This window comes from Poseidonibacter antarcticus, assembly GCF_003667345.1.
Lineage (GTDB): Bacteria > Campylobacterota > Campylobacteria > Campylobacterales > Arcobacteraceae > Poseidonibacter > Poseidonibacter antarcticus.
In genome coordinates this window covers 1-52,307 of sequence record NZ_RCWF01000016.1, presented here as the reverse complement: position 1 = coordinate 52,307, position 52,307 = coordinate 1, and the positions used below count along the sequence as shown (strand labels likewise).

Sequence of the window (52,307 nt, the reverse complement as noted above, 5' to 3'; positions counted from 1 at the left end):
TTAAAAAAACTGCTCTATATTTGTACGAGGATTGATTTTTATTTTAAATGATTTATGTTTGTATCTAGAAAATGATTCTAGGGTAGGTATAAGGAAGGTTTTTTTAAAGAGCAGTTTATGTTTTTTCATCTCAGAATCTTATGATTCCTAGTATGAATTTGTGATACCTCTCCACTTCTATGAAATCCTTCTACAAAAATAAAAAGTGCATAATGTCCTTTTATCCAAATAACTCAAGTTATCCGATTATTTTGTCCTAAATAACTCATATTTTCAGTTATTTGGACATTAAAAGTAATTTTTTATCGTTATTCTAATATAATTATTTTTTATATTTAAAAATATTGTATTTTATTATATTTTTAAATTATTATAGGAACATATTTTTGTCCTAATAATAAGAATAAATTTGATATTTGGACATTATGTCCGATAATAAATAGTTAGGCAACAATATATAAAAGGGAGACAATTAATGATAGGTTCAACATGGCAAAAATGGGATTTACATATTCATTCACCACTTACACATCAGAATAATCAATATAAAAATATAACCGTAGAACAATTTGTTAATAAAATTATTCAAAAAAACCTTGCTCTTATTGGAATAACAAATTATTTTTATTTTGAAGACAATGAACTAGAAGATATAAGAGAAGCCATTGCATCAAAAGATGCCAATATAGCAGTTCTAGGTAATTTAGAATTTAGAGTTTCTCAACAAAATAAAGATGGAGAATGGATAAATGTACATTGTATATTTGCTGAACACATAAATACAACTATCATTAATGAAATTATCTCAAAACTAATTTTAGCGACAACAGCAACAGCTACTGGACATAATGTATATTGTTCTAAACATTCATTAACTTCAGCAGAAAAAAGAATTGAAGATATTACTGTAGATTTTAAAGAATTAATAAAACATCTAAAGTCATCACTAAAATTTGGTATTGATTTTTTAATAGCAGTTTGTCCAAATGGTTATGGTGGATTTCGTCCTGATAGAAAAGGAGGACGTTCATCAGACATAGCTATTGAAATAGAAAAAAATGGACAAATTATACTTGGAAGAGAAAGTGATAGAGATTTCTTTTTATCAGATACTAGATATATAGGTTCAATGCCTAAACCAGTTTTTGTTTGTTCCGATGCACATGCTGTAAACAGTTTAGGAGAAGATATTTATGGTATAGGAGATAAATATACTTGGATTAAAGCAAAACCAACTTTTGAAGGATTAAGACAAGTTGTCATTGAGCCAGAAGGAAGAGTTGAACAAACAGATGATTTTATAGAAAAAACATATGTAAAACCTTACTTCAAAGCTGTAAAAATTAGTGGTACAATATTCGAAAATCAAGAGATTAAATTTTTATCTAAAAAAATAGATTTAAATAAAAATATGGTTGCCATTATAGGTGGTAGAGGTACGGGGAAAAGCTTATTTCTTGATGCTATGTATTCAAAATTCAATACTGTAAGATCATTAAATGCTAGAGATGTTAATGTTGAAGAATTGAGTATAACATTGGATAAAGGTGATGGGACAGAGCAAGAGTTTATTACTGATGATGATACTTATGCTTACTTGCATGTATCGCAAGGGGATATTCAAACATTTAGTAAAAAACCTGATGATTTAAGTGATGAAATCAAAAAAATGCTTAGAATTAGTAATGAAGAATATTCATCTATATTTGCTGATGAAATGGCTGATATAATTGGAAAATATAGAAGTTTTGTTGTTGATTACTGGAAAGCGATTGATGAAAATGGCAATAAAATAAATAATCCAGGCTACCAAAATAATTTAATTGATAATAATACAAAACTAATAGGTACATTGACTAGTCCACAAAATGAAAAGTTGATACAAGACTATCAGTTAAACTCTAAAAATATCAATGAAAGAAATAATTTCATTATGCAATTAAAAAATCTTTTATCTCAAATAGAAAGAAATTTAAATGAAATAAATCAAGATATTGACATAACAAACAAAAATCCTTATACCATAAAACAAATACCTAAAATTGATATTTATACTACAATTGAAAATATAAAAGAAAATATCAGTAAGTATGAAATTGAAATAACAGCAACCAAAAAAAATAATGAAATAATAGTATTGAAATTTCAAGAACAAGGTATACATCAGGATATATCTTCATTATTAAGCAAAGTTACTGAATATCAAAAAATTATAGATAATGCAAAATTAAAATTATCAGAAATAGACAATAGAACAATGCAATATAAAGCTTATGTAAAACGAAGAAGTGAACTATCATTAGAATATGAAAAATTTATGCAAGATAAAAAGTTAAATATTGATGTGGCATTTCAATCTTTAAAACAAAAGAAACCTGATTGGAATGAAGAGCAAAATAACTTAGTAAAAGAAATGCTTCAAGATATTGAAATTCAAGGACAAGTGATATTTGATGTTGATAAGTTTTATCATGGATTAGAAAACTGTTTAAATAGTGGTAAGTTTCGAGGAAAAGGTTCACAGAGTACTATTGATAGACTAAAAGAAACATTTAATGTTGAATCAGAGGAAGATTATTTTAAATTAGTAACTGGTGAAGAAATAGTAAAAATAAATAATGAAAATAAAAAAATAGAAGATTTGTTTTGGCAATCAGAATTTTTTAATAAAGGTGGTAGATTTGAACTTCATAACTATTTGTTTTCACCAAATAGTATTAAAAACTATTTATATGTTAATGCTATATTTACATATAAAGGAAAGACTGTAAATAAACTTTCGGTAGGACAAAGAGGTACATTTTATGTTTCATTAAAACTAGCTACTGATCCTTTTGGTAGTCCTTTTGTTTTTGACCAACCTGAGGATGATTTAGATAATGAATTCATTATGCAACAATTAGTTCCACTTTTTAGAAAAATTAAAAAGTACAGACAAGTTATCATTGTTACCCATAATGCAAATCTTGTTGTTAATACAGATGTTGAACAAGTAATCGTAGCTAATAATGACAATGAAGTAATTAGTTATCAGGCAGGTGCGATTGAAGAGGGAAATGTAATAGATAATAAAGGGATTAGAGCTGATATTTGTAATATTTTAGAAGGCGGTAGTTTTGCTTTTGAAAAGAGAGAAAAAAAGTATGGGATACAACTTTAGCCTAACAGAAGCTTGCAACGAACGCAAAAAGAGCGTCGCGGGAGTGTTCAACAACCTCTTATATTTGGAGCATTTTTTACAAATGGAAACCTTGTTCCAAAAAGAGTTGAATTTTTAAACAAACTCCATAAGTACAGGTTGTGGTATTTCTTGTTTTGTCTAAGAATCTTCTAATTCTGAGTATGAATTTTAATTATCTCTCCAGTAACTTCATGATATAGAATTTACAATACTAAAAGGAATGATGAAATTATTGTTTTATTAATTGGTGAAATATTACTCAAGAAAGAGTATTCGGAAGTTTAGTCGTTTTTTAATAAATAGATTTTCTTAATTTAGATTATGGGAATAATAGTAAGAAAATAACTTTTTTTATTCATGTTTAGTAAAAAGATTAATAATTATTAATGTTTTATGTTATTATTTTATTCTAGAAAATATTTTTATCAATGATTATCTAATTATAATATATTTCTATCATTTCATTCAGGAGCTGCATTGAAAAAAGGAATATATAAACAAACCAATCAAAATATTATAATAATAGAAGAATTGGATGAATATTGTGAAATACTTCTTGATGGAGAATATAAAACAGTTTTAAAAAATGAAATTGAATTCTTATCATCTAATATCAAGACTTCATCTTTAAATGAGTTACAAGAAAATATTTTTATTAATTGCATAAGAAATCCTCTAAGTGATATACTATATTCCTTTAACACAAATAGATTAACTCCTGAACCACATCAATATAAACCTTTAGTTAAATTTCTAAATTCTGAAAATAATAGAGTGCTAATTGCAGATGAAGTAGGACTTGGTAAAACTATTGAAGCTGGTATGATTTACAAAGAAATAGATAAAAGAGAAGAATTAAAAATATCCTTGATTATTGTTCCATCTTCTCTTACATATAAATGGCAAGAAGAATTAAATATAAGATTTGATGAGTATTTTACTATTTATAAAACAAACCAATTTATAAACTTTATAGATGAAGTAGAAAATTATAGTAATTCAAAACTAATTCATGAAAAAATCATTATTTCATACCATACTCTAAGAGATGAAAGAGTTATGAAAAAATTAAATAATAGTTTTTTTGAAGTTGATTTTTTAATTATGGATGAAGCTCATACTATGAGAAATAATGATACTTCGACATTTGATAGTGCTGAAATAATAACATCATTATCAGAGCATATTATCTTTTTAACAGCTACGCCTGTTCAAAACTCATTAAGTGATTTATTTAATATTTTATCGTTATTAGATAATGATTATTTTAAAGATTATGATTATTTTGAAAAAATGTTAAAACCAAATTCAATGATACATAAACTTATTTCACTTCTTCGTAACAATACCCCATTATATGATATAAAAACATTTATACGTGAAAATGAAAATGATAAATATCCAACTTTCTTAAAAACTATTTTTAATGAAATTCTAGTCTCAAATAACATTGAAAATATTCAGAAAATAGAATTTATAGATAATCTTATTAAAGCTGATCATTTAAGTTTTATTATTAATAGAACAAAGAAAAAAGATGTAGGGTTATCAACTCCAAGAAATGCTTCTTCTATTATTGTAAATATAACAGAAGAAGAAAGTGCTTATTATGATGCAGTTATAGAGTTTGTAAAGTTTTTAAATCCAGAAACTCCTCAAGGGTTTATAACAATAATGCCTGAAAGAATGGCTAGTTCATCTATGATTGCTTCTTTAGAAAGTTTTAAAGAGATTAAAAAAAGTGGTAAATTATTTATAAAAGACATAGATGATTTAGAGGATTATCATGAAGATATTGATATTCGTAAAGAAGCTATTAAATATCTTGATAACATCATTATAAAAGGTGAATTAATTGGTCAAGATGATTCAAAATTCATAAAATTTGAAGAGATTTTAAAAGACTTAAAATCTCAAAAGATAAAACAAATGATAGTTTTTTCTTTTTTCAAAAAAACGCTAGATTATCTTGAAATTAAACTTCAAAAACTTGGTTACAGTGTAGGAAAGATACATGGTGATTTCTCAATAGAAGATAGATTTGCAAAAATAAAAGAGTTTAAAAATGGTTCCTTTGATATTTTACTTTCAAGTGAAGTTGGAAGTGAAGGTCTTGATATGCAGTTTTGTAATGTAGTTATTAATTATGATTTACCTTGGAATCCTATGCGAGTTGAACAACGTATTGGTAGAATTGATAGAATTGGTCAAAAGTTTGATAAATTACATATCTTTAATCTTTGTATCATAGGTTCAATTGAAGATAGAATTTTAAATAAATTATATGGTAAATTAAATATATTTGAAAGTTCAATAGGAGAATTAGAACCGATATTAGGAGAGTTAGAAAAAGAGTTTAATATTTCTGAGTTAATGAAATTATCTCAAGAAGAGATAGATGAAAAATTAAATCTAAAAGAACTAGCATTAGAGCGAAAAAAATTAGAGATATCTAAACACTCAAAAGAGTTTGATAAGATGTTAAATGAAGATTTAAACTATAAAGAACAAGAAAATAGTTTATTAAAGCCATTAAAAGTAAATATTCTACAAGAACAAAGCAAACAAATAGTAAGTAAATATCTTCAAAACAATGAAATAAACTTCTTAAAGTTAAAAGATGGAAGTATAAAGCTTTCATCTGAAAACCTAAAACAATTTTTTAATATTCTAAAACAAAATATGAGCGATAAAAGAAAAGAGCCTCTAAAATATAAAGAAGAGCGAATATTACTTCAAAAAATACACAGATACAAAGAATTAAAAATAACATTTACAAGTAACAACAATGATAATTTACAAACTTTATATCTATATTTAAATAACCCTATAATGTCAATCATCACAAAAGACAAAAATCATAAAACTGTTTACTCTTTCACACATAGTAGTAAATACCATTCAGGATTTGCAATTATCTATAGAGTAGATTTTAAACAATTAAAAACTAAGTCATATATTAAAACTATTATTCTTGATAATTCTTTCTCATATATAGAGGAACTTGATTACTTTGATTTTATCAATGATTGTTCTAAAACAGACAATAAAACAGATATAAACTTTGAAGATATCAAATCAAAATCTACTAAATATATTATAAAAAATATTGAAAAACAAAAAGAAATAGAAAAAGAAGCTCAAAATAGGCTTATCGATATAAAAATCAGTTCTATTCAAAACTATTTTAATAAACAAATTAAAAAAGTAAAAAGACTTGAACAAAAAGTATTACAAGAAGATGTAAAAAGAATGAGGATTGGTGAGATTGAAAATCTAAAAATACAAAGAGACAAAAAGGTTCAAGATTTAGAAAGTAAAAAAGAGATTACTAGTAGTTTTGAGATTTTAGGGATTGTGGGGATGATAAATGAGTAATAAAAAGATATTAGAATTATATAATAAAAGACAATTATGGGTTGACAGTACAAAAGATAATAATTTTGATGCAGGAATTAATAATTTACTTACGGAACTATATCCAGATAATGCACATTTCATTTATGAACTTTTACAAAATGCAGAAGATGCACAAGCAACAGAGGTAAGTTTTGAATTAAAACAAAATGAATTAAAGTTTTCCCATAATGGTAGAGTTTTTGAAGATAAAGATTTAGAAGGTATTACGAGTATAGGACAAGGTACAAAAGCAAATGATATTAATAAGATAGGAAAATTTGGAGTTGGTTTTAAAGCTGTATTTACATATACAAACAGTCCCAAAATCTATTCTGGGAAATATAATTTTGAAATTAATGATCTTGTAGTTCCAATAGAAATCACTCCTTTAGATAGGCATGATTCATCTATAACAATTATGATATTTCCATTTAATAATATTCAAAAGAGTAAAACTAATGCATTTTCTGAAATACAAAAAGGACTATTAAATATTCAGGACAATACTCTTTTATTTTTAAATAATATTCAAAAGATTATATATCGTCATGATGATAAAAGTAATACATTAGCAAGAGAAGAAATAACTCCAGAGAGAGTTTTTATATCAAACCAATATAAGAAAACATCCTCTAAATGGTTGAGATTTAAAAAGTACTTACCAAATAGCGAGACATTATTTGTATCAACAGCTTTCAAATTAGAAGTAGATGAAAAAACTCAACGAGAAATTACAATTCCTATCAATGGGAAAGTTTCAATTTATTTTCCTGCAGAAAAAGAGTCAAGTAAATTAAAATTTCATATTCATGCACCCTTTGCTTCAACAGTTGCAAGAGATAGTATAAAAAACTTGGAGGAAAATAGTCAATTAAGAGATTTAATTTCAGAATTAATAATAGAATCTATTGAATATATGAAAAAGAATGATTACTTAGATTTTAATTTTTTACAAGTTTTACCAATACATGAAGATAATTTAGAAGAGTTTTATGAACCTATTTTACTTGAAATAATAGACACATTTAATTGGGAACCTTATGTGTTAACGGAAAATAAGAATTTTATGCCTGCAAATATGTGCTACAGAGCTTCAAGTAAAATAAAAAAATTAATTAGTGAAGATGATTTGCAATATATAATTGATGAAGATAATTCAATTTATTGGGCTAGGAATCCATCACAACTTAATAGTAGAGAGGATAAGTTTTTAAAACAATTGGAAATAAAATCAATAACGGATGAAGATTTTATTGATACTATAGATAACCATATTTGCGAGGAAGGTTCTATAAATAAGTTATTCTTAAAAGATAAAGATAATGAATGGTTTAAAAAATTCTATGAATTACTTTATGATATAAATATAAAGATGAAGTATAATATTATTGACTCTGATTTATTCAAAAGTGTAATAAAACTTAAAAATGGCAAAGTAAATTTTGAGCAAAAAAATTGTTTTTTTGAATCAACATCTAAATATATCAATAAAAATTATATTGTTGAACCCTTGACGTATTTAAATTCAAGTAAATCGAGAGGTTTTTTAGAATTATTAGATGTAAAAACAATAGATTTACAAGAAGAGATAAAACTTATTTTAGATCATGAAGCTTACAACTGTAATTATTATGAAAATAATAATTCAAAAGTCTCAAAAGTGAGGCATTTAGAACATTGGAATCTATTTTTAGAATATTTTAGAACTGGACTAAATAATCTTGATTTATTTAAAAATAAAACTATTTTATTTAATAATCAAAATAAATTAGTAAATGCAAATAAGATACTATTTTCAAAACCATATATAGACAATGATTTAAATTTTATAAATGGTATAGATGGTTGTTATACGCTGCATGAGTGTTACAAAGAATTGTCAAGTCAAAAATTTTTCTTAGAATTCATAAAAAAAATGGGTGTATTAACAACAATTCCAATTAAAAAACAATATATATATTGGGAGCATCCTGATAGAGCAAAGATAAAAGAGTATGGAAATGAATCTGATTACACAATTGATGAAGATTTTGATATTGAAGACTTATCAAAACTATTTAAAGAGCCTAAATATGAAATAAGTCTTATATTATGGCAAACAATTATTGCAAGTGATGAAAATAAACAATTAGCCAGATATAGAAGAATTAAAACATCATCCTTAAACTCTGCACCCTCAAGTTTAATTTACAATTTGAAAGAAATAGAATGGATTCCTGATAAAAATAATGTATTTCACAAACCTGCAGATATTGAACAAAATATGCTCCCCAAAGAATTTATATATGATGATTCAAAAGGCTGGATGACAGCAATTGGATTTGGAGAGAATATTAAAAGAAATCAAGAAGAATATAAAAAAACAGATAAAATAATTCAAGATAGTACAGGTTATTCTCGAGATCTATTGGAGGATGCACAAAATGCAGGAATAACACCAGAAAAATTAAAGAAATTTATCAATCAAGAAAAAAATATATCTAGAAAAGATGATAATCCTAATTTATTAGAAGCTATGAAATCTCATGATAAAGATATTGAAAAAAGAGAAAAAGATCTAAATCCTTCAATATTGGAAGATCAAAAAGAATATATTGAAAGATCTAAAAAGAAATTACAAGAAAATTTACAAAAATCTAATCAAGAAATAAGAAAAAAACATTCAAGTAGTAAGATAAAATTTGGTTTAGATGAGACTAAAAACTTTTTAGCTAAAGAATATCATGGATATTGCCAAATATGTGGTTTTACATTTGATAAAAAGGATAATCAAGGTAAATATTTTGAAATATTCGATTGGTTAAGTCAAAAAATTACAAAACAATCATCAAATATAATAGAATCAGGAAGTTCGCTATGTTTATGTTCTAGATGTCATTCAATTTTAAAGTATGGAGACTATAAATCAAAGTTTTTATCAAATTTAGAAAAAAAAGATATAGATTTAAGTAATTTCTCTTTTGATGATTTTTGCAAGGTAACAACTAATGAAACTAAAGAAATAAAAATACCAGAATGTTATGATTTTATAGAAATGGATATGTATAAAATACCTATAAGACTTTTAAATAAAGATGAATATATTTTCTATACTGAAGAACATTTTTCAGATTTTTTTAATTTAATGTGTTTAAAAAATTAGAAATTTCTTGAAATAATTGAAAAAGTCATTTAAAAATGAAAAAACTATTTTGCGGAACGACACTTAGTGATGTTTTTTGACTTGTTAAAATCACAAGAATTAGATTAAAATAAAAAGGGATAAAACCTATAAAACAATAGTGATCGCTCTATTTGCGATTATTGTAATCGGTATAATGTATGTTCAAAATCGAAATATTAGAAAAAAACAAGAAGATGAACTTTTGCAACTTAAATAAGAAACTAAAGAAGCTTTATCTCAAAAAGATTTGTTGCAGTCAGAATTTCCATCCTCAGAATAATTCTAATAATTTAGTTAAAAAGGAAATATAAGTGGTAAATTATACAATTGAACAAAGAAGTGTATATGATAAAAACTATTTAAAAGTTAAACTGAGAAACAATGATAAATTAGAAACTATTCAGAAATTATTAAATGAACTTCAATCTATTAAAAAAGTTAATATTACAGAAAATAATAGAATAGATTTAACTCTTTATCCTGCAGAATTTTATGAGATTGAAGAAACGGAAGAAGAGGTTATATCACAATTAGATTGTTTTTTTGAATCAAGACCTTTCGACCCAATTTTTATTATAGATAAATTATCAGAGATGAGTGAAAAATCATACAGACAAATTGTTTTAGAGATGAACACATTTGGTCGAAATATTGAAAAACTAAACTCTTTAAAATCAAAGTTTGATGAAGAAGGTTATAGAGATTATTTTTTACCTCATTTGAACTCTATTTCGACATCTCATACCACAACAGGGGAAACATTTAATAAGATAGGTAAAACTGATATTCTAATACAAAATAATGATGGTGAGAATGTTTTTATTGGTGAATGTAAAATTTGGCACGGAGAAAGTGAATTATTAAAAGCAATAGACCAATTATTCATGCGATATGTAACATGGAGAGATGAATATACAGCTTTAATTATTTTTAATAAAGATATTAAAGCTTTTTCAAAATTAATTGAAACTGCAAAGAAGGCAATGATAAAACATAAGAATTTTGATTCATATGTTAAAGATAGTTCTAAAACTTCAATTTCATATATTTTTAAAAATGCCGATGATTCATCTAAAAAAATCATACTTGAGTTAATATTATTTGATTGTTATTAATATTATTTCAAAATCACTTACGATTATGCCTTTTTATTTGGAACTGAAAAGTATATTATTATCGTAATGAGTATCCTAAATAGAAATAAGAAGTTAGGACTGTTCAACAACATGTACTTATTGAACATTTTCAAAATTTCAAGTCTTTCTGGAAAAAACTTTTTCATTAATAAAAACTGCTCAAAAGCAAGGGGTAGTTTCCAAAATACGATGTAGAGGATAATGTTTGCATAGAACTAATAAATTGACTGATAGCTACTTATTAAATTCTTGTAGTTACTAATAACTAATAGTATGGTTAAGTCGGCACATTTAGCATAAATGCGACAAAGAAATTTAAATATAGTTTAAATCTATTTCTCAAGTACCTTAATTGCATGTTCTCTCAATTCTCCAGTAGGTGATATATACTGATATAAAGTTGCTCTTGTGATATTGAGTTCTTTACAAAGATCAGTAACACTCGTATCTCTATTTTTCATTGAAGCTTCTGCAAGTCTTACTTGTGCTTTAGATAAACCAAACTTTCTTCCACCCCTTCTACCTCTAGCTCGTGCTGCAGCAATACCTGCTTTTGTTCTTTCTCGAATAAGTTCTCTTTCAAATTCAGCTAATGCTCCAAATATTGAGAATATCATTTTTCCTGCAGGTGTTGTGGTGTCTATATCTACCCCTTGACCATTTAAAACTTTAAATCCTATATCATTTTTAGCAAGCTCTTCTATGGTAGCAATAAGATGTTTTAAATTTCTTCCAAGTCTATCAAGTTTCCATACAAATAGTATATCACCTTTCCTTAAAGCTTTTAGACAATTTTCTAGTCCAGGTCTTTGTTCTTTGATCCCAGAGATTTTATCAGAATAGATATTTTTCTCATCTACTCCAGCATTTTTAAGTGCATCTATTTGTAAGTCTAAAACTTGTGAACTATCTGATTTTGAAACACGAGCATATCCTATTAGCATTTTTGTCCTTTGATAAGAAGTGTATTTTAAATGGTGGTTTGATATACACAAAGGAAATGAAATGTTGATTGGTTATGGAAGAGTTTCAAAAGCAGATGATTCACAAGTTTTAGATTTACAAATTGATGCTCTTGTTAATGAAGGCATTAAAAATGAAAATATTTATACAGATAAAATTTCTGGAGTTAAAGAGGATAGACCAGGATTAGATAATTGTTTAATAGCACTTCGAAAAGGAGATACTTTAGTTGTATGGAAATTAGATAGATTAGGAAGAAATTTAAAACATCTCATATCAACTATAGATAATCTAAATAAAAGAGAAATTGGATTTAAAGTCTTAACAGGTGAAGGTGCATCAATTGATACAACTACTCCAGCTGGTAAGATGATATTTTCAATATTTGGAGCATTTGCTGAATTTGAGAGGGAATTAATAAGAGAGAGAACCATTGCAGGATTAAAAGCTGCTCGTGCAAGAGGAAGAAAAGGTGGTAGAAAATTTCAACTTTCAAAAGCACAAGTTAGACTTGCTCAAGTCGCAATGAAAAATAGAGATACTAGTGCAACAGAGTTAGCAGTTGAGTTAGGAGTCACAAGAGCAACTTTATATAGATATGTTGGACCTAATGGTGAATTAAGAGAATTTGGAGAAAAAGTACTAAAACTTTAAACTACAATTTAGCGATGGCACAAAAAAGCTGTTTGTTGATTGATAACCAATATCTAAAATTAAAAATGCTAAAAACCTTGGTAAGAGATTTACAATAAATAAAGAAATTGAGCAATTTATAAAAGATATTCAAACACCATTTAGCAAATATCAAGTTGATTATAAGTCGAAACTTATAGATATAACAATACAAGTAAGTAAAGAAAAAGCATATTTTTTTAAAGTAAAAAAATATTTAATTTCTCAAGAAATAATTAATGAGAATAATGATGGTAGCTTAATTATTCAGTACAAATTAACACAAGAAAGAGAAATGGAAGATTTAATAAAAAGATGGATACCTTTTGTAAAAGTCTTAGAACCATTATCACTTAAAAAAGCTATTGATGATCAGTTAATTACATATCTGTCTGCATAAATTTATTTTATAAATTAAACTTAAAGAACTAATTTATAACACTTTTCAATAAAAAATAACTCTTTTAAATATAGACAATATGTGTCTATATTTAATACTAAACTTATCCTATCAAAACATTAAGGATAAGAAGATGAGTATAAGAGAAACATTATCAAATTACGGAATTAATTCAATTTATCATTTCACAGATGAATCAAATTTAAGATCAATTGAAGAATATGGTATTCAGTCTTTATCAAATATTATAAAGCAAAGCATTGATGTTTCAAGATTTGGAGCTGAGTCTCTTAGTCATACTTTAGATATAAGAAGAGGGCTTGATAAATATGTTCATCTTTCTTTTATAAAAGACCACCCTATGTATCATACAGCAAAAAAAAGAAATAGTATTATAAAACCTGTATGGATAGAATTAGATGTTTCTATTCTATTTGATGAAGATACTATATTTTGTGATAAAGTTGCAAATCAAAATAATTCTAATTTATTTAAATTAAACAATATATTAGAATTTATAGATTTTCAGACCTTGGTTTATGAAAAAGACTTTTGGACAAGAATTGAAGCAAGAAAAGCTGAGATAATGGCTTTAAATAATATTCAAACAAATAAAATAAAAGGAATTACATATGGCAACTAGACCAATTTTTACAACAACATTAACTAAAAAATCTTTTTTTAGAGAAATAAATATAGATTTTAAATTTTATAATGGTTTTGCCGTTTCTCAAAAACTGAAATCTATTCAATCTTTACATGAGAATGCAAGAGAAAATGGTTATGGAAATATATTAGAAGTTTCTACTAAATCAGATAATAAATTAGGATGGAGTTTAAGTGCCTTTAATCTTTTAGTTAATTTTGATTTTGATAAAAAAATATCATTAGAGTGTGCTTTTCAAGGTAGTAAAGTATTTGAAGGAAATATTCAATATGAAGACTTATATTTTGTTGAGAGTATAAAAGCTAAAAAGGACATAAGAATTAGAAACTCAGGAGAAATTATTGGTTTTGAATATGAAGGTGTCTTTTGGGAGAATGAGCCAAAAACAGCATTTTATGATTATCTTTATATAAAAACTCTTTATTCAAATTACCCAGAGATTATTGAAGAACTTATAAAATTTGATACTTTTACCGATATTGAATTTAATCCAAAGAGATCTATAAACTGTCAAGCAAAGACATGTGCAATTCTTGTTTCTTTAATTAAGCAAGATTTACTTGATAAAGCTATGAAAACAAAAGCAGACTTTATTGAAATAGTATATAAAAAAGATCCTGTGCAACTAGGGTTTAATTTTTAAAGTATTAATTAATCAATATATGTCTAAATATTAATATATAATTCAAATAAAGATTATTTTTGATAAAATAATGGAATATAAGGATAATAGAAATGAATGATGTCTATAAAATATTAAAAGAACAAAGTATAAAAAAAATAGAAGAACTTACAAATAATGGCATGAAAATAACTGATATTAACTTAGTTTCTTTATTTGACAAAATTTATGAGGATAGAGATTATATTAATGTTAACTTCTTAAAATTTTTAATAGAAAATGAAGTAGATATTAATAAAATAGACGAGGACGGATATTCGGCATTAATAGTTTCGACACTAAAAGGTGATTTTGATATTGTTAAACTTTTGGTTGAATATGGAGGTGATGTTAATAATATAACAAAAGATGACTCAACACCTCTTCTATGTTCTTTAGATGCAGAAAATAATAATTTTGAACTTATTAAATATTTTGTAGAAAAAGGAGCTGATATAAACTATCAGGCCGAAGACGGATTTTCACTCTTTTCTTACTTACTTATCTTAAGTGATAAGTCATATCTTAATAATATTGAATATGTATCTAGTTATTATGATGATATCTCTGAACAAGATATTTTAGATTTAATTCAATATCTCATTGATAATGGAGCAGATCTCAATAGTAAAATTAATAATACCTTCTCTTTATTTGCTTTTGCTTGTATATTTGGAAATATTAAGATGGTAAAGTTATTATTAGAAAATGGTGCCAATCCTAATATATCAATAAAAGGCAAGTCCTTTTTCCTCTTTTTACTCATCTCCTCCAAAATTTTTAGATTAGTTTTTGATAATAAGATACCGGAAGTTCTATTTGAAATCATGATTAAAAATTTTGAGAAAAATAAACTTCAAGTTTGTGAGTTACTTATTAAATATGGTGCAGAAATTGGTATGGAAATAATTGATGCAGCTTTCAGTATGTTTCTATTTAGAAATAAAAATTTTGTTATTCCAAAAATAAATAATATGAATATAAATTATAGTGAGAAAATTAAAGGAATCTTAATTTTTAATACTTTTGATATTAAATTTAATACACTTGTTTTTTTATTAAAAAATATTGAAATAAGTAATTATAAAGAAAATATTGCATCATATCTTATTACTGCAAGTAAACTACATGATATCGAACTTATTGAGTTCTTGTTGCAATATATTGATACTATAAATGAATACTTGAATACTGTAGATAGTTCAACTATTCTCTTTAACTTAATAAAAAGTAATAACTATAATACTCTTGAACACCTATTGCAAAAAGGCATAGGAGTTGATTTAAAATCATGTATTGAAGTTATAAGAATTAAAGACATTAAATTAATTAATCTTCTTATAAAATACATAGTTAATGATAACTCTAAAAAATTGATGAATTATTGTCTTCTTTATGCCATATTAGTTAATAATTTAGAAATTACAAAATTACTTATTGATAATGGTGCTGATGCAAATTATAATATAAATTACCAAATAAATGGTCAAATAAATAGTTTAGAATTGCATTTTGAAATTATTCATTTACTTATTGATAATGATATTTATATAAAAGATCAAATAAATAGTTTATCATTGTACAATGTAGCTCATTTGAAAGGATACGGAGAAATTGAGGATTTACTTGAACTTTCTGGAGCTAATATTAATAATCCAAGAGTTGAAAAAAAAACCTCTAAGTTAAAACAAGATTTAGTAAACTTTAAAAATAAACAAAAGGATTCAGAATTAACATCACATGAAATGTTAAAACAAGATTTAGTAAACTCTAATGATGAACTAAAAGATTCTATATTAAGATTGATTGAAATAATAAATTTCTCTCCATTCTTAAAAGATTCCATTGATGAAAAATCAGTTGTTGGATTACAAAAATTAATTGAATATAATTTTGATTTAAAAGGAATTAACATAAATGATTTATTTATTAATAAATATCCATCAGATTTTATTTATGAAGTAATTAGACAATCTAATGATATCAATACTGAAACTAATGATGGAATAACACCTCTTATGTTTGCTGCAAAAGAAAATAATAGTAATTTAATAAAGTTACTATTAGATAAAGGTGCAAAAAAGCAACTTAAGAATAAAGAAGGTAGAAGAGCCAAAGATTTTGCAAATAATGATATTAGGTCATTGATAATTAAGTATGTTGTCAACAAATACAATCCTCAATCATTAGTAAAAATACTTACAAACTTCACAGAAGATAAACCAATGAAATTTACAACACATGATTGGGATTTTGGAGAATTGTCAAAAAGTGACTATAAAAATTTTGATGGATATATGGCTGAAGTTAAAACACAATGGTTAGCGATTAAAGATGATTTAAAAACACTATCTCCTAATCTATATAAAGAAGTTTATAATTTCTTATGGGAAACAGATTCAACAGAAGCTTTAGGTTGGTCCTCAATGGATGGATTAAAAAATTGGTGTAATGCAGGAAATAAACCTTTTGATTTTAAAGATTTTAAAGAAATAGTAAATGTCTTCAAGCGAAAGATTGAAATTCGTAAAGATACAATGCTTGAAGATATTTTTATTCAAGAGAGAAAAAAATTAGGTAGAAAATATAAAGTAGAATTGATAAAATTAAAAGGTGTTACATTTTATACTGATACTGAGAAATTAATTAATGTAATAAAAACTATTTTTTCACAAATGCATGAGGTGGAACGTCATGAATATACAAATATAATAGTAGAGGTATTAGGAGATTCAACAAAAGAATTTATTGAATTAAAAATTATGCAATTAGGAGCACAAGCAGGAAGTGATGCTTATGTTATGCTAGAAGAAGTACAGAATGGAGATTTTGCTGGTATCAAAGAAAATTTAAATAACCTTTGTGACTGGAGTATTGAGAGTAGTTATGAAGATAAAAACTATAGAGTAAATTATTTAACAAGTAATACTTCTGAAACTATAGAAGAATTAAATTATAAACCAAACGGTTTTACACATATATTAAGGTTTTATAACAAATGAAAAAAATAAATTTAAACAATAAGTTTGTATTTTGGATGATATTTTTAATGGTAGTCTTAATATTATCTTTTATTCGTAATTATTCATATTACAATTCTAAAAAAATTTCTGATTCTATTGAAATAAAATTATTGACTAAGAATTTAAGTCTTGGCTTGAAAAAATGTTTAGATAACCATACTGATAATATTTTATGTATTGAAGAAATAAAAAAAGACTTAAATTATATAAAACCAGATGGAATTGTTAAGGTTATTAAAGACAATGAATTATTAATAAATTATAATAAAACAAAGCCAAGGCATCAAAATAGAGAATTAGTAATTATACCAGAGTATTTAAGAACTTTAAAAGAATATGATTATAATTTTTATGTTGCAAAACATTCTACTCCTAATATTCCAATGAGTGTATTTCGATCGATAACATTTTCGATTACAGATATAATAAAACATATAGAAGAATCAAATATTGATGAAACATTTGACTGGTATATATCAAATCAAATTTATATGAGAAGTCAAGGAAGTTTAATTTTTATGTTGTTAGTATATTTTGCATTGATTTATGTAAGAAAACTACAACCAAATTTAAAAAAAGAAAAAAATATTTTTCTTTCAAACAATCCTCAATCATTAGTAAAAATACTTACAAACTTCACAGAAGATAAACCAATGAAATTTACAACACATGATTGGGATTTTGGAGAATTGTCAAAAAGTGACTATAAAAATTTTGATGGATATATGGCTGAAGTTAAAACACAATGGTTAGCGATTAAAGATGATTTAAAAACACTATCTCCTAATCTATATAAAGAAGTTTATAATTTCTTATGGGAAACAGATTCAACAGAAGCTTTAGGTTGGTCCTCAATGGATGGATTAAAAAATTGGTGTAATGCAGGAAATAAACCTTTTGATTTTAAAGATTTTAAAGAAATAGTAAATGTCTTCAAGCGAAAGATTGAAATTCGTAAAGATACAATGCTTGAAGATATTTTTATTCAAGAGAGAAAAAAATTAGGTAGAAAATATAAAGTAGAATTGATAAAATTAAAAGGTGTTACATTTTATACTGATACTGAGAAATTAATTAATGTAATAAAAACTATTTTTTCACAAATGCATGAGGTGGAACGTCATGAATATACAAATATAATAGTAGAGGTATTAGGAGATTCAACAAAAGAATTTATTGAATTAAAAATTATGCAATTAGGAGCACAAGCAGGAAGTGATGCTTATGTTATGCTAGAAGAAGTACAGAATGGAGATTTTGCTGGTATCAAAGAAAATTTAAATAACCTTTGTGACTGGAGTATTGAGAGTAGTTATGAAGATAAAAACTATAGAGTAAATTATTTAACAAGTAATACTTCTCAAAATATAGAAGAATTAAATTATAAACCAAACGGTTTTACACATATATTAAGGTTTTATAACAAATGAAAAAAGTATTGTTAATAGAAGATAGACCGAAGCGACAAAAAGATTTTTTAGAGTCAGCAAATATAGATTTAGAAACATATAGTGATGTTTTAGATAATAAGATAGATTCAGATTTTACAAACTTTATGTTAAAGATTAAAAAAGATGATTTTGATTTAAACATATATGAAGTAGTTATTGCACATCAATCTATTTTTATAAATGAAGATAGAGTGATTTTAGGAAAACTTCAGAGTTATTGTAAAAAAAATAAAAAGTCTTTAGTACTGTTTTCAGGTGGAAATGAAACATCATATAGCCGTGAGGATTATGAATTATTACATTTGAGTTCAGAGGATTTTTATAGTAAAAATTTAATATTATTTTTGGAAGATTTAAGACAGGATAGTATTAATATTAGGATATTAAGTTTTGGTAAACAATGGAAGTTAAATATTATATTAAATATATTGGAAAATGTGAATATCTTTATAGATAATAATGCTGATGAAGACATAGATTATGATGATTTTGCTAATAAAACTAAAATTAATTTAATACTTGGTCTTGACAAAAAGTTTTATGAAATGAAGATAGAAAACAACTGGGTTTATTTAACAGAGATACTTAAACTAAGAGATAGCATAATAAATGTTGTCAAAGAGTTAGCAGATGAATAAAAAACTACTTATACATAATAATAATGTATCTAAAATAGATACTTATGATGTAAATCTAAAGTTTTCAAAAATTAAGAATATTCTGAATGAGATAAAAGAAAAAGAATTTGATATCATTTATATAAAAGACCGTTTGACAACAAACTATATGGAGTTTACAGGTTTATTATTAGCTTATCATATACGTCTTTCTACAGAATTAGGATATAAAAAATTTGTACCAATTGTTATAATAAGTGACTTGGATGGTTTTACATTAAATAAAATAACTTCATTTGCTAAAATACTTTTTACTAAAAGTATATTTGTAAATAATTTACCAAGTAAATATATGAAATTAAATAATACTAATTTTAAAAATGAGTTTTTAGATAAAATTATAATTGAACGCCCTAAAGATACCTCAGGAAATCATGATATTGCAAATAAATGGAGTATATATAAATGGTCAAACCTTCTATCTATAGAAAGTGATGTAATTAATAAAAATAAAAACCAGATTGAAAATACACTTTATTTTAAATATCTAAAAGTTTTAAATAATAACAAAGTACATGAAAATATTGAAATTCTATCTGCTACTAAAGAAGGTAAAGTTTTACTCATTGATGACGAATGGAATAAAGGTTGGGCTGATGTCTTAACTTCAATAACTAAAAGTGAGAGTATAAACTTTGATTATTTTGATTATGATTTTAAAGATAAAACAAAATTTAATCTTTTGATGCAAATACAAAAAAAAGTTGTAAGTTTTAATCCTGATGTAGTAATTTTGGATCTAAGACTTGCCCAAGGAGATCATGAAACTGAAAATATAGATGATTATACTGGAATTAGAATACTTCAAAAAATACATCAAATAAATGCAGGTATTCAGGTGATAATGCTTACTGCAACAAGTAAGAGTACTATATTGGAAAGACTTTATGAGAAAAAGATATTAGGATATATTAAAAAAGAACATCCTGATGATAAAAATATTGATACAATAGAGAATATTAACAAGTTAGTAAGTTTGATTGATAAGGGGCTAGATAGAAAATATCTAAAATCTATTTATGACATTACTGTGAATATAAAAATGATTCTAGATGAAGATATATTTAATAAATACAATATTTCTATAGAAAAATATGAATCATTCTGGATTAAATTAGAAAAAGAAACACAAAATATTTTTGATATTTTAGATAATAATAGTCAGAATAAGTTTATTTATGCAATGGTTTCAATTGCAAGTAGTTTAGAAACAATATTAAGTATATTTATAAATGAAAAAGAAATGACATTTTGGGATAAAGAACCATATGATTGCCAGTATAATGCATTAAGATGTAGAATTGTTAAACTATTTGAGAAATTTGGTACAAAGGATAATCTTGATATGAAAAAGTTAATCGACAAAAGAAATGATTATCTTCACTCAAGAAGAAATATACTTGTCACTGATAAAGAAATTGTTAAATGGTTTAAGAAACTTGAAAAAATGATACAAATAATAGATAACCCACCAAAAATTAGAACTTATAATGTAACTAATGTTTTAGAAAACTTACAAAATATGTTTAATCACAAATAGAGACAAAATATGTCTAAAATATAAGATATACTCCAATAAATATAAATGGAGTATATCATGAAAAAAATAACTATAAAAATTCCAAAACTTAAACAAAGAATTTCTTGGGGATTTAACCCAACTACAAGAACTATGAAATCTAAGAAATTGTACAGTCGAGAAAAATTCAAAGCTGAATCCCAAGATTATTAATTGAAGAGAGTGTTAGAAAATCTCGTATAATAAATATTATAAGGATTGATATAGATGGAAGGGAAGAAACAATTTGATTTTAATGAAGCAGTACAAGATTTACTTGCAGGTAAAAATATTAATGGTAAAGATGGAGTACTTGCTCCTCTAGTAAAACAATTAGTAGAAGCTGCTTTAGAAGCAGAAATAGATTCTCATATAACTCAAGATGTATTTGCTGGAGATAAAAATAGAAAGAATGGAAAGACTGTCAAGTGCAAAGTAAAAGTACACCACTTAGTAACTGGTCTATCAACCACATATCATACTAATCAAAAAAGTTTATCAATACTTTTGATATAACTCAATCTATAAAGTTTGACAAAAATATAAGAGTTGATTTAGGGTAGTATCATAATCAAATAAATTCATTTCAAGATGAAAGTTTTAGAATTGGAATAAGTTATTTATTTTAGACAAAATATCTCTATAGTTGTAGATACAATTCTTTATTAAAATAAAAGGCAAACATATATGGAAGAAAAAACAATCACAATCGAATCACAAAATTGGCAATATGAATCATATGTAGATATTATGCATTTAAGAGATGTTAAATTTAGAATTATAGCTTGTATGTAGAAGTCAAAAGAGTTATTTGAAAAAATTACAAGCCAAATCAAAGCTGATGATTTTACTTTTATTGTAAATAAAAAAATCTATGAATATTTGGTATTCTATACACAAGAGGATGAATTTTTTGGTGATGATTCAAAGATAACTAAAATTGCTTTAAATATATTTGATATTTATCATATTTACCCTAATACAACAAAAAATATTTTTAGTAATTTAACTATGCATTTAGATGATATCGGATTTATTATACCTGATGAAGTAGATAAGAAAGTTGATCTTGATATTTTTGAACTTTTAGATTTCTCTAAAAAACGACAAGAGATAATATCTCATAATATTGATGATAAAAAGAATTACTTAGATGTAAAGATTGAAGATGAGTATGGTTCTTATGTTGCAACATATTTTAATGGAATTGTTATAAATATAAAAACTACTTATATTTTCCATCTTCCAAATGAGCTGTGCGATACTTTTGAATATACAAATAAAAAAATACTATCACATGTTCAAACAAACAATTATGAAGTAAATTTAATAGTAAATGAAGATGACCTTGAAGATATATACGGAATTTCTTTTAAAAAGAATATAGACAAAATAGAGCAAATAGAAAAACTAATAAAATGGGCAGATAAATATAATATAGAACAGATGATATTTCCAAAAGAAAAAGGATTTGTTCGTCAATGTAATGTATTTGAAAACTTTGAAGACTTTGAATTAGAAGAGATTCCAAAAGAGCTTTTTGAAATTAAAAAAAATAGCTTCTCATTTAATTTTATAAATAATAAAATAAAATTATTACCAGAAGATATAGGTATTTCAAAATGTAATACTCTTATACTTTGTAATAATAAAATAGAAGAGTTTCCAAAAAGTGTATATGAATTAAAAGAGCTTGAATTACTTTGTTTACATAGTAATAAACTAAAATCTTTACCAGAAGATATAGATCGTTTAACAAAATTAAAAACTCTTTCAATATCAAATAACGCAATAAAGGAGTTTCCTATATCTATATCAAATATGAAATCTTTAAAAGAGATAGATATTGAAAACACTCTAATTAATGAAAAATCTTTAGAATATCTTCATTTAGAAAACTTAGAAAAAATATGTTTTGATGATAAATTATTACCATGGTTCATAAAAAACTTCCATAAGCTTATAAATATTAACACTATTAATATCATTCATAGTAAATATAATGAGCTTGATGAAGAGATTATTAATCTTGGATTAGAATTTGATAATGAAAGTTGGATGAAAGAGAAAGATTATTTAGGTAATGGATGTATCCTACTTTAAAAAAAGATATATGAATCAGAAGATGAGTTTAATTTTTAATAGACAAGATATGTCTATTAAAAACTATATTATTACAAAACAAAAACAAAAGGACCCAAATGAACACAAATAAAACTTTCAAAACTGTAGAAAAAAATGGTAAAAAATACAACTTCTTAGCACTTCCTGGTACTGGCTTTTTTAAATTTGAACTAATTAATTTGTATGGATCAAATATTGAAAGAGTTATTGAAAATAAAACTGCTAAGAATATCTATGGTATATCTCACTTTATCGAACATCTTTCTTTTAAATCACCAGTTGATTTTACAAGTGATGAACTTATGAATATTGGAAGAAATGAAGGTGTATTTAATGCTTCTACAAATCATGATAGAATCAACTACTGGTTTAAAACAACAGCTTCAAATATAGATACAGCTATAAACTTTGTATGTAATGTAGCACAAAATGATCTAACTAAAATATCTCAAGATGAATTTAATATAGAAAAAGATGTGGTTTATAATGAAGCAAAAAGAGGTCAAGACAATTTCCAACAGATGTTCTATAGAGATGTAAAAACAAAACTTTTAGATTATCATATAGAGGATAATGTAATAGGAATCCCTGAAACTATAGATACATTTACACTTCAAGATGCTATAGATATAAAAAATATATTCTTATCACATGAAAATATAATGTACAATATTACTTATGATAATACAATCATAGATGAAAATCAGATCATAGAAAAGATAGAAAAAGAATTAGCTAGATTTAAAGTATCTTCAAAACAAACATATAAAGTAAGTCACAAGGAGTATCAAGAACATTTAAAACTTCCTACAAATAAAACTTTAAAAGTACAAAATAACTCAAAACAAGCTATGACAAGTATAGTTATGGATGGAGTTGAAAATACTCTTGTAATGAGTGCTACACTTAATTATCTATCTCAACTAGCTACAGATACATCTTTGAATGATATCATTAGAATAAAAAATGGTCTTACATATGGAATACAGTTTCGTACACAAATTATATCTTATAAACCATATATAACTTTTGCTTGTGATGTAACAAGAGGCAATGAAAATAAACTATTAGAACTATTTAAAGAATCTATAAATCTAAGTGCAAACAACTTTTCAAAAGATAAGTATGATAAATATATGAAAACTATGAGTTTAAAAAGAACTATAGGAAATCTTAACCTTGCAAGTTATGAAATATGGTTTGGTTTTAACTATATACAAGCAAAAGATCTAGATCCAGTAAGACAGATACTAGAAAATAATATTGATGATGGATATAAATTTGTACATAGTAAGATCATCTCTTATGTACAAATGTATGATGCTATACAAAATATAAAACAGCTAGTAAATAATGATAAATTCGCAAAGGTTTATAATTAGGAATAATTCTAAAAAGAAAGCTCATAAATCATTTTATTTTTCATAAGACTATCTCACAACTATTGTGTTTATAGAACTTATATAAGAGTTTAAAAAAAAATAGATTTTTATAAATATTTATATAGTTAGACAAGATATGTCTAATATTTTATCTATAATCTTTTTATAAAACAAAAAGGAATGAGATGAAAGATCTAATAAATCAACTAAAAAGTATGAAAAATGCAACAACTGAACAGTATGAAAAAGTAATCGATAAATATGCTTATGATGAAGTGGTTAAAGATCTAAAAGATGCAGGTTTATCTAAGGATGAAATACCCCAAAGTGAATTTGATGATCTTTTAAAAGATAAGGTAAACCAAGCAAGATCTTTTAGCAAAGGTGCAATGGTAGCTGGTGGTGCGATATTATTTTTAGAACTTTTAGGGTAGATGATGTCGCAAATTTTATTGCTAGATAAACTTCTAGATGAATATAAGCTATGGACACTAAAACTAATAAGCAGCTCAAAAGATATAAAAAATAATATTTTGCAAACTGGAAGTGGTAAAAATGTGGAAGAAAAAATAGCAAGTATCATCATCGCTTCTATTTTTGTATATATCTTTACAGGGTTATTGTCATTTTTTGGGCTTTACTCAGGTGGCTTTATTCTTGGGGTAGTGTTTTTTGGTATTGGATTATTTCTTTCAAAGTTTTTAAACAAAACTATATTTGGAGTGGAGAGAAAAGAAGAAGATTTAAAAGATGATGAAAAACTTCTTTTATCAAACCTTGAAAAGACAAATGAAATCCACAAACAAATACGAACTAAAATCAATGATGGGGAGATGATAGTAAACTTTATAGAATATGGGAAATTACTCAATGAATTTCGCTCTATGCTAAGTGAACTACAAAACTACAATACAAATCATCTAGCTTATAAATATAGACTAAGCCACAAATTAGTAGTAAGTAAATACAACGCTCAAGTAAAAAAATTCGATGCTATTTATGCACATAAGTAATTAAAAAAGGAAAAATCATGAACAATACAATGATAACAGTAGGAATTACATCTTGGATATTAGTACTATTTGCACTAAGTATTCAAAAAAAAAGTAAACGAAACTATAAAAATGAAATAGTATCTTTAGGAGTTCTAGGTACTTTTGTAGGTATTGCTATAGGGCTTTTTCATTTTGATGTAACAGATATAAAGACAAGTATGCCCCACCTTTTAAATGGTCTTAAAACTGCATTTATAACAAGTGGTGTTGGGATATTCTTCTCTATAATACTTTCTATATTTAAGCCTATAAAACATGATAGTAAAAGTGAAACAATGCAAGCCCTTGAGATTGTAGTAACAGAGTTTAATCATAACCTTACAGAACAATTTGGAGACAACTTCAAGCAGTTAAATGAGGCTGTAAAGAATATGATTTTATGGCAAGAGGGTTATAAAACGCATATATCAAGAAGTGAAAAGAATCTTGAAAATATTTTATCTCAACTTGAAAAGGTAGAGATAGTAAAAGACAAAGAGAAAAAAGCTATTGAAGAGCTTATCTTAAACCTCTCTAGTTCAAGTAATGAAGTAAAAAACTCCCTAGAACAATCTACTTCAATAGTCAAAGAGCAGATGCAACTGCTTTTAAGAGAAGCAAATAGGAGACTATAGTGAAAGAAAATGACACTTCTTGGATAAATATTGCTGATGTGATGTCTGCTTTGATGATGATATTTATGTTTATAGCTATTGCATTTTTATATCAAATTCTAAATGAAAAAGAAATATATAAAGTACAGTTAAACAAAGCACTTCATAAAGAGTTTGACAAAGATTTAGAAGAGTGGAAAGCTATCATTACGAAGGATAATATTATACGATTTGATTCTCCCTTTTCTATGGGAAGTGATGAGATTCCTCAAAGTTTTGAAAATATCTTAAATGAGTTTTTCCCAAGATATATAAAACTATTATCAGGACGGCAATTTTTTAAAGAAATAGCAGAGATTAGAGTAGAGGGACACACCTCAAATGGTTGGGGAGAAGCTAGCCAAAAACAATCGTATATATATAATATGAATCTATCTCAAAAAAGAGCAAGTAATGTTTTAACATATTGTTATAATCTTGAAGATAGCATCATATCTTCAAATATAAAATGGCTTCAAAAAAAACTTCGAGCTAATGGAATGAGTTCTTCAAATCTTTTATATCAAGATGAAAATAAAACTAGCCAAGATGAACTAAGATCACGAAGAGTTGAGTTTAAAGTGCTCACAAAAGAGCATTTATAAAATAATGACATTCTAAGTAATTGTAGTGCTATTATTAAATATTTTAAAGCATCAAATAAGACCGTAAGAATTTTCGACACTATTTATCGTTTTAATCAATCCTAAAATGGAATTTTATCAGGAATCTCATCTAAGTTTGGTGCTTTATTCTCAATATCACTTTTGGACTCATATGGTTTTTTATATTCTTGTTCATACTCTTCAGATTTATTTCCTAGCATTTTCATATTATCAACTCACAAGTAAATATATTAAAAGGACAAAATATGACTATATTAAAAAGTATAATCATTTCACAAGTAGCCTTACTACTTTTATAGTAGTAGATTTTTGTAGTAATACAAAGGTAAACACAAACATTTTTAAAATAGATTCTACTTTAGTGTAGGGTGATGATAGATAAAACAGGCTACTTGCATAAAATAATAAAGAGGAAAACAAATGCTATCAAAAGAAAAACTAGAAGTACTTTACAAAGATTTCAACTCTTATCAAACTGCTGGAATAGATGGAACAGATAAAAATACATTTGATAAAAATCTTACTCAAGAAATAGACACAATAGTAAGAAAAGTTTCAAATGATAGCTATGATTTTTCATACTACAAACAAAAGCTCTTAGTAAAATCTACAAATAAAACTAGGGAAATATCTATACCAACTTTAAGAGATAAATTACTTTTAAAATACCTTTCAAGTTATCTATTAGATACTTTTTATGATAGTAAAATTCAAAAACCATCTATAAAAACTATGATAAAAGATATTAAAGAATCTAAAGCTCAGTACAGCAGCTACTTAAAACTAGATATACAAACATTTTTCCCAACTATTAACCATGCAATACTAATGAAAACTTTAGCAATAAAAATAAAAGATAAAAAAATATTAGAACTTATACAAAAAGCTATAACCCAAACAACAGTAGATATAAGTACACCCTCAAAACAAAGAGTAAAATATAATAACAAAATAGGAATTCCTCAAGGCTTGTCTATATCTGGAATTCTTGCTGATATATATCTGGAAGTATTAGATAAAAAATATACTAACAATAAAAAGATAAAGTACTACAGATTTGTAGATGATATACTCATATTATCTAAGCACAAAGATATTAAGGGTCTTGCAAAAAGAGTATCTAACAACTTTGCAAAACTAAAGCTATCTACGCATGCATTTAAAAAAGACTCTAATAAGTCATCTTTTGGAGACATTCAAAGTAAATTTGATTTTCTGGGATATGTTTTTGATGGTGATATTGTAAGTGTAAGAGAGAGTTCTATACAAAAACTCTATCAAAATATAAATAAACTTTTCACACAATATAAGCAAAACAAAATAAGTACAAAAAAGCAGCTATACACAAGCGTAAACTTCAAAATAGTAGGCTGTGAAATAAAAGGCAAAAGATATGGTTGGTTAAATTTCTTTAGTCATCTAAACGACCATAGCATTCTTTATAATCTTGATGCTTTTATAGAGAAAAATTGTGATAAATATGATCTAAAATATAATAAATTAAAGAAATTTTCAAGAGCAATTTTTGAGATGAAAAATCCAAATAGCAAGTATATGAAAGTAACTTCTAGTTTATATAAAATAAATCCTGTTATTTTGGAAATCGATTTAAAAGATGATGTTGAGTTTTATTAAAAGTTTATTTCTAAAATAGAAAAAAGATAGACAAAATATGTCTATCTTGTAAAGTATAATTCTAATATAAAAATAAAAGGATTATAAATATGCAAACTTCATCAACTCAAATAACAACACAAAACAAAGCCTTTGAACAAATAGCAAAAAAAATTGATACTATTATCAAAACTAATATGGTTTGGGAAAATGAAGTCTCACTTAGTGGTGCAGCTGGAACTGGTAAAACATATTTAACAACAAAGCTAGTAAAAAAACTTGATGAATTTTTCCATATCACAATCACAGCTCCAACACATAAAGCCCTGCAAGTTTTAAGAGCTAATCTTTTAACAGAAGGGATTGAAAATGTAGATACAAAAACTATTCAATCTTTTTTAAATATCAAACTTGTAACAGACTATGATAAGGGAATACAAAAGTTTGAACCAATTAAATCAAAAGATAAAGATGATACAAAAACAGACCTTCTAATAGTAGATGAAAGCTCAATGGTAAGTTCTGATATCTATGCTTATATAATCCAAGCTATAGAAAAACTAAGAGTAAAAGCTGTTTTATATGTAGGAGATGAGTTTCAGTTACTTCCTGTAGATAATCAACACAACAAAGTTTTTGAGATAAGTCATAAATATAAACTAGACAAAATAGTAAGACAAGCACAAGGTAGTTATATCATCAATATGGCTACAAAAGCCAGAAATATCATCAAATCAAAACAATATATTTCAATAAAAGAGTTTTTTAGTGATGAAAGTTTTAAAAACAAAGTGCAGTTTATTAACTCAAAACAAGAATTTTACGACGATTTTTGTACACCTGATACATGGGCAAAAAATGATAAGGTGATAGCAAGTTTTAGAAATAATAGCGTAGATCAACACAATAAAGCCATAAGAAAAAGATACTGGCAAGAGCAAGGTATATCAACTCCCCAAATACTTCAAAAAGGCGACAAAGTTATATTTCAACAAGCAAATGTAATAGATAGTATGGTTGTACATCAAAACAGTGATATTGTTGAAATCGCATCAACTATTAAAATCTTTGAAAAAAAACTAAAAGTTGAGTTTTGGGACTGTAAAGATTTAGCAGGGAGACCTTTTAAAGTTATAGATCCAAACTCAAAAGGAAGATTTGAGACGATACTAAGCAAAATAGCAAAAGAAGCAAAACAAGAAAAAGACTATGGATTAAGAACTCAAAAATGGAAGATATTTTATGCTATTAAGGAGATGTTTATAGATGTAAAATATATCTTTGCATCTACTATTCATAAACTTCAAGGAAGTACTTATGAAACAGTATATATAGACCTAACTGAGATAGAAAACATGAGAGACAAGGATATGATGTTTCGGCTTCTATATGTAGCAATTACAAGAGCTTCAAAAGATGTAAAAGTACTCCTACCTGATAATAAGAATACACTATTAAGTGAGTATCAAGACAATGTACTTAATAGCATAGATGAGCAGTTTAGTATGTTGGGATTGGATTTGTAAATCTGTAAAAAGTTCTTTTTGTAATGTTATCAGTAGTTATATACTTATATTTGTTCGAAAGAAATAATAAATTTTCATCTGAAAGTATTGGTATATAAAATTTATTTGTTGCTTTAATATATCCATATATCAAAATCATAAATATTTTATTATCATTGTATTGAATATTTTCTATTAGTGATTCTGGAATATTAAAATAATACACTTTTTCTTGATAATTAAAATTTGGTAATTCATTTTCAAATTTATAAATTTCGTATTTTGTTAAAATTGTGAGCATAAATGTAATCCCTAATAATAAATAGTAAACTTATCTAATTTTACTATACTTTAGTTATTCTTAGATTATAATACAAGTTAATATGCGGTTTATGATAACCTAATTCTCATTATAAAAGATTCAGTAGTCATTATTTGTCTAGAAAATAAAGAATATGTAGATATAATAATTTTTTAATTATAAGGAAAAAGATTATGGCAGATATTTCTACATTAAAAAAATACAAAATCATTTTAGAAGAGTTTGAAAAAAGAGAAGATAAAAAACTAACTGGATATGATGAAGTTTTAAGTGATATATTAAATTTAAGTCCTAAGCAAATTGATAGACTTATTAAAGAGCTCAGTGAAGAGTTTGATAATATAATAGAAGTTAATGGAACTAGAAGAAAAACATATCAACTCATAAAACCAATTGATTTATTTGTAGAAACATTTGATAAATCAGAAGAAATTGGTTGGTTTTTTAATATGGCTCAAGATGCAGACCCAGATATATTCAAAGAGCTTGAACAATTTACAAATGAAAATAAAAATATTTATAAATTTCAAAACTCTCCATTTGAAGATATATCTACTTTAGAAGAAAAAGATATTTTTAAGAGTTTAAAGAGAGCTGTTAAAAATAGAGAATATATAAAGCTAAGATATAAATATATTGATGAAGAGTATGATAATTTAAAGTGCTTAAAACTTGTTTTTATTGATAATAACTGGTATTTAGCTTTTATAGATAGTGACAATAAATTACAACTTTCAAGAGTTTCTTTTATTAAGGATGTTGGATATGCTTCAAAATTAGAATCATTTCAAAAATCTTCTGTAAAAGAACAAATGCTTTTTCTAAATTCAAAATTACAAAATGCAATGACACTTTTTGGAGTAAAACTAAAAGTTGCAAAATTAAAAATAAATCCTTATATAACTAGATATTTTGAAAAAGATATGAAAAAATTTTTAAAGACACAGAGATATATGAAGAAGCTAGATGATGGGAGTATTATAATTACAGTTGAATATACTCAATATATGGAAATCTTACCTTTTATACAAAGTTGGATGCCAAATATGATTATTCTTGAACCAAAAGAGTTAAAAGATGCATATATAAAAAGGCTAAATATGACTATTTTAAATCATATATAGACATATTTTGACTAAGTATTATTTTAAAATAAACTAAAAAATAGGAAATAAAATAGAATATTTAATTGGTATTGTTATTTTGTATTTAGTAGGCTCTGTTTATGAGTATTTTAAAAAAGACAAAATTAATACTCCAGAGCATTATCCAGAATATGAAAAAAGTAAGCAAAACCTTGATGATTTTATAATTGATGATTATCCAAAAACTAAAGATACTTATTCTAAAAAAGAAAAACAAAACATTACAAACATATATGTACAACAAAATATAAATATACAAAATAACTACTATGATAATTCAAATAAAAAAGAAAAACATACTAAAAAAGTGTGGGAAGAGAAAGGTTATAAAATAAAATATGGTGAATTATATTCATCAAAATTTTATGGAAAAGAACTATATACTATTAACCAAGTAGAAAAAAAGAAAAGAAATATTTATGAAGTAAAATATTCCGGAAAAAGTTTAGCTAATAAACTATTAATTCAAACAAAAAGAAAAACAAAGGATATTTTAGTTGAACAATATGATTATTCAGAAGATGACGCAAAAAGATTAGCTAAATATAAAGGTTATTAAATGGAAGGGAAAAGTATATTAAATCACATTAATGAGTTAGAACAAAAAGAATAGGATTACTATAAAAGAGAAGATGAATTCAAACTTAAAAAGATAAAAAATTGGTATTTGATAGAGGAACATAAGCACTTAATAGCAGAATATCTGAAGATTGCGGATAAATATGAAATCATCAACCATAGCTTTCAAAAAATTAAATGTAAATCATATACAAATAGTGTATTTTTTCTTGGTTGTTTATTAATAAATATAACATAGAGCATAACTTAATCAAACAAGATGTAGATTATGGTAAAAATATAAATATTTTATTTAAAAGTATCCCTAAATATTACTCATATAGATTTAATAAAAATAAAATAGATCATGGAATCGCTGCAGGACTTTGTTTATATAACTCTTTAGTTAAGAAAAAGAAAATGTAAAAGATAAAGAATATGGTTTATACTGGGGAGAAGATTTAGAAGAGTTATATGCTATGCTTCTGTAGATATTGTCACACATAACATATGGAGAGTAAAAGAGCATAGTCCTAATCATTCAAACTATCAAGACAATGGATTGAAATCATTGATAATAAAAGAAAATAGTAATAACATCAAAAAGCTAAAATTCTATAACTCGAATAAAAATGAAGTATTTGCTTTAATAGAAATAAAAATTAACTAGACAATATATGACTAAAAGAACTATTATAATTCTTTTATAAAAAATACAAGGAATTAAAAAAATGAATACTAAATTTAAAAACATTGTAAAAACACAAAATATTAAAGAACTAAATAAATTTTTATCAAAAGGTGGTGATTTATCTAAAATTTCACTAACTGATATCTTAATAAAATTATATATTAAAAAAATTTCTATTGAAGTAAGCTTTATAAAGGAGCTTATTAAAAATAATATAGACATATACTCTAAAGGATGCAAAACAATTTCTAGATCATCTGGAATAAAAATTAAATTCAAAGATGAATCAAGTGATAGAAAAAAAATCAAAGATGAGACAACAGCTCCTACTTCACTTATGATAGCTTCTTTAATTGGTAATAATGAAATTGTTAAATTATTACTTGATAGAGGTTGTAATATTAATGTGCAAACAAAAAAACAAGGTTTAACTGCTTTTATGTTTGCAGTAGTTGGGAATAATATAAATACTATAAAATTATTAAAGGATAGAGGAGCTGATATATTTGAAAAAGCAAAATATAAAATAAAAATACTGGAAACAGACCCTAATTGTGAATTTGGCATTAAAACTAAAATAAAAGAAATCAAAGATATTGAAGTTTCTTCTTTTGGGATGTGTTCAAATATTAAGATTATAAAAATGTTAATTGATTATGGTTTTAATCCTAATGAAAAAATCAGAATAGATAATTTAAAAAGATTTTTAGCAAAAGAAATATCAGATTCACATAGAAATGCTTTATTTTATGCTTGTAAAGAAAGTGATTTAAAACTTGCAAAATTACTTATTAAAAAAGGCAATTTTATAAAAGAAGAATATTTAGTGAATGCATGTAAAAAACTAGATATTAAGATGATAAGACTTCTTGTTGATTCAGGAGTCGATGTTAATATCCCTAAGTTGAAAGCTAAAAAATCTCAAATGAGTCCTTTATCAATAGTATGTTCTAAAAGCAATGCAAGAACAATAGATGAATATGAAATATTCAATTGTATTAATTATTTCATACAAAATGGAGCTGATCTAAACCTTGATAGTCCATTGATGTCAGCCTGTTCACTTAGGATTGAAGAAGATATTTTCTATAGAAAATCTGGTCTTGAAAGTGAATTTTTAGCGGATGTAAACTTAAATATTGTCTCTTTACTTATTAAAAATGGAGCAGATGTTAATTTTATTAATCAAAAAGGAAAAAGTATTTTAATGAATACGACAGAAAGAACTAATGGTTTTGAAGTGGCAAAAATTTTAATAAAAAATGATGCTGATGTAAATCATAAAGATAAGCTTGGTAATAATGTGATTATGAATATAAAAGTAGACCTTCAATACATTGATTATACTAATGATTGCTGGGATGAAATACATGAAAAAATTGAAGAAGATTACAATCATGATTTAATAAAACCAATTAGAATAATTAACCTTCTCTTAGATAATGGCACAGATATAAATGCTAAAAATAATATGGGAATGACTGCACTTATGAAGTACTCTTTTGAAGGCAACAGAATGTTTGTAAAGACATTACTTGAAAGAGGTGCAGATATTAATGTTAAAAGTGAAATGACTGCATATGACTTAGCATTAAATACAGATATTAAAAATGATATTGATATAGTTAAAAATAATACTCCTCAAAATTTAGTAAAAATTTTATCAAACTTCACTATAGATAAACCAATCAAATACACAACTCATACATGGGATTTCGGTGAGTTACAAAAAGAGTATGGAAATTTTGATGGGTATATGAAACAGGTTAAAAAACAATTTGAGAGTATGAAAACTGAACTTGAAATACTTAGCCCAAATCTGTATGAAAAAGTAAACTGTTTTTTGATGGAAAAAGAGCCATCAAGTGAATATAACTGGTGTAGTAAAGCTAAAATAAATATAGGTTGGTCAAGCTTAGATGGACTAAAAGAGCATTGTGATAGTGGGAAAAATCCTTTTGATTTTAAGCTTCCTAAACCTGTGATGCTTCCACCTAGAAAGCACTTATCAACTTTTGGAGATATTATCAATCTTTTTAAACAAGAGATAGAACTAAGAGCTGATTTTAACAATCTTGAAACTATATTCAAATCTCAAAATATCAATCTTGACCTATCAAGTGCAAAACTATCAAATAGACAGTTTTATACAGATACATCTAAATTCTCTCAAGCTATTAGTAAGATATTTGATGAGATTAAAAAAAGGGAAGAGTTAAAAGATATAGAAGTAACTACAAAAGAGCTAGAAGATAGATCAATAGAAATAAAAATCTCCCATATAGACTCAAAAAGTAGTAGAAGTGCTGATGAACTTCTTCAAAGATCAAAAGAAGCAGGAGATATAGCTGATATAGTTTCATCTCTTCAAAATCTTTGTGATTATAGCATTGAATCGAGATACGAGGATACAAACTTTCGAGTGAACTTTTTATATAGTAACAATGTCAAAGATATAATAGAAATAGAAGAAAAACCAAAAGGATTTACTCATATTTTGAGATTTTATAAGTAAAATTGGTATAATAAAACAATACGATTTAAAGGTACTACTATGTCAATTTTACAAAAAAGTGAAATATTAGAAAAACTTCAAACGATAAAAAATAACTATTCTAATGAAGGCTTTTATATAAAAGGACTTTTTGGTTCATACTCACGAGATGAAGCGGATGAAAATAGTGATATAGATATTTTAGTAGAAGCTACACCTGATTTTGCAATGAAATATGGTTTTAAAGCAATCTCAAGACTAGAAGAGATAAAGCAAGAACTAAGTGAATATTTTCAAAGACCTGTAGATATTGCAGATAGTTCAGGAATGGGTAAAACTGCAAAAAAATTTATAATAGATAGAGCAATTTATGTCTAAAGAATCTATCAGTAAAATCTATTTAATTATTGAAAAAATAGAGTATATTGAACAAATAGTTCAAAATACTGGAAGTATCACAAAAGCACTTGAGAATAAAAAGAAAATATGAAAAAAATACTCCTAATAGAAGATAGATACAAAAGACAAGAGCTTTTTAAAAACGAGTTAAGCTTTGATTTTGAACAATATAAAAATATACTTGATAATATAATCTTAGATGATTTTTATCAACTTGCAAATGAGATGATCCATAATAGTTTTAATCTATCTCAATACGATATTATCATTTGTCATAAATCAGTACAACTAGAAGAAAATAATGATAGCAATAGTATCATTGTAACTAGACTCAAAGAGTATTGTAAAAAAGAACAAAAAACACTTATATTCTTCTCAGGAGGGATATCTGCAAACTTTTATGATACAAGCGAGTTTGAATATCTTGAGCTCAACTCCAAAACATTTTATAGTAAAAATTTATCACTGTTTTTAGATGCTGTAAGAAGTAGAGATGATGATATTATGATGCTTTGTTATGGTGAGCATTGGAAAGAAAATATAGTAGCAAATGTGTTAGAAAAAGTAAATCTTTTTTTATTTGATATCCAAAATTATAATATAAACCCAAGCGATTTTACAATAGATGGAAATATCAACAAGGTAAATTATCAGTTTCATACACTCAATGAAAAGACGCTTGAAGAGATAGAGAATTATAAACAAAGTTTAGAGTCTTACTTTTTGATTGAAGATAAACAAGCTAATAAAAACAACTCTTTGATAATACACCATGACAATATTTGTGATTTTGAACTGTTTGATTGTATAGAAAAGTTTAATAGCACTAATGATATTGATAAGTATATTAGCGAGATGTTATTAGAGATAAAAGAGAAAGATTTTGAAATGATTTTTATCAAAGATAATCTTTCTTCAAACTATCTTGAACTTTTAGGTCTTAGAGTTGCTTATCATATTAGACTTTCTAGTGAACTTGGAATAAAAAGATATATTCCTATAGTTATAGTGAGTGATTTTAGTACTGAACAGCTTTGTAAATTTGATGATATGGCAAATATACTATTTACCCCAAATGTTTATCTATGTAAAAATACAAAAGAAGAGATAGAAAAATATCAACAACTTGATGTAAAAAACTTATCAGAAGAAAAATACAATAATAAGTTTTTAAACAAAATCCAAGTAAACCCACCAAAAGACACTTCAGGAACTCACGATATAGCTAATAAATGGAGTATAAGTAGATGGGCAGAGTTTTTAAATATTCAAAAAAATGCAGTAATAAATGTAAATAAAGAAGAAATAGAAAATACACTTTATTTTAAATATCTCAAAGCAAACTATGCCCAAAAAGATAAACAGATAGATATAAGCATAAAAAAGCCTAGCAAAAATGGAAAAGTTTTACTTATAGATGATGAGTGGGATAAAGGATGGAGTGATATTTTACAAGCTGCTCTTCAAAAAGATGGATTAGAGTTTGAGTCTTTTGAATATGAATACAAAGACAAAACCCTTTTTAATCTTTATATGCAAATACAAAAAAAAGTAAAAGAGTATAATCCAGATGTTGTAGTACTAGATTTAAGACTTTCAAAAAATGACCATGATAATGAAAAAGATATAGATAGTTTTACAGGAATAAAAATACTAGAAAAAATCCATGAAATAAATGCAGGTATCCAAGTGATAATGCTCACAGCTACTTCTAAAAGTACCATATTAGAAAAACTGTATGAAAAAAAGATACTAGGATATATTAAAAAAGAACATCCAGATGATAATAGTATAAGTACAGTGGAAAATATCAATAAGTTTGTAAGATTAGTAGATGAAGGATTAGAAAGAAAATACTTAATAGAGATTTATTCTACAACTCAAAAGGTAATTAATATTCTAGATATAAATTTCACATTACCAAAAGATGAGATTGATTGTAAAATATTTCATAAATTCAATATATCAAAGAAAAACTATATAAAGTTTGCTATAAAAATTCACAATGAAGCACAATATGTGTTTGATATACTTGATAGTAAATTAGACAACAGATTCATATATGCCTTATTATCAATTATTAGTAGTTTTGAAGCAATCAATAGTATCTTTATAAAAGAACAGAGATATGAATCAGATAGGTTTTGGGATAATACTAATGTAAATTCCACTAGCTTAAACGATAAGCTGGAAGAACTTTTTACAAAACTAGGATGCAAAAATACTTTAAATATTGAAAATATGATAAGAAATAGAAATAATTATCTACACTCAAATATACAAGATGTACATATTAAACCACAGCAACTTAAAGAGTTGTTTAATACAAAATTATTAATGATTGAAACGATAAAAGAATATAACTAGTCAAAATATGTCCCACTTATAAGTTAAACTACCATAAATAAAAATATGGAGTCTCTTATGAAAAAACAAACTATCAAAATCCCTAAACTCAAACAAAGAGTTACATGGGGATTTAATCCAGTAACAAGAACAATAAAATCTAAAAAACTATACTCAAGAAAAAATTGTAAGATAGAATTTTAATTAAGCTCATAATCAAAATATTCTAAAAATGATACATTTAAAAGCTATGGTAAAGGTCCTAGTGTTTATTATGAGATTTTAATATAATTGTATTTCTCAATGAATTTTGTATAAAATATTTGACAAGACATATATTAAATTATATAATGTCTAATATTTTATACACTAAGGGTTTTCATGGATTTTTATGAACTAGGAAAAGAATTAGCAAGTTTAAGAAAAAGTAAAAAAATATCACAACAAACTATTGCTAATGATTTACATATATCAAGAGCAACTATAAGTAATTTTGAAAGTGGTTCTTTCAATGATATTGGTTTAAAAAAGGTTTTACAACTTGTTGATTATTTAGGTTATGAGTTAAGTTTAAAAGAGAAATCTCCTTTTCCTACTTTTGAGGATATTATAAATGGATAAGTTAAATATCAAAGTAAATTCTAAGTCTATTGGAAAATTAATAAAAGAAGATGATGAGTTTATATTTTCATATGAAAATGCTAATAAAAATGATTTTATATCTTTGATTATGTCTGTACGAAATAAACCATTTATACATAATAAACTTCATCCTATATTTGAAATGCATTTACCTGAAGGTTATTTATTATCTATTATCAAAAAACATTTTTCAAAGCTAAGAAAAACTGATGATTTTGGTTTATTAAATATAATGTCAAATTCTATAAAAGGAAGATTATCATATAAACCTAACTTTGAACAAATTAATAATGATTATACTTTAGATGATCTTTTACATTCAAAAAAAGATACACTTTTTGATGAGCTTGTTAATAAATTTGCATTAAATTCAGCTCTTAGTGGAGTTCAGCCAAAGGTATTAGCTACAATTAGAAATAAAGCTACAATGAAAATTGATGATTATATTGTGAAGTCTTGGGGAGAAGATTATAAAGAACTTGCCATAAATGAATATTATTGCATGGAAATTGTAAGAGAATCCAAAATAGATGTACCTGAGTTTTACATATCAAATGATGAAAAGCTATTTATCATGAAACGATTTGATAAAGTTGAGAATAAATATATTGGATTTGAGGATATGTGTGTATTAATGGGTAAGCAAAGAGATGATAAATATGAAGGTTCATATGAACAAGTTGCAAAAGCTATAAAAACTTTTGTTTCACCTAGACATAAGAAATCTTCACTTATTCAATATTTTAAAATGACATATTTAAATTATATGTTAAAAAATGGTGATGCTCATCTTAAAAATTTTGGACTTATTTATCATAATCTTGATGATATCAAACTAGCACCTGCTTATGATGTAGTATCAACTACAGTTTATATAAAAAAAGATATTCCTGCCTTACTTCTTCTTGGAAGTAAAAAATGGTGGAATAAAAACTATTTAGAAAGATTTGGTATTCAAGCTTGTGACCTTTCAAAACAAGAAATCGCAGAAGCTATAGATCAATGTGATATAGCTATTAATAAGATTAAAAAATCAATACTAGAAAGATTAAAAACAGAGAAACATATTGATAAGACAGAAGTGTTAAAAAACTTATTAGTTTCTTTTTCTAGATAGAGTATTAACAATGAATATAAAAACAGTTTCATCTGAACAGTGTTCGGAGTTTATTTGAACACTCCCGAACACTTTTAAAAAAGATCAATAATTAAGTTTTAATTGGGGCTGTTCATAAATCCCGTATCAATTTGATAAAAAAACACATCCATTTTCTCTCTTGTCTTCTTTTTCAACCCATTGTGTATCTTGGATTTCAAAGGATAAATTTTTAATAAATTCAGAATCTTTGTTTAATTTTGATTCACTTAGGTTGATTGTATTTACATTTAATACTGAATCTTTATTTTCTAATATAGGTTCCAATAATTCATCATCAAAAGCAATATGATTTAATTTTGATAATTTTAAAATATGAAAATCTATCTTTTTAATATGATTATTTTCAAACTCTAATCTTTCTAAATTCTTTAATGTATCAATTGTATTAGGAAGAGTTTGTATATAGTTGTTTGAAAAAGATACTTTTCTTAACTTATTTAACTTATTTATGTCTTCAGAAATAAAAGTTAACTTATTGTCATGCATACAAAGGTTTGCTAATTGATTTAATTTATATAATTTATTAGGAATTTCTTTTATAGCATTCATACAAAAACAAAGATATATCAATTGATTTAATTTATCGATATCCTTTGGAAGAGAAGTGATATTATTTCCTTTTAGAACTAAAAATTTAAGTCTTTTAAGCTCCGTAAATTCTTCAGGAAGAGAAGTGATTTTATTAAAACTTAAATCTATATATTCTAATTTTTTTAATAAAACTAATTCTTTGGGTATCTCTTTTATTTTTTTATGATCTAAAACTAATATTTTTAGTGCTAAAAGATCAAAAGGTTCTCTTGGAAATTCTTCTTTACTTAAGTTATATTTATCTGCCCATTTATATAAAGTTCTAAATGCTTCTTGCTCTTTTTGTTCTTTGTCTTTTTTAATCTTAATATCTTTTTTAATCTCAAAATATATATGGGGTATTGAATTAATCACATCATCGGATATATTAACTTCTATATCAGAGTTTTGTAAATTAATCTGTTCCATTAATGATTCAAATGTAGCAATTGCAGTATCACATAACTCAGAGGGAATACTTTCTATATAACTTGTTTCTACTTCAACTAATCTATTATCAATAAATTTAGCAGTTGATCTAGAAATTAAATCATCAAATGTAAATAAAGCAATATGATTCTCACTTTTTTTATTTTCTATTGCATATTTTTTTTCCATTGCATAAAATAAAATAAAATTTATATCTTCATCAATATTAATACTTGGTGCTTTTGAAAGTATATTTAAAACAGATTCTTCTTTTACAATATTTTTACTTCCTAATACATAGGCACTTCTTTCAATAAAAGCACTTAATAGTGCATTATTAAACTTATTAGAATCAATCATTTCTAAAAATTTATCTTCACTTCTGTTTATATATTCAAAAATTATAGAATGAGTTTTAAAAGTAAAATCTTTAAAAGTAAGATGTTCTTTTATATATTTATAGTTATCAAATGAAAGTATCATCCAATTAATAATTGACTGTTCAGTATCTCTTATTTTTATTACTTCTGCTGTTGAAACTATGTTTATATTTCCAAAGCTTATTTCTTTATTTATTTCTTGACTCATATAATTAATCCTTTATTTTTAAATATTTTTGTTGTAAAAGAATATTTACTAATTCTTTAAACACAGGTACTGCTGATTTAGAAGCATAATATTGATACCAATTCCTACCTTTTGAATTTGGGTTAAATACAGTAACTCCTATGGTATAAGATGTTTTTTTATCATTAGCAAAGCCAAAAAAAGAACTAATATATTTTTTTTGATATTGACCTCTTTGTGCAATTTGTGCTGTTCCTGTTTTTCCACCAATTTCTAATCCTTCTATTCTTGCTGATCGTCCTGTTCCTTTTTCTACAGTTTGAACAAGAAAGTCTTTAATTGTTTTTGCAGTTTTTTTAGAAATTATTGTTTTTTGTTCTTTTTTGATTTGTGTGTAATTCCCTTCATTATTACTTATATGAGATATTAATCTAGGTGTAGATATCTTTCCTTCATTATTAAAAACTGTATAAGCTTTAAGTACTTGCATAAATGTGGAAGTCATTCCTTGTCCATAAGATACAGTTGCTTTATAAACATTATCTTCATTTCTACTTTCACCTGCTGATAATTGTTTTAAAGAAGGGAATATACCTGTTCTTTCATATGGTAATTCAATACCACTTCTTTTTGCAAAACCGTAACTTTTCATTCCTTCTAATATCTCTTTCCCACTTAATTTTTGTGCTAGTTGTAAAGTTCCAATATTTGAAGAAAAAACTACAATATCTTCAATTGTAAGAAGATGCTTTTTAAATCTATGATCATCACCTATTGTATGTCTTCCTATTTTATACTTTCCTTTAGGATATTCACCTTTTTTATTTGCTTTCCCTTTTTTATTATATGCTGAGAAAAGTTGTTTTTTTTTAACTCTGTTTTTATCTAAAACTAGTGAAATTGTAATTGGTTTAATAACAGATCCTGGTTCAAAAGGATATTCAATTCCTTTTACATTTAAAGAAGGAATATCACTTTGTAAAATTCTACTTGGATTAAATCTATTAGATGATGCAAAAGATATTACTTTTCCAGTTTTACTTTCCATTATAGAAACAATTATCTCATCTGCTTTTAATTGTTCTTTATAAATATCTAAAATCATCTCAACATTCTTTTGTAGTTTTAATGATATATTTAAATATAAATCAGCACCATCAATTCTTTGTTTCATTGTAGAATCTTTATCAAATGTGATATAAGATAAAACATCTCTTTTTCCACTTAATACTCCATCTGTAGTATTATTTAAAATCGTATCAAACTTCTTTTCTAAACCTTTTATACCTTTAACTTTTGTCTTTCCATTTTTAGATTCATATTTTCTAATATATCCCACAACAGGTGTTAATGTATTTTCATAGGAATAAACTCTTTTTTCACCACTTTCTCTTACATCTAAGGCTTTTAATACTTTATTACCATTGACTCTTTTAGAAACAAATACTTTCAATTGAATAAGTTTATATCCAAGCTCTTTTAAATTCTTTGCACTTCTTGAATCAATGTTGTAAGATAAAACTAAATTACCAGGTTTTTTTAAAGACTTATTAACTTTTTTTAATATTCTTTTATAAGAGATATTACTATATATAGAAAATAGGGTGATAAATAACTCCTTCTTATCAAGATCTAAATATCTTGTATCAATTGATGCTTTATATAGTTTTTTTGAGCTAGTCATTTTAAATCCATCACTACTATATATATTTCCTCTAACTGCTAATTCTTTTTTTGTAATATCTAAAGTAGGTATTCTTCTATCATTTTTTATAGTTTTAAAAATTGAAAATATTAAGATGCTTAATAGAACAATAATAGTTAACAAAGTCCAAAATATCTTTTTAACTCTTTGCTTATCCTCTTCTTGATTTAACACAATTAACTCCATTAGTTGTTATCTAGAGATTATTAATTTTTTCATATTTTTAAAATATTATTTAAGTTTTTTTGAAAGTATTTAACTAAGATTTTTATATTCAGTAATAAACAAGCATCATATATCATGATTGTTTACTTCTTACTCTAATATTTAACTAATTAGATAGAGGACAAAGTTCATATGACTTTACTGTAATAATAGTATCATTAGAATAATAACAAAACTTATTCATTCCAGAAATTTGCTCACCTTTTAAAAAACCTGTTATTGCATAAGCTGACATAGATAATAGACCTAACATTAAAGTAGATAAAACTAATTTTTTCATTTAAAACATCCTTGTGTGTAAATTAACTATAAATAATATAGTTGTATTTAGTCTTTAATTAAAAACTGTAAAATTATATTAAAAGACATAGACCTATTTTGACCAATTATTTTTTTATAATTAATCCTCTTTTTCAATGATAAAAATTTTAATATCAAATTTATTAGATAGTTTTTCAACTCTTTTTATAAATCTTTTATCTTTAGATGATGTAATCAAAGCTATACCTGCTTTTTTATTTGTCATTTGAGAATAATAAAGTGATTGTCCAATTCCTTGAGCCCATTTTTTTGCCCAATCAACCTCAATAGCATATTCGTCTGTTAAGCAATCTACTCTTGTTTTATCTACTAATGTATATTCCATAACACCATTTAAATCATTACAAAATTTTGCTTGATAGTATTTTTCATTCTTTTTTACAGAAGAACAAGAAGTAAAATAAACCAAGATAGTTAAGATTAGAAATACTTTACTCATTTAAATACTTTTTTAAAATCAAATCTGTTCTTGTTAAAACTTTTTCTTTTTTAAGAATTTCTTGTGTTTTTGGGTTTACAGGTTTTAATTCTTTTTTTTCTTTAATTTTAGTTTTTCTTAGAGCATAAATATTTATTGCAATAATGAAAGATATAAAAAACCATTTTGTAAATAGTAAAATTCCAATACTTTCTTTATCTGTAACTTTTAATACATCAAATAAATCATCATAAATCATTCCAATAAAACCAATTAAAACAACTGAAAATGAAATAAGAAGAATTTGTTTTTTAAATTTTTGCCAAATAACATAATATGCAGTTGTTTTAAATAGTAAATTCAACATATTCTTATCCTAAACCTTTACATAGTTTTTTACCTAATTGACTAACTTTTATATCTATTTCTGCTGCTTCAATTTTAATTTGATTATCTTTTTTATCTTCCATTATATTCTCCTAATAATTTATTATCCAAGTAAAAAGTCTAGACCAATAACTGCAAGTAAACCTTGTGAAGCTTTTTTTGCATAGTCTTCTTTTATATCTTTTGAAAGATCACTAACCATAGCTTCATAATCATCTTGTTCAATTTGGTCAATATTTAATCCTTTATCATGAATCTTTTCATTAACTTTTTCTACTGCTTTTTCTCTAATATGATTATCATATTTATTTCCAACAGTATTAAGACCTTCTTTAATAGAATTTATTGAATTTTCTAATAGTTTTTCTGGGCTCATTTATTAGCTCCTTTCATCTAATTCATTTGAGTTTGAATAAAAGCTTTAATTTCTTTATTATTCATTAAAGCAATACCTTCTCTACCACATAATTGTCTCCATGACTTTGGGCAAGACCTAAAAAGATATATCTTATTATTTTCATCGATTTTACTTTTCATTTCTTCCCATTTTGATAAAGTATTCTCAGATGGATTATTCTTTATATTAAGATACGCTTCGCTTGTTTTTATATCTAATGGAATATAAACATCTTCATTTAGAGACTTATCCCAAAAATTAAACCTATAAAGATATACATCATATAAAAATTCAACAGTTTCATATATTTTTTTAAAAATCATCTAATATCCTTTATAGGTTTAGAAAGCATTTTGATTTTTTCTTCCATTGCTAACTCTTTTTGTTCTTTTATATATTCATTATGAACATCAACAATTGTTTCAGTTACTTCTTTTTTTATTTCCCAAGCTGCACCTAATGCAGTAGGAGTATTTTTTACAACAAACTTTCCTGTATTCCATCCACAAGATGTTAAAAACTTTGTAATAGTCCAGATTTTTCCACTTGTTGATTTATTTGATTTTCCATCGATGATTAATTCTACTTCTTTTGTATTCATTTATTTTTCCTTTATTAAAATAATCCACCAGTTAATATACTAATACCAATACCTATAGCTAATCCAGTACCTACTTTCTTGCCATCAGATTTCATAATGTCCATTTCTAGTTCAATAAGTTCCTCATATTTTTCTTCTGCAATATCACTTCTACATAGACCTTGCTTCTTTAGTTTTTTTAACAAACTATTTTCAGCTAATTTTCTAATATTTGAATCGAATTCTTTTTGTATATCATTTAGCATTTCTTATCCTTTTTTGGAACTATTGTTAAAATAGTATTATCTTTATAAACAGCATGAAAATTACTCTCAAATCCTGGAAGAGGTAAGTATGCAACCTTTGAAGAGGGAACTACATCTTTAAATACCCTTTGCAGATATTCAACTGTTCTATGTACTTCATATTTTGTAAAATCAATTTTATGAATAACTCTTTCTAAAAACCTTTGTCCTGCATGGTATGTAATAATCATTTTGTTTCCTTTATATTTGTTATGTGGAAATTATAATGTAAAAAATAGACATATTTTGTCTATATATAATTAAAATAGAAAAGTGTAACTTTAATAAAAATTGAGATGATTAGTTTCTTTATAAAGGTTTATAAATGTGTAATATGTTCAGTTGTTAACATAATGATAAATTTATAATCAGATTTAATAATTTTTATAAAACTATAAGAGTTATACATTACAACACCGACCCAATTCCAAGGGGAATAAAATATTTAGCCACTATATGTCCAAAAAGTATCATATAATTTTTTTTATAAAAGAAGGAAAGATATGATTAAACAAATAGCAACACATAATAAAATATTTCATGCAGATGAAATTACTGCAATTGCATTATTAAAAGTATTTAAAAAAGATACCATTGTAGTAAATAGAGTAGATCATAGTACAGAAGATTTCTCAAACTTTGATATGCTTATAGATATTGGAAGAAAATTTGATGGTGTAAAATATTTTGATCATCACCAATATAAAGGTGGTAAAAGCTCAGCTGGTCTTATTTGGGATTATGTAGGATTAGAAAAAGAGTATCCAAAAGTTTCAAGATTTATAAATCTTATTGATAAAAATGATGTTGGAATCAAAAGAGCAGGGGAGTTTGAATTCCCTTCATTAATTAGAGCTTTTAATTCTAAAGAAATCAATAATGAAGAACAAAATATATGCTTTAATAAAGCTGTAGACTTTACAATTACAGTATTAAACTCTATGAAAACTATGGAAGAAGATATTTTAGAAGCAAAAGATATTGTAAATAATTCATACTTCTTTGAATCAAATAAACATATTATAGAATTAGATAAATACACTCCTCATTGGAGTACTTTTATAAATGGCAATACAATGCCAAATATTAAAGCAGTTGTTTGGGAAGATACAAATGAGAACAACTAGAAGGTAAAAGTTCCTCCAAAAAAACTAGGTTCATTTGAACTAAATGCTAAAGCTTTAAAACAAGATGCAAAAATGCAGTTTGTACATAGTTCTGGATTTTTTGCAATTGCAGAAAATAGAATTATTATGAAAGAGTATTTAAAAGCTTGATGATAAAAATTCCCATACTAAAAAAAATTTAAAGTCATGATATGTCTACATTATATATTACTATATTAAAAGTATTTATATCACATAAATACAAAAAATATAAGGGAAATAAATGAAGAAAATGTATTCAGTTTTATCGTTAGGTATTGCAGCTACTTTTACATTAAGTGGTTGTGCGACAATTTTTGGAGGAGGGGATATGCAGAAGATTACTGTAAATTCAGATGAATCTAAAAATATGTCTGTTGGTTATTTAAATGAAAAAGATAACAGTGTAGATGTTATTCAAACATTTAACGCTCCATCGGTTATTACTGTAAATAGAGAATCAAAAGACCTTGTTATTAAAAGTACTGATACTAACTGTGAAGAAATAGTATTAGAAAAAAAACTTAATCCCTGGTTTTGGGGTAATGTTGTTGCTACAAGTTTATTAAGTAGTACAGTTGATGCAGTTACTGGTGCAATGTGGGAATATGATGATACTGTAAGTATTGAGTGTAGTAAATAATTCAATGAATTGTTTTTTTAATAGTAAGAAAGGATTTTTTCTTTTCTTACTTATGATTCCTTTTTTTTCTTTTGCTTCTAATGACTATAAATCAAACTTAATAAATAAAGCTTTAGATAAGAATTTATCAAAGAATATTATTTGGAAAAGTTTATTGCATCTAGAAAAAGACAATAGAAAATCATCTATAGACTCAAAGTCCTTTTTACTCTCTTATGATGATTTTTCAGCTAAGAATGAACTTATTAAAACAATAGAATTTTTTTTTGATAATACTAAATCAAGATGTAAATATCCAGCAAGATATTTATGGTTAAAAAAAGAGTTAAATTTAGATGATAAAAAATTTAAACACTCTGTTTGTAATGATTTTCAAAGATATATAAAAAATACAAATACTTCTGAGTTATCATTGGTTTTTGTATCTGAAAATGTAAGTAATCCCTCTAGTATGATGGGGCATTTGTTTTTTAAACTTGATGGAATCAATTATAAAGGTAATCATGTCCAAAATGCTATCTCATTTTTTACTATGATTGATACTTTAAATATTCCTTATCTTGCTTTAGAAAGTACTGTTTTAGGAATGGATGGATATTTTGTATTAAAACCTTATTCAAAACAAATATATTCTTATTTAACACAAGAAGATAGGAATATATGGGAATATTCTTTAAAATTAAACTCTTACGAGTTAAAACTTATTACATATCATTTCTGGGAATTAAAGCAAACAGATATTGAATATTATTTCACAGGTTTTAACTGTGCAACAATAGTAAATAATATATTAAATCTAAAGATTAAAAATGAAGATAAAAGTTTTAATTTATGGGTAACTCCTAAAGATGTAATTAAAAGAGCCAAAAAAGAAGAGATAATAAAAAATACATCATTAAAACCATCTAAGTTATGGAATTTTAAAATGCTATTAGAATCTATAAATAAAAATGATGCAGAATTAATAAGTAAAACAATTGATAAAAATAATATAGATAAATTAGGAATCTTTCTAAAAAATGATAAAAGTCAATTAAAAAGATTATTTGCATTAGCCTATTTAGAGTATGATTTTTATAAAAATGGAAATAAAACACCAAAAGAGTTTGAATATATTTATAAATTTTTAATAGAAAAAGATATTCAAATAGATATCTCAAAATATAAAAACCCAATTAAAACACAAAATGATTCACAAATATCAATCTCAAGAAGAAAAGAACAAGGTGGAATTAGTCTAAAAATATTACCAGCTTCCCACACACTTTATGACAACAATAAACAATATTATGGTGAAAGTAGTCTAAAAATAGCTGAATTAAAAATAAATATTGATGATAAAATAAATATTGATGAGTTTAATCTTTTTTCTATGACTTCATTAATCCCCTGGGATAAATATACAAAACAGTTTTCAAAACAATTAGAAATAAACTATACAAAACACTTAGATAAAAAATTAAATAAACATTCAGTTTACAATATATCATTTTTAAAAGGTTTAACAAAACAATTAAGTGAAGATGTAATAATTTATGATTTAATAGGAATAGGGTTAGCTTATGGAAACTCTAAACCTTATACATATATCAAAAATGAGTTAGGTATGATGATATATGAGGTTTTCGATATGAAATCAACTATTTCATATAGCTCTCAGTATAATAATTACAATGAGAATAATATATTAAATACTCTAAATCTAACACAGTCGATTAAATTAAAAGAAAATATCAGGTTTGATATAAAGTTTGAAAATAATCAAGTTTCCTCAAAATATAATAATGATTTTGGATTTGTGTTAAACTATATTTTTTAGATATATATAAACAAAGAAAATACTGAAGCATTTTTTCTTATTTCACTAATAGCCTTTGATCTTCTTTTTTATCTTAATACAACTATTAAGGTTTGTAAACTATAATAGTGGACAATATATGTCTATATGATATAGTATTATTTTATAGAAACAATACTATAAAAAGGAAGTAAAATGGAATTAAACTTTAAAGATAAAAATATAGAGAAATATTTTGAAGAGAATAAATCTCAAGTTGATAAAATAAAAGAGGTAGAAAAAGAAGAATTTTTATCTCAGATGAAAGAAGATAAAGAGATACTTGTTTCTTCAAATCCATTAAACTTGGACTATCTAGAAGAGATAGATAAAAATATAGTAAAAGAAAAAACTCAAAAAAAAATACCAAAAACAAATAAAGAAGTAACTCCAAGGCTTGATTATGCAGTAAGTAGTAATAATCTAAGTACATCTCAATTAAATAGAATAGAATCAAAACAAAATGCTATTCTTGAAATACTAGAATGTATGCCAATACCTACAGTTTCACAAGTTAAATTAAATGAAATAAAGGAAGAAGAATTAGATTGCTTTGCTTTAAACTTAAAACTATTTTCTTCAAGACTTATAATATTATCAAGTGATTTTAAAAATAAGAATATCAAAGAAATTCTAGAAAATTTAAAAGATATATCTGAATCATTAATTTCCAATTCTTTTTATTCCTTCACAAAAGAAACATCTATTATTAAAAAAACAATAAAAAAGTTAGATAGCTTTGGTGTATCAAATAGTAATGTAAATAAGCATCTAGATGAAGTTGTTGAAATATTAAATAATATAGATAATGCATCTAAATTAAATTATTTTGAACAAAGTATATTTTATTCAACTCTATTTCTAGATAAAGGATATACACTAAATGCAATCACCTTATTAAATGAAGCAACAGGTATTTATATCATTGAATCTACAAAAAAGATGTCAAGTAAAATCTCAAAATATACAAGTTTAATAGGAGAACAACATGATATTAAACTAAATACACAAGTAAAAGATTTTTTTATAAATTTATTTTTAGAAGATAAAAAAGTAAATCAACTAGTATTTTTTCCACATCATAAAGTTGTAAAAGATATTGATATAGAAATAAAAGATAAATTAAAAAGAATTAATCAAACATGGTCAAATAAAGGCGATGAGGGTTTATTTAAAAAATATGCATATGTTATAACAATGGTTAGAAAAATTAGAAACAAATTAGCCCATGTAAATATGGATGTTGATTTTAAATCATTGACAGCTCAAATAAAAGTATTAAATGAAGATTTTAAATATCTAACAATTCAGAAAAATATACTAAAAAGATAGATTTTATAATATATACTATTTGGACAAAATAGGTCTAAGTACTATGTTATAATTTATATATAAGAAAAAAGGTAATAAGAATGACAAATGAAACAGTAAGAGTATTAGAATTATTAAAAAGATTTAATGAAGGTCAAAAAGTATATATTTCTAATTTACAAGAAGATGAACTTTGGAAAGGTAAGAGTGAAAAAACAATAAGAAGAGATTTAGATGTAATTAAACATTCTTTCCCTGATACATTTCATTTAGTAAAAGGTGAAAAAGGATGCTATAAAGCAATTACAAATGATCTTTTTAATAATTTAGTTAATAGCCCTAGAAATATGTCTTTACTTGTTCAAACATTTAATATAGCACAAAGAAGTGATATGTTTAAAAACTTTGATATCTCAAAAGAAGATAGATCTTTACTAGAAAGTCAACTAAAAGAATCAAAAAAATTATATGGCTTTAAAAATGATGCAATTGAAACTAGAAAAAATAGTTTTGAAATATATCAAACACTAGAACGTAGTATAAAATATAATAAGCAAATTGTAATAGATTATGATAATAATGGAACAATAGAAGAATATATAATAAATCCATATAAAATATTGCTAATGAATGAAAACTTTTATTTAGCAAGTGAAGTTATAGATCAAGTATTCTCATTTTCACCTTTTAGAATAATACATATTAAAAATATAAAAGAAACAAAAAAGACTTATAGAAAAAATCCAGAGATTATTAACTTCATAGATACGATGGAAACACCTTTTGCAAAATATCAAAAAGAGTTTAGAAAATATCTAATAGATATAGTTGTAGAAGTAGATGCAGTTAAGGCAAAATATTTTAAACTAAAAAACTATTTCAAATCTCAAAAAGTTATAGAAAAAAAAGAAAATGGAAACCTAGTAATATCATATAAAATGACTCAATTTATGGAAATAGAAAGTTTTATAAAATCATGGCTACCATTTGTAAAAGTTGTAAAGCCTATTGAACTAAAAAATAAGATAGAAAATGAATTGAGAGAATATTTGAAATAAAGAGGAAATAAATTCTTTAGTCTTTTGTCTGGATTTTAGTTACCACTCCAGTCTCACAAAAGTTTAGTTCAGTGTTTGAGCTGTATATCGTGAAAGTGGCAAGTATAGTTATTAAGGGGGGGGGAGTGACTGTGAGGTTGCTTCCTTATCCGACAACATTTAATACATCAAAGAAATCTTCATAAATTATTCCAATCAATACAATTAGAACAACCGAGAATGAAATAAGAATAATTTGTTTTTTAAACTTTTTCCAAATGACATAATATGCGCTTGTTCTAAATAATAAATTCAACATGTTTTTATCCTAAGCCTCTGCATAGTTTTTTACCTAACTGAATCTTTTCAATTTTTGGATTATCAATTGAATCTAAATGTTGTAAATCTGTATTAGTAGCTATCATTTTTACATCCTTTAAATTACTATTTTTTGCTAAATGAGTTAATGCATTACATCCTCCACCACCAACACCAATTACAACAACTTTTGGTGCAAAACCTTTACTATTATCATCTTTAATATGACTAACTTTTATATCTATTTTTGCTGCTTCAATTTTTATTTGATTGTCTTTTTTATCTTCCATTACATTCTCCTAATAATTTATTATCCAAGTAAAAAGTCTAGACCAATGACTGCAAGTAAACCTTGAGAAGTTTCTTTACATAGTCTTCTTTTATATCTTTGAGTAAGTTTAAACAATTTGGTCAAATTGGACATGAACATTAATATAAACTTAAATTATTTTTAAATCTGTATCTGT

General features: G+C 24.9%; 49 protein-coding genes and 1 pseudogene. 35 read left to right on the top strand and 15 right to left on the bottom strand.

Annotated features, from left to right (window positions below; all coding sequences use genetic code 11):
* Window positions 1-475: 475 nt before the first annotated feature.
* The 4 genes from D9T19_RS13485 to D9T19_RS13470 all read left to right on the top strand — a co-directional run bounded on the left by D9T19_RS13485 (window position 476) and on the right by D9T19_RS13470 (window position 10,858).
* A complete protein-coding gene (locus tag D9T19_RS13485) occupies window positions 476-3,160 on the top strand; it encodes a TrlF family AAA-like ATPase (protein WP_121628773.1) in 2,685 nt (894 codons plus the stop codon).
* A gap of 498 nt (window positions 3,161-3,658) precedes the next feature.
* Window positions 3,659-6,559 carry a DEAD/DEAH box helicase gene (locus D9T19_RS13480; protein ID WP_121628772.1) on the top strand — a complete coding sequence of 967 codons (2,901 nt, stop codon included), beginning with the start codon at window positions 3,659-3,661 and terminating at the stop codon, window positions 6,557-6,559.
* Window positions 6,552-9,722, top strand: coding sequence for a sacsin N-terminal ATP-binding-like domain-containing protein (locus D9T19_RS13475; protein WP_121628771.1), 3,171 nt, complete (start codon window positions 6,552-6,554; stop codon window positions 9,720-9,722). The genes D9T19_RS13480 and D9T19_RS13475 overlap by 8 nt, the downstream gene beginning before the upstream one ends.
* Window positions 9,723-10,054: 332 nt before the next feature.
* A complete protein-coding gene (locus tag D9T19_RS13470; protein WP_205588727.1) occupies window positions 10,055-10,858 on the top strand; it encodes a hypothetical protein in 804 nt (267 codons plus the stop codon).
* Window positions 10,859-11,211: 353 nt separating this feature from the next.
* On the opposite strand, the gene D9T19_RS13465 is transcribed toward D9T19_RS13470, so the two are convergent.
* Window positions 11,212-11,823, bottom strand: coding sequence for a recombinase family protein (locus D9T19_RS13465; RefSeq protein ID WP_121628770.1), 612 nt, complete (start codon window positions 11,821-11,823; stop codon window positions 11,212-11,214).
* A gap of 61 nt (window positions 11,824-11,884) precedes the next feature.
* On the opposite strand from D9T19_RS13465, the gene D9T19_RS13460 reads away from it, so the two are divergent.
* The 16 genes and pseudogenes from D9T19_RS13460 to D9T19_RS13390 all read left to right on the top strand — a co-directional run bounded on the left by D9T19_RS13460 (window position 11,885) and on the right by D9T19_RS13390 (window position 26,749).
* The gene (locus D9T19_RS13460) at window positions 11,885-12,496 is read left to right on the top strand and encodes a recombinase family protein (RefSeq protein ID WP_121628769.1); all 612 of its coding nucleotides are present in this window, start codon (window positions 11,885-11,887) and stop codon (window positions 12,494-12,496) included.
* A gap of 49 nt (window positions 12,497-12,545) precedes the next feature.
* The gene (locus D9T19_RS13455; protein ID WP_121628768.1) at window positions 12,546-12,914 is read left to right on the top strand and encodes a WYL domain-containing protein; all 369 of its coding nucleotides are present in this window, start codon (window positions 12,546-12,548) and stop codon (window positions 12,912-12,914) included.
* Window positions 12,915-13,047: 133 nt separating this feature from the next.
* On the top strand, window positions 13,048-13,557 hold the full coding sequence (locus tag D9T19_RS13450) for a DarT ssDNA thymidine ADP-ribosyltransferase family protein (RefSeq protein ID WP_162984593.1): 510 nt from the start codon (window positions 13,048-13,050) through the stop codon (window positions 13,555-13,557).
* Window positions 13,547-14,224: a DarT1-associated NADAR antitoxin family protein gene (locus D9T19_RS13445; RefSeq protein WP_121628766.1), complete on the top strand. Its 678-nt coding sequence runs from the start codon at window positions 13,547-13,549 to the stop codon at window positions 14,222-14,224. The genes D9T19_RS13450 and D9T19_RS13445 overlap by 11 nt, the downstream gene beginning before the upstream one ends.
* Before the next feature lie 92 nt (window positions 14,225-14,316).
* Window positions 14,317-17,244, top strand: coding sequence for an ankyrin repeat domain-containing protein (locus tag D9T19_RS13440; protein ID WP_121628765.1), 2,928 nt, complete (start codon window positions 14,317-14,319; stop codon window positions 17,242-17,244).
* Window positions 17,241-18,695, top strand: coding sequence for a hypothetical protein (locus tag D9T19_RS13435; protein WP_121628764.1), 1,455 nt, complete (start codon window positions 17,241-17,243; stop codon window positions 18,693-18,695). Before D9T19_RS13440 ends, D9T19_RS13435 begins: the two co-directional genes overlap by 4 nt.
* Window positions 18,692-19,354, top strand: a complete 663-nt coding sequence (locus tag D9T19_RS13430) for a hypothetical protein (protein WP_121628763.1) — start codon at window positions 18,692-18,694, stop codon at window positions 19,352-19,354. The genes D9T19_RS13435 and D9T19_RS13430 overlap by 4 nt, the downstream gene beginning before the upstream one ends.
* Window positions 19,347-20,933: a response regulator gene (locus tag D9T19_RS13425; protein WP_121628762.1), complete on the top strand. Its 1,587-nt coding sequence runs from the start codon at window positions 19,347-19,349 to the stop codon at window positions 20,931-20,933. The genes D9T19_RS13430 and D9T19_RS13425 overlap by 8 nt, the downstream gene beginning before the upstream one ends.
* A 57-nt stretch (window positions 20,934-20,990) precedes the next feature.
* Entirely contained in the window at window positions 20,991-21,125 is a 135-nt protein-coding gene (locus D9T19_RS14755; RefSeq protein ID WP_265936270.1) for a hypothetical protein, read from the top strand.
* 54 nt (window positions 21,126-21,179) lie between these two features.
* Window positions 21,180-21,380: pseudogene (locus D9T19_RS14700) on the top strand (IS256 family transposase); the annotation flags it as partial.
* A 453-nt stretch (window positions 21,381-21,833) separates the two neighbouring features.
* Entirely contained in the window at window positions 21,834-23,054 is a 1,221-nt protein-coding gene (locus D9T19_RS13415) for a leucine-rich repeat domain-containing protein (protein ID WP_121628760.1), read from the top strand.
* 98 nt (window positions 23,055-23,152) lie between these two features.
* Window positions 23,153-24,457, top strand: a complete 1,305-nt coding sequence (locus D9T19_RS13410; protein ID WP_121628759.1) for a M16 family metallopeptidase — start codon at window positions 23,153-23,155, stop codon at window positions 24,455-24,457.
* A 185-nt stretch (window positions 24,458-24,642) separates the two neighbouring features.
* The gene (locus D9T19_RS13405; RefSeq protein ID WP_121628758.1) at window positions 24,643-24,891 is read left to right on the top strand and encodes a hypothetical protein; all 249 of its coding nucleotides are present in this window, start codon (window positions 24,643-24,645) and stop codon (window positions 24,889-24,891) included.
* 3 nt (window positions 24,892-24,894) lie between these two features.
* The gene (locus tag D9T19_RS13400) at window positions 24,895-25,470 is read left to right on the top strand and encodes a hypothetical protein (protein ID WP_121628757.1); all 576 of its coding nucleotides are present in this window, start codon (window positions 24,895-24,897) and stop codon (window positions 25,468-25,470) included.
* Window positions 25,471-25,487: 17 nt separating this feature from the next.
* A complete protein-coding gene (locus D9T19_RS13395; protein WP_121628756.1) occupies window positions 25,488-26,126 on the top strand; it encodes a hypothetical protein in 639 nt (212 codons plus the stop codon).
* Complete coding sequence (locus tag D9T19_RS13390) at window positions 26,126-26,749, top strand: OmpA family protein (protein ID WP_121628755.1); 624 nt, start codon at window positions 26,126-26,128, stop codon at window positions 26,747-26,749. Before D9T19_RS13395 ends, D9T19_RS13390 begins: the two co-directional genes overlap by 1 nt.
* Window positions 26,750-26,850: 101 nt before the next feature.
* Here the strand turns inward: D9T19_RS13390 and D9T19_RS14750 are convergent, their stop codons facing one another.
* Window positions 26,851-26,976, bottom strand: coding sequence for a hypothetical protein (locus tag D9T19_RS14750; RefSeq protein ID WP_265936269.1), 126 nt, complete (start codon window positions 26,974-26,976; stop codon window positions 26,851-26,853).
* A gap of 214 nt (window positions 26,977-27,190) precedes the next feature.
* On the opposite strand from D9T19_RS14750, the gene D9T19_RS13385 reads away from it, so the two are divergent.
* Window positions 27,191-28,405: a reverse transcriptase domain-containing protein gene (locus tag D9T19_RS13385; RefSeq protein WP_121628754.1), complete on the top strand. Its 1,215-nt coding sequence runs from the start codon at window positions 27,191-27,193 to the stop codon at window positions 28,403-28,405.
* 89 nt (window positions 28,406-28,494) lie between these two features.
* Window positions 28,495-29,910: an ATP-dependent DNA helicase gene (locus tag D9T19_RS13380; protein WP_121628753.1), complete on the top strand. Its 1,416-nt coding sequence runs from the start codon at window positions 28,495-28,497 to the stop codon at window positions 29,908-29,910.
* On the opposite strand, the gene D9T19_RS13375 is transcribed toward D9T19_RS13380, so the two are convergent.
* Window positions 29,885-30,190: a hypothetical protein gene (locus tag D9T19_RS13375; RefSeq protein WP_121628752.1), complete on the bottom strand. Its 306-nt coding sequence runs from the start codon at window positions 30,188-30,190 to the stop codon at window positions 29,885-29,887. The genes D9T19_RS13380 and D9T19_RS13375 overlap by 26 nt on opposite strands.
* 194 nt (window positions 30,191-30,384) lie before the next feature.
* Here D9T19_RS13375 and D9T19_RS13370 point away from each other — a divergent pair, with 194 nt between their 5' ends.
* The 8 genes from D9T19_RS13370 to D9T19_RS13340 all read left to right on the top strand — a co-directional run bounded on the left by D9T19_RS13370 (window position 30,385) and on the right by D9T19_RS13340 (window position 39,603).
* A complete protein-coding gene (locus tag D9T19_RS13370; RefSeq protein WP_121628751.1) occupies window positions 30,385-31,335 on the top strand; it encodes a WYL domain-containing protein in 951 nt (316 codons plus the stop codon).
* Window positions 31,336-31,414: 79 nt separating this feature from the next.
* The gene (locus D9T19_RS13365) at window positions 31,415-31,915 is read left to right on the top strand and encodes a hypothetical protein (RefSeq protein ID WP_121628750.1); all 501 of its coding nucleotides are present in this window, start codon (window positions 31,415-31,417) and stop codon (window positions 31,913-31,915) included.
* A 730-nt stretch (window positions 31,916-32,645) separates the two neighbouring features.
* Window positions 32,646-35,120 (top strand): ankyrin repeat domain-containing protein, encoded by a 2,475-nt coding sequence (locus D9T19_RS13360; protein WP_121628749.1) that lies wholly within the window; start codon window positions 32,646-32,648, stop codon window positions 35,118-35,120.
* 39 nt (window positions 35,121-35,159) lie between these two features.
* A complete protein-coding gene (locus D9T19_RS13355) occupies window positions 35,160-35,477 on the top strand; it encodes a nucleotidyltransferase family protein (protein WP_121628748.1) in 318 nt (105 codons plus the stop codon).
* A 108-nt stretch (window positions 35,478-35,585) separates the two neighbouring features.
* The gene (locus D9T19_RS13350) at window positions 35,586-37,865 is read left to right on the top strand and encodes a response regulator (protein WP_121628747.1); all 2,280 of its coding nucleotides are present in this window, start codon (window positions 35,586-35,588) and stop codon (window positions 37,863-37,865) included.
* Between the two features lie 57 nt (window positions 37,866-37,922).
* Window positions 37,923-38,048, top strand: a complete 126-nt coding sequence (locus tag D9T19_RS14745) for a hypothetical protein (protein WP_265936268.1) — start codon at window positions 37,923-37,925, stop codon at window positions 38,046-38,048.
* Between the two features lie 177 nt (window positions 38,049-38,225).
* A complete protein-coding gene (locus D9T19_RS13345) occupies window positions 38,226-38,465 on the top strand; it encodes a helix-turn-helix domain-containing protein (protein WP_121628746.1) in 240 nt (79 codons plus the stop codon).
* Window positions 38,458-39,603 carry a type II toxin-antitoxin system HipA family toxin gene (locus tag D9T19_RS13340; RefSeq protein ID WP_121628745.1) on the top strand — a complete coding sequence of 382 codons (1,146 nt, stop codon included), beginning with the start codon at window positions 38,458-38,460 and terminating at the stop codon, window positions 39,601-39,603. The genes D9T19_RS13345 and D9T19_RS13340 overlap by 8 nt, the downstream gene beginning before the upstream one ends.
* Before the next feature lie 126 nt (window positions 39,604-39,729).
* Here the strand turns inward: D9T19_RS13340 and D9T19_RS13335 are convergent, their stop codons facing one another.
* The 10 genes from D9T19_RS13335 to D9T19_RS13295 form a co-directional block, all read right to left on the bottom strand.
* Entirely contained in the window at window positions 39,730-41,232 is a 1,503-nt protein-coding gene (locus D9T19_RS13335; RefSeq protein ID WP_121628744.1) for a leucine-rich repeat domain-containing protein, read from the bottom strand.
* Between the two features lie 4 nt (window positions 41,233-41,236).
* A complete protein-coding gene (locus tag D9T19_RS13330) occupies window positions 41,237-43,090 on the bottom strand; it encodes a peptidoglycan D,D-transpeptidase FtsI family protein (protein ID WP_228198012.1) in 1,854 nt (617 codons plus the stop codon).
* A gap of 157 nt (window positions 43,091-43,247) precedes the next feature.
* The gene (locus D9T19_RS14570) at window positions 43,248-43,421 is read right to left on the bottom strand and encodes a hypothetical protein (protein ID WP_162984592.1); all 174 of its coding nucleotides are present in this window, start codon (window positions 43,419-43,421) and stop codon (window positions 43,248-43,250) included.
* Between the two features lie 120 nt (window positions 43,422-43,541).
* Window positions 43,542-43,901, bottom strand: a complete 360-nt coding sequence (locus tag D9T19_RS13325; protein ID WP_121628742.1) for a hypothetical protein — start codon at window positions 43,899-43,901, stop codon at window positions 43,542-43,544.
* A complete protein-coding gene (locus tag D9T19_RS13320; RefSeq protein ID WP_121628741.1) occupies window positions 43,894-44,247 on the bottom strand; it encodes a hypothetical protein in 354 nt (117 codons plus the stop codon). The genes D9T19_RS13325 and D9T19_RS13320 overlap by 8 nt, the downstream gene beginning before the upstream one ends.
* 123 nt (window positions 44,248-44,370) lie before the next feature.
* A complete protein-coding gene (locus tag D9T19_RS13315; RefSeq protein WP_121628740.1) occupies window positions 44,371-44,643 on the bottom strand; it encodes a hypothetical protein in 273 nt (90 codons plus the stop codon).
* 17 nt (window positions 44,644-44,660) lie between these two features.
* Entirely contained in the window at window positions 44,661-44,987 is a 327-nt protein-coding gene (locus D9T19_RS13310; protein WP_121628739.1) for a hypothetical protein, read from the bottom strand.
* Window positions 44,984-45,265, bottom strand: a complete 282-nt coding sequence (locus tag D9T19_RS13305; RefSeq protein ID WP_121628738.1) for a hypothetical protein — start codon at window positions 45,263-45,265, stop codon at window positions 44,984-44,986. The genes D9T19_RS13310 and D9T19_RS13305 overlap by 4 nt, the downstream gene beginning before the upstream one ends.
* A 14-nt stretch (window positions 45,266-45,279) precedes the next feature.
* Complete coding sequence (locus D9T19_RS13300; RefSeq protein WP_121628737.1) at window positions 45,280-45,510, bottom strand: hypothetical protein; 231 nt, start codon at window positions 45,508-45,510, stop codon at window positions 45,280-45,282.
* Window positions 45,504-45,740, bottom strand: a complete 237-nt coding sequence (locus D9T19_RS13295; protein WP_121628736.1) for a hypothetical protein — start codon at window positions 45,738-45,740, stop codon at window positions 45,504-45,506. The genes D9T19_RS13300 and D9T19_RS13295 overlap by 7 nt, the downstream gene beginning before the upstream one ends.
* Before the next feature lie 312 nt (window positions 45,741-46,052).
* Here D9T19_RS13295 and D9T19_RS13290 point away from each other — a divergent pair, with 312 nt between their 5' ends.
* The 5 genes from D9T19_RS13290 to D9T19_RS13270 all read left to right on the top strand — a co-directional run bounded on the left by D9T19_RS13290 (window position 46,053) and on the right by D9T19_RS13270 (window position 51,543).
* Window positions 46,053-46,676 (top strand): MYG1 family protein, encoded by a 624-nt coding sequence (locus D9T19_RS13290; protein ID WP_121628735.1) that lies wholly within the window; start codon window positions 46,053-46,055, stop codon window positions 46,674-46,676.
* Between the two features lie 262 nt (window positions 46,677-46,938).
* The gene (locus D9T19_RS13285) at window positions 46,939-47,337 is read left to right on the top strand and encodes a hypothetical protein (RefSeq protein WP_121628734.1); all 399 of its coding nucleotides are present in this window, start codon (window positions 46,939-46,941) and stop codon (window positions 47,335-47,337) included.
* 4 nt (window positions 47,338-47,341) lie between these two features.
* Entirely contained in the window at window positions 47,342-49,156 is a 1,815-nt protein-coding gene (locus D9T19_RS13280; RefSeq protein WP_162984591.1) for a lipoprotein N-acyltransferase Lnb domain-containing protein, read from the top strand.
* A gap of 174 nt (window positions 49,157-49,330) precedes the next feature.
* On the top strand, window positions 49,331-50,506 hold the full coding sequence (locus tag D9T19_RS13275) for a hypothetical protein (RefSeq protein WP_121628732.1): 1,176 nt from the start codon (window positions 49,331-49,333) through the stop codon (window positions 50,504-50,506).
* An 80-nt stretch (window positions 50,507-50,586) separates the two neighbouring features.
* A complete protein-coding gene (locus tag D9T19_RS13270; protein WP_121628731.1) occupies window positions 50,587-51,543 on the top strand; it encodes a helix-turn-helix transcriptional regulator in 957 nt (318 codons plus the stop codon).
* Between the two features lie 145 nt (window positions 51,544-51,688).
* Here the strand turns inward: D9T19_RS13270 and D9T19_RS14565 are convergent, their stop codons facing one another.
* Together D9T19_RS14565 and D9T19_RS13265 are read right to left on the bottom strand one after the other, a co-directional pair.
* The gene (locus tag D9T19_RS14565) at window positions 51,689-51,841 is read right to left on the bottom strand and encodes a hypothetical protein (RefSeq protein WP_162984590.1); all 153 of its coding nucleotides are present in this window, start codon (window positions 51,839-51,841) and stop codon (window positions 51,689-51,691) included.
* A 4-nt stretch (window positions 51,842-51,845) separates the two neighbouring features.
* Window positions 51,846-52,130, bottom strand: coding sequence for a hypothetical protein (locus D9T19_RS13265; RefSeq protein WP_121628730.1), 285 nt, complete (start codon window positions 52,128-52,130; stop codon window positions 51,846-51,848).
* Window positions 52,131-52,307 lie beyond the last annotated feature (177 nt).

Coding starts and splice junctions, on each gene's coding strand:
- D9T19_RS13295 (WP_121628736.1), bottom strand. CDS start 45,740: ATGATTATTACATACCATGCAGGACAAAGGTTTTTAGAAAGAGTTATT.
- D9T19_RS13475 (WP_121628771.1), top strand. CDS start 6,552: ATGAGTAATAAAAAGATATTAGAATTATATAATAAAAGACAATTATGG.
- D9T19_RS13335 (WP_121628744.1), bottom strand. CDS start 41,232: ATGAGTCAAGAAATAAATAAAGAAATAAGCTTTGGAAATATAAACATA.
- D9T19_RS14745 (WP_265936268.1), top strand. CDS start 37,923: ATGAAAAAACAAACTATCAAAATCCCTAAACTCAAACAAAGAGTTACA.
- D9T19_RS13270 (WP_121628731.1), top strand. CDS start 50,587: ATGACAAATGAAACAGTAAGAGTATTAGAATTATTAAAAAGATTTAAT.
- D9T19_RS13425 (WP_121628762.1), top strand. CDS start 19,347: ATGAATAAAAAACTACTTATACATAATAATAATGTATCTAAAATAGAT.
- D9T19_RS13395 (WP_121628756.1), top strand. CDS start 25,488: ATGAACAATACAATGATAACAGTAGGAATTACATCTTGGATATTAGTA.
- D9T19_RS13430 (WP_121628763.1), top strand. CDS start 18,692: ATGAAAAAAGTATTGTTAATAGAAGATAGACCGAAGCGACAAAAAGAT.
- D9T19_RS13300 (WP_121628737.1), bottom strand. CDS start 45,510: ATGCTAAATGATATACAAAAAGAATTCGATTCAAATATTAGAAAATTA.
- D9T19_RS13375 (WP_121628752.1), bottom strand. CDS start 30,190: ATGCTCACAATTTTAACAAAATACGAAATTTATAAATTTGAAAATGAA.
- D9T19_RS13315 (WP_121628740.1), bottom strand. CDS start 44,643: ATGAGCCCAGAAAAACTATTAGAAAATTCAATAAATTCTATTAAAGAA.
- D9T19_RS13385 (WP_121628754.1), top strand. CDS start 27,191: ATGCTATCAAAAGAAAAACTAGAAGTACTTTACAAAGATTTCAACTCT.
- D9T19_RS13360 (WP_121628749.1), top strand. CDS start 32,646: ATGAATACTAAATTTAAAAACATTGTAAAAACACAAAATATTAAAGAA.
- D9T19_RS13280 (WP_162984591.1), top strand. CDS start 47,342: ATGAATTGTTTTTTTAATAGTAAGAAAGGATTTTTTCTTTTCTTACTT.
- D9T19_RS13345 (WP_121628746.1), top strand. CDS start 38,226: ATGGATTTTTATGAACTAGGAAAAGAATTAGCAAGTTTAAGAAAAAGT.
- D9T19_RS13370 (WP_121628751.1), top strand. CDS start 30,385: ATGGCAGATATTTCTACATTAAAAAAATACAAAATCATTTTAGAAGAG.
- D9T19_RS13355 (WP_121628748.1), top strand. CDS start 35,160: ATGTCAATTTTACAAAAAAGTGAAATATTAGAAAAACTTCAAACGATA.
- D9T19_RS13400 (WP_121628757.1), top strand. CDS start 24,895: ATGTCGCAAATTTTATTGCTAGATAAACTTCTAGATGAATATAAGCTA.
- D9T19_RS14755 (WP_265936270.1), top strand. CDS start 20,991: ATGAAAAAAATAACTATAAAAATTCCAAAACTTAAACAAAGAATTTCT.
- D9T19_RS13325 (WP_121628742.1), bottom strand. CDS start 43,901: ATGAGTAAAGTATTTCTAATCTTAACTATCTTGGTTTATTTTACTTCT.
- D9T19_RS13305 (WP_121628738.1), bottom strand. CDS start 45,265: ATGAATACAAAAGAAGTAGAATTAATCATCGATGGAAAATCAAATAAA.
- D9T19_RS13275 (WP_121628732.1), top strand. CDS start 49,331: ATGGAATTAAACTTTAAAGATAAAAATATAGAGAAATATTTTGAAGAG.
- D9T19_RS13465 (WP_121628770.1), bottom strand. CDS start 11,823: ATGCTAATAGGATATGCTCGTGTTTCAAAATCAGATAGTTCACAAGTT.
- D9T19_RS13285 (WP_121628734.1), top strand. CDS start 46,939: ATGAAGAAAATGTATTCAGTTTTATCGTTAGGTATTGCAGCTACTTTT.
- D9T19_RS13350 (WP_121628747.1), top strand. CDS start 35,586: ATGAAAAAAATACTCCTAATAGAAGATAGATACAAAAGACAAGAGCTT.
- D9T19_RS13320 (WP_121628741.1), bottom strand. CDS start 44,247: ATGTTGAATTTACTATTTAAAACAACTGCATATTATGTTATTTGGCAA.
- D9T19_RS13340 (WP_121628745.1), top strand. CDS start 38,458: ATGGATAAGTTAAATATCAAAGTAAATTCTAAGTCTATTGGAAAATTA.
- D9T19_RS13410 (WP_121628759.1), top strand. CDS start 23,153: ATGAACACAAATAAAACTTTCAAAACTGTAGAAAAAAATGGTAAAAAA.
- D9T19_RS13460 (WP_121628769.1), top strand. CDS start 11,885: ATGTTGATTGGTTATGGAAGAGTTTCAAAAGCAGATGATTCACAAGTT.
- D9T19_RS13485 (WP_121628773.1), top strand. CDS start 476: ATGATAGGTTCAACATGGCAAAAATGGGATTTACATATTCATTCACCA.
- D9T19_RS13380 (WP_121628753.1), top strand. CDS start 28,495: ATGCAAACTTCATCAACTCAAATAACAACACAAAACAAAGCCTTTGAA.
- D9T19_RS13290 (WP_121628735.1), top strand. CDS start 46,053: ATGATTAAACAAATAGCAACACATAATAAAATATTTCATGCAGATGAA.
- D9T19_RS13450 (WP_162984593.1), top strand. CDS start 13,048: ATGAGTATAAGAGAAACATTATCAAATTACGGAATTAATTCAATTTAT.
- D9T19_RS13445 (WP_121628766.1), top strand. CDS start 13,547: ATGGCAACTAGACCAATTTTTACAACAACATTAACTAAAAAATCTTTT.
- D9T19_RS13310 (WP_121628739.1), bottom strand. CDS start 44,987: ATGATTTTTAAAAAAATATATGAAACTGTTGAATTTTTATATGATGTA.
- D9T19_RS13440 (WP_121628765.1), top strand. CDS start 14,317: ATGAATGATGTCTATAAAATATTAAAAGAACAAAGTATAAAAAAAATA.
- D9T19_RS14565 (WP_162984590.1), bottom strand. CDS start 51,841: ATGTTGAATTTATTATTTAGAACAAGCGCATATTATGTCATTTGGAAA.
- D9T19_RS13265 (WP_121628730.1), bottom strand. CDS start 52,130: ATGGAAGATAAAAAAGACAATCAAATAAAAATTGAAGCAGCAAAAATA.
- D9T19_RS13405 (WP_121628758.1), top strand. CDS start 24,643: ATGAAAGATCTAATAAATCAACTAAAAAGTATGAAAAATGCAACAACT.
- D9T19_RS13435 (WP_121628764.1), top strand. CDS start 17,241: ATGAAAAAAATAAATTTAAACAATAAGTTTGTATTTTGGATGATATTT.
- D9T19_RS14570 (WP_162984592.1), bottom strand. CDS start 43,421: ATGAAAAAATTAGTTTTATCTACTTTAATGTTAGGTCTATTATCTATG.
- D9T19_RS14750 (WP_265936269.1), bottom strand. CDS start 26,976: ATGAAAATGCTAGGAAATAAATCTGAAGAGTATGAACAAGAATATAAA.